Annotated in this window: 50 protein-coding genes and 4 pseudogenes (2 of these 54 running past the window's edge); 28 read left to right on the top strand and 26 right to left on the bottom strand. The window is 61.5% G+C overall.

Annotated elements, in window-relative coordinates; translation table 11 throughout:
• The 3 genes from FJ974_RS29355 to FJ974_RS29345 all read right to left on the bottom strand — a co-directional run.
• Positions 1 to 2,433, bottom strand: the 5' portion of a protein-coding gene (locus FJ974_RS29355; protein WP_140537709.1) for an EAL domain-containing protein. It extends 192 nt beyond the left edge of the window; the window shows 2,433 of its 2,625 coding nt (coding positions 1-2,433); the start codon lies at positions 2,431 to 2,433; the stop codon falls past the left edge of the window.
• A gap of 354 nt (positions 2,434 to 2,787) precedes the next feature.
• Positions 2,788 to 6,117 carry an AAA family ATPase gene (locus FJ974_RS29350; protein WP_140537641.1) on the bottom strand — a complete coding sequence of 1,110 codons (3,330 nt, stop codon included), beginning with the start codon at positions 6,115 to 6,117 and terminating at the stop codon, positions 2,788 to 2,790.
• A 542-nt stretch (positions 6,118 to 6,659) separates the two neighbouring features.
• Positions 6,660 to 6,869, bottom strand: coding sequence for a hypothetical protein (locus FJ974_RS29345; protein WP_181177265.1), 210 nt, complete (start codon positions 6,867 to 6,869; stop codon positions 6,660 to 6,662).
• A gap of 399 nt (positions 6,870 to 7,268) precedes the next feature.
• Between FJ974_RS29345 and FJ974_RS29340 the strand changes: the two genes are divergently transcribed.
• Entirely contained in the window at positions 7,269 to 7,721 is a 453-nt protein-coding gene (locus tag FJ974_RS29340) for a YybH family protein (RefSeq protein WP_140537644.1), read from the top strand.
• A 42-nt stretch (positions 7,722 to 7,763) separates the two neighbouring features.
• Complete coding sequence (locus FJ974_RS29335) at positions 7,764 to 8,141, top strand: hypothetical protein (RefSeq protein ID WP_140537646.1); 378 nt, start codon at positions 7,764 to 7,766, stop codon at positions 8,139 to 8,141.
• A 97-nt stretch (positions 8,142 to 8,238) separates the two neighbouring features.
• On the opposite strand, the gene FJ974_RS30505 is transcribed toward FJ974_RS29335, so the two are convergent.
• Positions 8,239 to 8,379 (bottom strand): DUF1194 domain-containing protein, encoded by a 141-nt coding sequence (locus FJ974_RS30505; RefSeq protein WP_226891710.1) that lies wholly within the window; start codon positions 8,377 to 8,379, stop codon positions 8,239 to 8,241.
• Between the two features lie 155 nt (positions 8,380 to 8,534).
• On the opposite strand from FJ974_RS30505, the gene FJ974_RS29325 reads away from it, so the two are divergent.
• Positions 8,535 to 9,032 carry a hypothetical protein gene (locus FJ974_RS29325; protein ID WP_140537649.1) on the top strand — a complete coding sequence of 166 codons (498 nt, stop codon included), beginning with the start codon at positions 8,535 to 8,537 and terminating at the stop codon, positions 9,030 to 9,032.
• Positions 9,033 to 9,204: 172 nt separating this feature from the next.
• Here FJ974_RS29325 and FJ974_RS29320 read toward each other — a convergent pair whose 3' ends face one another.
• Positions 9,205 to 9,450 carry a hypothetical protein gene (locus FJ974_RS29320; protein ID WP_226891676.1) on the bottom strand — a complete coding sequence of 82 codons (246 nt, stop codon included), beginning with the start codon at positions 9,448 to 9,450 and terminating at the stop codon, positions 9,205 to 9,207.
• A 368-nt stretch (positions 9,451 to 9,818) separates the two neighbouring features.
• On the opposite strand from FJ974_RS29320, the gene FJ974_RS29315 reads away from it, so the two are divergent.
• Positions 9,819 to 10,022: a CsbD family protein gene (locus tag FJ974_RS29315; protein ID WP_140537651.1), complete on the top strand. Its 204-nt coding sequence runs from the start codon at positions 9,819 to 9,821 to the stop codon at positions 10,020 to 10,022.
• Between the two features lie 1,412 nt (positions 10,023 to 11,434).
• Here FJ974_RS29315 and FJ974_RS29310 read toward each other — a convergent pair.
• Positions 11,435 to 12,256 (bottom strand): ABC transporter permease, encoded by an 822-nt coding sequence (locus FJ974_RS29310; protein ID WP_181177262.1) that lies wholly within the window; start codon positions 12,254 to 12,256, stop codon positions 11,435 to 11,437.
• Between the two features lie 391 nt (positions 12,257 to 12,647).
• Positions 12,648 to 13,121: pseudogene (locus FJ974_RS30500) on the bottom strand (ABC transporter permease subunit); the annotation flags it as partial.
• A gap of 231 nt (positions 13,122 to 13,352) precedes the next feature.
• Between FJ974_RS30500 and FJ974_RS29300 the strand changes: the two are divergent.
• Positions 13,353 to 13,658, top strand: a pseudogene (locus FJ974_RS29300) (helix-turn-helix domain-containing protein); the annotation flags it as partial.
• Between the two features lie 141 nt (positions 13,659 to 13,799).
• On the opposite strand, the gene FJ974_RS29295 reads toward FJ974_RS29300, so the two are convergent.
• Positions 13,800 to 14,033, bottom strand: coding sequence for a hypothetical protein (locus tag FJ974_RS29295; RefSeq protein WP_140537656.1), 234 nt, complete (start codon positions 14,031 to 14,033; stop codon positions 13,800 to 13,802).
• Between the two features lie 779 nt (positions 14,034 to 14,812).
• Between FJ974_RS29295 and FJ974_RS29290 the strand changes: the two genes are divergently transcribed.
• Positions 14,813 to 15,004 (top strand): hypothetical protein, encoded by a 192-nt coding sequence (locus FJ974_RS29290; RefSeq protein WP_140537659.1) that lies wholly within the window; start codon positions 14,813 to 14,815, stop codon positions 15,002 to 15,004.
• A gap of 612 nt (positions 15,005 to 15,616) precedes the next feature.
• On the opposite strand, the gene FJ974_RS29285 is transcribed toward FJ974_RS29290, so the two are convergent.
• A complete protein-coding gene (locus FJ974_RS29285; protein ID WP_140537661.1) occupies positions 15,617 to 15,859 on the bottom strand; it encodes a hypothetical protein in 243 nt (80 codons plus the stop codon).
• 196 nt (positions 15,860 to 16,055) lie between these two features.
• On the opposite strand from FJ974_RS29285, the pseudogene FJ974_RS29280 reads away from it, so the two are divergent.
• A pseudogene (locus tag FJ974_RS29280) lies at positions 16,056 to 16,621 on the top strand (GMC oxidoreductase); the annotation flags it as partial.
• A gap of 11 nt (positions 16,622 to 16,632) precedes the next feature.
• Here the strand turns inward: FJ974_RS29280 and FJ974_RS29275 are convergent.
• Positions 16,633 to 17,544, bottom strand: a complete 912-nt coding sequence (locus tag FJ974_RS29275; RefSeq protein WP_140537662.1) for a LysR substrate-binding domain-containing protein — start codon at positions 17,542 to 17,544, stop codon at positions 16,633 to 16,635.
• A gap of 438 nt (positions 17,545 to 17,982) precedes the next feature.
• Here FJ974_RS29275 and FJ974_RS29270 point away from each other — a divergent pair, with 438 nt between their 5' ends.
• The 5 genes and pseudogenes from FJ974_RS29270 (at position 17,983) to FJ974_RS30495 (ending at position 23,056) form a co-directional block, all read left to right on the top strand.
• On the top strand, positions 17,983 to 19,536 hold the full coding sequence (locus FJ974_RS29270) for a trimethylamine methyltransferase family protein (protein WP_140537664.1): 1,554 nt from the start codon (positions 17,983 to 17,985) through the stop codon (positions 19,534 to 19,536).
• Between the two features lie 2 nt (positions 19,537 to 19,538).
• A pseudogene (locus FJ974_RS29265) lies at positions 19,539 to 20,644 on the top strand (mandelate racemase/muconate lactonizing enzyme family protein).
• On the top strand, positions 20,641 to 21,678 hold the full coding sequence (locus FJ974_RS29260; RefSeq protein WP_140537666.1) for a GlxA family transcriptional regulator: 1,038 nt from the start codon (positions 20,641 to 20,643) through the stop codon (positions 21,676 to 21,678). The pseudogene FJ974_RS29265 and the gene FJ974_RS29260 overlap by 4 nt, the downstream one beginning before the upstream one ends.
• 389 nt (positions 21,679 to 22,067) lie before the next feature.
• Positions 22,068 to 22,679, top strand: coding sequence for a hypothetical protein (locus FJ974_RS29255; protein ID WP_140537669.1), 612 nt, complete (start codon positions 22,068 to 22,070; stop codon positions 22,677 to 22,679).
• Entirely contained in the window at positions 22,679 to 23,056 is a 378-nt protein-coding gene (locus FJ974_RS30495; protein ID WP_181177263.1) for an SDR family NAD(P)-dependent oxidoreductase, read from the top strand. Before FJ974_RS29255 ends, FJ974_RS30495 begins: the two co-directional genes overlap by 1 nt.
• A 70-nt stretch (positions 23,057 to 23,126) precedes the next feature.
• Here FJ974_RS30495 and FJ974_RS29245 read toward each other — a convergent pair whose 3' ends face one another.
• The 4 genes from FJ974_RS29245 to FJ974_RS29230 form a co-directional block, all read right to left on the bottom strand.
• Positions 23,127 to 24,170: a GlxA family transcriptional regulator gene (locus FJ974_RS29245; protein WP_140537670.1), complete on the bottom strand. Its 1,044-nt coding sequence runs from the start codon at positions 24,168 to 24,170 to the stop codon at positions 23,127 to 23,129.
• 106 nt (positions 24,171 to 24,276) lie between these two features.
• On the bottom strand, positions 24,277 to 25,929 hold the full coding sequence (locus tag FJ974_RS29240) for an ABC transporter substrate-binding protein (RefSeq protein ID WP_140537672.1): 1,653 nt from the start codon (positions 25,927 to 25,929) through the stop codon (positions 24,277 to 24,279).
• A 47-nt stretch (positions 25,930 to 25,976) separates the two neighbouring features.
• The gene (locus tag FJ974_RS29235; RefSeq protein WP_140537673.1) at positions 25,977 to 27,518 is read right to left on the bottom strand and encodes a trimethylamine methyltransferase family protein; all 1,542 of its coding nucleotides are present in this window, start codon (positions 27,516 to 27,518) and stop codon (positions 25,977 to 25,979) included.
• A gap of 11 nt (positions 27,519 to 27,529) precedes the next feature.
• The gene (locus tag FJ974_RS29230) at positions 27,530 to 29,944 is read right to left on the bottom strand and encodes a GcvT family protein (protein ID WP_140537675.1); all 2,415 of its coding nucleotides are present in this window, start codon (positions 29,942 to 29,944) and stop codon (positions 27,530 to 27,532) included.
• 111 nt (positions 29,945 to 30,055) lie between these two features.
• Between FJ974_RS29230 and FJ974_RS29225 the strand changes: the two genes are divergently transcribed.
• The 3 genes from FJ974_RS29225 (at position 30,056) to FJ974_RS29215 (ending at position 32,997) form a co-directional block, all read left to right on the top strand.
• Entirely contained in the window at positions 30,056 to 30,712 is a 657-nt protein-coding gene (locus FJ974_RS29225; RefSeq protein ID WP_140537715.1) for a TetR/AcrR family transcriptional regulator, read from the top strand.
• Positions 30,713 to 31,417: 705 nt separating this feature from the next.
• Positions 31,418 to 32,194, top strand: coding sequence for a VOC family protein (locus tag FJ974_RS29220; protein ID WP_140537677.1), 777 nt, complete (start codon positions 31,418 to 31,420; stop codon positions 32,192 to 32,194).
• Complete coding sequence (locus FJ974_RS29215; protein ID WP_210240725.1) at positions 32,191 to 32,997, top strand: SDR family NAD(P)-dependent oxidoreductase; 807 nt, start codon at positions 32,191 to 32,193, stop codon at positions 32,995 to 32,997. The genes FJ974_RS29220 and FJ974_RS29215 overlap by 4 nt, the downstream gene beginning before the upstream one ends.
• 816 nt (positions 32,998 to 33,813) lie before the next feature.
• Here FJ974_RS29215 and FJ974_RS29210 read toward each other — a convergent pair.
• Positions 33,814 to 34,401: a TetR/AcrR family transcriptional regulator gene (locus FJ974_RS29210; RefSeq protein ID WP_140537678.1), complete on the bottom strand. Its 588-nt coding sequence runs from the start codon at positions 34,399 to 34,401 to the stop codon at positions 33,814 to 33,816.
• 138 nt (positions 34,402 to 34,539) lie between these two features.
• On the opposite strand from FJ974_RS29210, the gene FJ974_RS29205 reads away from it, so the two are divergent.
• A complete protein-coding gene (locus FJ974_RS29205) occupies positions 34,540 to 35,079 on the top strand; it encodes a carboxymuconolactone decarboxylase family protein (RefSeq protein WP_140537680.1) in 540 nt (179 codons plus the stop codon).
• 193 nt (positions 35,080 to 35,272) lie between these two features.
• Here the strand turns inward: FJ974_RS29205 and FJ974_RS30360 are convergent, their stop codons facing one another.
• The 4 genes from FJ974_RS30360 to FJ974_RS29190 form a co-directional block, all read right to left on the bottom strand.
• Entirely contained in the window at positions 35,273 to 35,431 is a 159-nt protein-coding gene (locus FJ974_RS30360) for a hypothetical protein (protein WP_319023064.1), read from the bottom strand.
• Positions 35,407 to 35,622 carry a hypothetical protein gene (locus FJ974_RS30355; RefSeq protein WP_319023069.1) on the bottom strand — a complete coding sequence of 72 codons (216 nt, stop codon included), beginning with the start codon at positions 35,620 to 35,622 and terminating at the stop codon, positions 35,407 to 35,409. The genes FJ974_RS30360 and FJ974_RS30355 overlap by 25 nt, the downstream gene beginning before the upstream one ends.
• A gap of 349 nt (positions 35,623 to 35,971) precedes the next feature.
• Positions 35,972 to 36,157: a hypothetical protein gene (locus tag FJ974_RS29195; protein ID WP_226891675.1), complete on the bottom strand. Its 186-nt coding sequence runs from the start codon at positions 36,155 to 36,157 to the stop codon at positions 35,972 to 35,974.
• Positions 36,158 to 36,337: 180 nt separating this feature from the next.
• A complete protein-coding gene (locus FJ974_RS29190) occupies positions 36,338 to 37,534 on the bottom strand; it encodes an IS256 family transposase (RefSeq protein ID WP_140537682.1) in 1,197 nt (398 codons plus the stop codon).
• A gap of 820 nt (positions 37,535 to 38,354) precedes the next feature.
• Here FJ974_RS29190 and FJ974_RS29180 point away from each other — a divergent pair.
• The gene (locus FJ974_RS29180) at positions 38,355 to 38,564 is read left to right on the top strand and encodes a hypothetical protein (RefSeq protein WP_140537685.1); all 210 of its coding nucleotides are present in this window, start codon (positions 38,355 to 38,357) and stop codon (positions 38,562 to 38,564) included.
• 100 nt (positions 38,565 to 38,664) lie between these two features.
• On the opposite strand, the gene FJ974_RS29175 is transcribed toward FJ974_RS29180, so the two are convergent.
• The 4 genes from FJ974_RS29175 to FJ974_RS29160 all read right to left on the bottom strand — a co-directional run bounded on the left by FJ974_RS29175 (position 38,665) and on the right by FJ974_RS29160 (position 43,127).
• Entirely contained in the window at positions 38,665 to 39,591 is a 927-nt protein-coding gene (locus FJ974_RS29175) for an amidohydrolase family protein (protein WP_140537687.1), read from the bottom strand.
• Entirely contained in the window at positions 39,570 to 40,556 is a 987-nt protein-coding gene (locus FJ974_RS29170) for an ABC transporter permease (RefSeq protein WP_226891674.1), read from the bottom strand. The genes FJ974_RS29175 and FJ974_RS29170 overlap by 22 nt, the downstream gene beginning before the upstream one ends.
• Positions 40,553 to 42,031, bottom strand: coding sequence for a sugar ABC transporter ATP-binding protein (locus FJ974_RS29165; RefSeq protein ID WP_140537689.1), 1,479 nt, complete (start codon positions 42,029 to 42,031; stop codon positions 40,553 to 40,555). Before FJ974_RS29165 ends, FJ974_RS29170 begins: the two co-directional genes overlap by 4 nt.
• A 67-nt stretch (positions 42,032 to 42,098) precedes the next feature.
• Positions 42,099 to 43,127, bottom strand: a complete 1,029-nt coding sequence (locus FJ974_RS29160; protein ID WP_181177264.1) for a substrate-binding domain-containing protein — start codon at positions 43,125 to 43,127, stop codon at positions 42,099 to 42,101.
• Positions 43,128 to 43,369: 242 nt separating this feature from the next.
• Here FJ974_RS29160 and FJ974_RS29155 point away from each other — a divergent pair, with 242 nt between their 5' ends.
• The 7 genes from FJ974_RS29155 to FJ974_RS29125 all read left to right on the top strand — a co-directional run bounded on the left by FJ974_RS29155 (position 43,370) and on the right by FJ974_RS29125 (position 50,006).
• Positions 43,370 to 44,263 carry a LysR substrate-binding domain-containing protein gene (locus FJ974_RS29155; protein WP_140537692.1) on the top strand — a complete coding sequence of 298 codons (894 nt, stop codon included), beginning with the start codon at positions 43,370 to 43,372 and terminating at the stop codon, positions 44,261 to 44,263.
• 124 nt (positions 44,264 to 44,387) lie between these two features.
• On the top strand, positions 44,388 to 45,368 hold the full coding sequence (locus tag FJ974_RS29150) for a sugar phosphate isomerase/epimerase family protein (RefSeq protein ID WP_140537693.1): 981 nt from the start codon (positions 44,388 to 44,390) through the stop codon (positions 45,366 to 45,368).
• 30 nt (positions 45,369 to 45,398) lie between these two features.
• The gene (locus tag FJ974_RS29145; protein WP_140537694.1) at positions 45,399 to 46,268 is read left to right on the top strand and encodes a MurR/RpiR family transcriptional regulator; all 870 of its coding nucleotides are present in this window, start codon (positions 45,399 to 45,401) and stop codon (positions 46,266 to 46,268) included.
• Positions 46,265 to 47,209 carry a PfkB family carbohydrate kinase gene (locus FJ974_RS29140; RefSeq protein WP_140537695.1) on the top strand — a complete coding sequence of 315 codons (945 nt, stop codon included), beginning with the start codon at positions 46,265 to 46,267 and terminating at the stop codon, positions 47,207 to 47,209. The genes FJ974_RS29145 and FJ974_RS29140 overlap by 4 nt, the downstream gene beginning before the upstream one ends.
• Before the next feature lie 207 nt (positions 47,210 to 47,416).
• On the top strand, positions 47,417 to 48,775 hold the full coding sequence (locus tag FJ974_RS29135; protein WP_140537697.1) for an NAD(P)H-dependent oxidoreductase: 1,359 nt from the start codon (positions 47,417 to 47,419) through the stop codon (positions 48,773 to 48,775).
• An 18-nt stretch (positions 48,776 to 48,793) separates the two neighbouring features.
• Positions 48,794 to 49,108, top strand: coding sequence for a putative quinol monooxygenase (locus FJ974_RS29130; RefSeq protein WP_140537698.1), 315 nt, complete (start codon positions 48,794 to 48,796; stop codon positions 49,106 to 49,108).
• Between the two features lie 19 nt (positions 49,109 to 49,127).
• Positions 49,128 to 50,006, top strand: coding sequence for an NAD(P)-dependent oxidoreductase (locus FJ974_RS29125; protein WP_140537699.1), 879 nt, complete (start codon positions 49,128 to 49,130; stop codon positions 50,004 to 50,006).
• A 70-nt stretch (positions 50,007 to 50,076) separates the two neighbouring features.
• On the opposite strand, the gene FJ974_RS29120 is transcribed toward FJ974_RS29125, so the two are convergent.
• A complete protein-coding gene (locus FJ974_RS29120) occupies positions 50,077 to 50,352 on the bottom strand; it encodes a helix-turn-helix domain-containing protein (RefSeq protein WP_226891673.1) in 276 nt (91 codons plus the stop codon).
• 132 nt (positions 50,353 to 50,484) lie between these two features.
• Here FJ974_RS29120 and FJ974_RS29115 point away from each other — a divergent pair, with 132 nt between their 5' ends.
• Positions 50,485 to 51,120 (top strand): hypothetical protein, encoded by a 636-nt coding sequence (locus tag FJ974_RS29115; RefSeq protein ID WP_140539329.1) that lies wholly within the window; start codon positions 50,485 to 50,487, stop codon positions 51,118 to 51,120.
• Positions 51,121 to 52,070: 950 nt separating this feature from the next.
• Here FJ974_RS29115 and FJ974_RS29110 read toward each other — a convergent pair.
• Positions 52,071 to 53,612 (bottom strand): winged helix-turn-helix domain-containing tetratricopeptide repeat protein, encoded by a 1,542-nt coding sequence (locus tag FJ974_RS29110; RefSeq protein ID WP_140539268.1) that lies wholly within the window; start codon positions 53,610 to 53,612, stop codon positions 52,071 to 52,073.
• A 188-nt stretch (positions 53,613 to 53,800) separates the two neighbouring features.
• Between FJ974_RS29110 and FJ974_RS29105 the strand changes: the two genes are divergently transcribed.
• Positions 53,801 to 54,496 carry an alpha/beta fold hydrolase gene (locus FJ974_RS29105; protein ID WP_140539267.1) on the top strand — a complete coding sequence of 232 codons (696 nt, stop codon included), beginning with the start codon at positions 53,801 to 53,803 and terminating at the stop codon, positions 54,494 to 54,496.
• 332 nt (positions 54,497 to 54,828) lie between these two features.
• On the opposite strand, the gene FJ974_RS29100 is transcribed toward FJ974_RS29105, so the two are convergent.
• On the bottom strand, positions 54,829 to 55,503 hold the full coding sequence (locus FJ974_RS29100; protein WP_140539266.1) for a GntR family transcriptional regulator: 675 nt from the start codon (positions 55,501 to 55,503) through the stop codon (positions 54,829 to 54,831).
• Positions 55,504 to 55,797: 294 nt separating this feature from the next.
• On the opposite strand from FJ974_RS29100, the gene FJ974_RS29095 reads away from it, so the two are divergent.
• Together FJ974_RS29095 and FJ974_RS29090 are read left to right on the top strand one after the other, a co-directional pair.
• On the top strand, positions 55,798 to 56,925 hold the full coding sequence (locus FJ974_RS29095; RefSeq protein ID WP_140539265.1) for a BMP family ABC transporter substrate-binding protein: 1,128 nt from the start codon (positions 55,798 to 55,800) through the stop codon (positions 56,923 to 56,925).
• A 21-nt stretch (positions 56,926 to 56,946) separates the two neighbouring features.
• Positions 56,947 to 57,325, top strand: the 5' portion of a protein-coding gene (locus FJ974_RS29090; RefSeq protein ID WP_140539264.1) for an ABC transporter permease. The gene runs 746 nt beyond the window's last position; 379 of the gene's 1,125 nt are visible here — the first part of the coding sequence; it begins with the start codon at positions 56,947 to 56,949; its stop codon lies beyond the right edge, outside the window.

The following is a 57,325-nucleotide window of genomic DNA, read 5'->3' as shown; positions in this document are numbered from 1 at the left end:
TACGACCTCGCGCTGCTGGGCTGACTCGGCGATTGGACTAATTAGCTGGCGTGCAATTTTAAGCCGTCGCGGTTGAAGTTTGAGCAAGCTGACAATCGAGGCGTGGCCGGTTCCAAAATCGTCAATTTCGATATCGATTCCAAGTTCCTTAATCTGGTTCACGTTCCAGACCATAAGCTCATCATTATCGTCGAGGAAGATTGATTCAAGAAGCTCGAACGAAACGGTTCCAGGTTTTATTGAGAGTGAAATCAGGCTGTTGATCAGCTCCTCGTCCTGCAGCCGTTTTGCAGAGACGTTCACCGACGCGCGCGGAACCAACAGCTGGGCTTTCTGCCACTGATCAAAATCGCGGAGAGTTTGTTCGAGTATCAGTCGGTCAATAATCGAAACGACATTCAACTCGTCCGCAATTTTCAGGAACCCGCTTGGCGGCTGAAGGCCGTTGATCGGATGGTTCCAGCGCGCCAGCGCCTCAACGCCGGCAACCTCTAGCGTTTTCGCGTCGAACTGCAGCTGGTAGTGCGGAACAAATTCGTTGCGTTCCAACCCCCCGAGGATCTCATCGGCCACCCGTTTAGTCCGAACGATCTCACACTGGAGATCTTCGGTGAAGAACTCATACCGATTGCGTCCCCGGCCCTTGGCCCGACAGAGAGCTATGTCCGCGTTGACCATCAGGCGTGGGCCGTCGACAGGACCGCCCGCATCGACTGCGATCCCGATGCTGACCCCAATACGGCACTGGTGGTCCTTATAGGGAACCGGCTCTCGCAATCTCTGTATGATCCGATCGGCCAACTGCTTGAGTTGGTCTATTGAGATGTCGCGGTTGCAGACTACGACAAACTCATCGCCTCCGACTCGGGCAACGAAGTCTGCCGACCCAACAGTCGATTTCAGCACCTTCGCGGTATGGATCAGCACGGCGTCCCCGACCGCATGGCCAAGCGTGTCGTTGATTTGTGTAAAGCGATCGAGGTCAAGATGCAGAAGTGCGGCACCGCTGCCAGCCGTCGACATTGTGGCGGCGTGAGCATCGAGCACGGTGTCGAGGTGGCGGCGATTTGGAAGGCCGGTCAGCGAATCGTGAAGCGCTGCATGCTCATTGCGCGCCGTCGCCGCCTCTAGCTCCGCATTCCTCGTTTCGGCGAGGTTCTTTGCTCGTTCCAACTCCCGCGTCAGGGCCACGTCCGCCGTCACGTCCCATTCCGCTCCGACCATTTTGTGGTCGGTATCGTCCTTGTAACTTTTGGCACGCGCGCGAAGATGTCGAATAACTCCGTTGGGAAGCCTTACACGATATTCCGAAGAATATATGCCGGTCGCGACCCCCTGCACGAAATCCCGCTTAGCCTGTTCAAGATCATCGGGATGGATCGATGTTGCCCACTCATCGAAGGTCCTCGGTTTGCCATCTGCCGGTTTTCCATAGATTTCGTTCAGGCGGTCGTCCCAGTATATGATGTCCGAGTCGAGATCCTGTTCCCAGACGCCGATTTGCGAAGCATCAAGCGCAAGCTCCAGCCTCTCTGAAAGCTGTGCAAGCCGTCGTTCGCTACGGCGCAGATCGGTGTAATGCTTATGCCGTTGTTCGAAAAGCCGCCCAGCAATGAGAATCGGAACCACGACCAGAGCGCCGCCGATGAGCATTGTAAATCGCAAAATCCATGCGTTCCGGGGCGTGACGTTCCAGCCACCCTTGGGAACGGCGGAAATCTGCCACGATCCTGTCGGCAACCGCACCTCGGCCGTGACGGGATTGTCTTCCGCCACGCGCGCGGGACCATAAAATCGCGCGCCGCTTCGTCCCAGAGCGTCCTTGCCGGTCAGAGCGATCTCGATCGACAATTTCTTGTCTAAAAGACCGCTGTCTTCATAGAGCCTCTGAACGTCGATCACGGCAGCCACTATGCCCCAGAATGTCTCAGTAGGGCGGTCCTGGTCAAGGAAGACAGGGAATCGGCCGATAAACGCCTGGCCTCCTTGTTTGAGCTCTACGGGCCCGGCCAAAACCAGTTGTTTGGTATCGCGCGCCCGAAGTGCCGCTTCACGAAATTTTTCGTCTTTGCGAAAGTCCAATCCAACGGCCTTTTCATTGCCTTCCATAGGATACATCAACGAGATGACCAGGCCGGGGGCACCGGCAATGTTTCTGACGCTTGTCTTCTCGCGTAAGAGGCTCTCTGCCAGCTTGGCGAAGCGGGCCTGGCTCATATTCGGTTCGGTAACGATCGTCGCGATCAGACCACGCGCCAGTTGAAGGTCTCCATTGACATTGCCCTCGAGATTGGCGCGGACGAGGTTCATCTCCTTCGCAACGTCAACGCGCAATGCCTGTTCGGCAACGATACTGTTTTGACGGTCAGCAAAAATTCCCGCAATCAGCAGCACGACAAAGGCAATCGCTGCCGGAAGACTGGTCCAGGTCATCAAGGTGCGGGAGCGCTGATGAATGGCAAATGGCAAGGTGGAATCTCGGTCGGCCTACATTCCGACCGGTGCAGAGTATAGCAGCAGACTTAATCGAATGTTGGTTCCTCTGCTCAAAATTTAGAAAGGGCCCCTCGAGATCGACGCTGATCTGCCAGTCCGGACGATTGATCAACGAGGAAAGCGAAACGGTCGGAAGCGCGTGTCGCGCCAAGCGCGGGCACCAGGCCAGGCGCGATGGGTTCGTAGTGGCCTCCCAACAACTTTTGCCCGACAAACTGTCCGTCGCGGTCCTTCCGGCTGACGCGGGTAATTGGACGCCAGCTTGTCGGAGTCGACGCAGATGGTGCGACCTCAAGGGCTCAGGGCGTCCAGGGCCCTTTGTGCTGCGATGAGGTCGACGATTGGATACCTAGTGTTAAATGTGTCGACCACCGCTTGCAGACGCGTCGCAGCCTCATGGACACGACCTTGACGTGCCAGAACTGGTGCCAGTTGCGTTGCGGCGCGAAGCTCGAAGAGTCTCGCTTGCTGCCGACAGGCAGTGGCAATTGCCGTTTCGAATAGTTGTGTGGCACCCGTCAGGTCACCTCTGCCCGCGGCGATTTGGCCACGAAGGCGAATGCATTCTGCCAGGTAGCTCGCTTCGTCCGTATCGAGAACGAGCGTATCGACATCATCAAGCATCTGCGATGCCTCTTCGATGCGACCCGCGCGCACGAGAAGATCACAAAGTTCGCATGCTTTCTCAGGGGTATGAAATACGACGCCGTGCGCACGCCAAATAACCAAACTCTCCCGGACGTCATCGATGCCGGCATCCAGTTCACCTAGATGCGAGCGGGCATGGCCACGCCACCTAATGCCGCTGCTTCGACGCGCCGTATAGCCATGCAGTTCGCAAATCTCGACAATCTTCGTAGCGTTCTCAAGGACTTCCTTGTATTGACCAAGTAGCGCGCACAATTCGCAAAGCCCGAGAAGACGCCACGCGAGTTCGAAAGGCTTATCGACCTGGTCAGAATTTCGAATTAGGCGCTTTTTCTCTTCGACCGCATCGTCAAAGAAACCCAATATGATCAGCGATTCGCTAAAATATTCCTGGGCAGCGACACGGAGTTGATCGAACAAGATACCCCGATTTGGGTCAATATGATCAATCAAATCTAAGCCATTCCGCAAAGCTTCAGCTGCCTGCGGTTGTTCTCCCCGGCTATAATGAGCCATCCCCTTGGTTGCCCAAAGACCGCTTAGATAGGCCGGCGGAAGGAGATCGGCACAGTCTGCGAGCTGCTTTTCCGCCAGGGTCAGGTAATCGTGATTGCGCCCAGTGGCATAAAAAAATGGAGCGGATGAAAGCGCAACGTCACATTGCAATTCGACCGATGCAGTGTTCGCGGCAGCAAGACGTGCATCTTCAAGCGTCTTCCCAAGGCGCTCAGAACGATACCCTTCAGCCTGCATCAAGGCATTGGCCATTGCAAGGTGGAGACGTGTCATCCGTTCGGCGCCGCCGAGCACATCGCCAACTCTCCTGCCGCAGTGAATAGCACTGGCAAAGTGCGATACGGCTTCCCTGATGGCAGCTCTGGCCACGGCGGCCACTCCCGCCTTTTGCCAGTAATCGAGCGCGCCTGCCCAATCCCCAGCTTCCTGAAGGTGGTGCGCGAGGAGCTCGGGTTGCGTTTCAGTGATTTCGGTCCACTTTTCTTCCAATACATCTGCGACACACTTATGCAGCTCCTGGCGCTTAGCGCGCAGCAGCGTGCCATAGGCTGCGTCCTGAACGAGCGCATGCTTGAAGAGGTAAGTGGCCAGTGGCGGCGTCCCGCGGCAGAACACCAGACCAGCGCCGACGAGTTGATCCAGTGCGTCATTTAGCTCAGCGGCATTTCGCTGTGCGACTGCTGCCAGCAATTCGTAGGAGAACTCCCGACCGAGAACCGCGCCGATTTGTGCGACCTCCTTAACAGCTGAGCCGAGGCGATCGAGCCGCGCCATCAACGAGGCATGCAGCGTGGCGGGAACGTTCAACGCCGTGGCGGCAGCTCGTGAGAGCACCGTCTTTGCGTTGCCGCTCTCCAACACCGCCTTGGTCAGCTCCTCGACGAACAGTGGCACCCCATCCGTGCGCTCGATGATCTCCGCGACCACGTCGCTCGGCAGCTCTGCGGTGCCGACGACCCGCTGGACCAGCGCGGCGCCTTCACGACGACCGAGCCGATTGAGGACCATAACCGTGACGTGCGACTGCCCGATCCACGGTGGTTGAAACTCGGGGCGGAAGGTGAGGAGAAGCAGAACCGGCAGGCGCGGCACCCGTTCGATGACTAGGTCAAGCAGCTCGCGCGAGCTGGGGTCGATCCAGTGCACATCCTCGAAGAGCATCAGCACTGGACCTTGTCGCGCCAGATCTTCGAGCTGCCTGAGCAGCGCATTGAAGGTTTTCTCTTTCTTACGCTGCGGCGCCAGTTGGAGAGGCGGGAAACGGCCGTCGGTCGGCAACGACAGCAGCTCAGCCAGCAGCGCCCCATCCTCCGACGAGGCCGGCCCAAGCAGGGCGCCAAGCTTATCCAGCTTCGTCTCAGGCGGGTCGTCGCGCTCCAACCCGGCAGCGCGTTCTAGCTGCGCAATGATCGGGTGGAGCGCGCTGTCTTGACGGTGCGGCGAACAGAAATAGCGCAAGCGGGTGTGTGGCTCGTTCTGGATCCGCTCCTGCAAGATGAGAGTGAGGCGCGATTTTCCGATGCCGGGCTCGCCTGAGAGCAGCACCACACGACCTTCACCACTTTTCGCGCGCCGCCAGTGGCGCTGCAGCAGGTCGACCTCCTCCTCACGCCCGACCAGCGGCGTCGGCATCGTCCCATGCATTGCCTCGAACCGGCTTTCGACAGCACTCTCACGAATCACTTGATAGGGATGAATCGGCTCCGGAAAGCCTTTCACCTCGAGGGCGCCAAGATCGCGATATTCGAAAAGATCGCCGACCAGCTGCCGCGTTTGCGGCCCGATCACGACCGCTCCGGGTTCTGCGAGAGCTTGCAGGCGGGCGGCGAGGTTCGGCGTCTCGCCCACGACGCCGCGCTCTTGCCCTTCGCCGGCGGTGATCAGATCGCCAACGACGACTTGTCCGGTGCCGATGCCGATACGAACCCGCAATGGCTCGGGCTGCGGGAGTCGCCTGACGGCATCGACGAGAGCAAGGCCAGCGCGCACCGCCTGCTCGGCGGCGTTCTCGTGCGCCTGCGGGTAACCGAAATACACCAAAACTCCGTCGCCCATATATTTGGCGACAAAGCCGCCGAAGCGGGCGACCGTAGAGGCGACACAGCGGTGATACGCTCCGATGATCTCACGCAGATCCTCGGGATCCAGACGCGTCGCCAGCGCCGTCGAGCCGACGAGATCCACGAACATGACGGTCAGCTGTCGACGCTCTGCGCTTGGCTCCCGGCTGCGGTTCTGAGCCGCAATGTCATCGGTGCTCGCGTCGGGATGTCTTGACGACGGCCCCAGCGTCATTACCGCCTTGAGGAATCGCTTGCGATGACCGAGGAGCATACCGAGCTTCTCGAGGTCGGCATCGGTCAACTCCGGCAGGACTTCCGCGTCGATCGCGTTGTCGCGAAATGCCTGCTCGTATTGCTGGAGGCCGAGGCCTCGCAACCAAGCGGCAACGTCCACACAGCTCTCCCAAGGCTGAATTCGGTTCCTCAGCCGCAATATATTAGCTCAGATGCCAGAAGAATGCTGTAGATTCGGATCGAAGCTGGAGGTCCCACTCGAAGAAGCGCGGCTTTCAGTTCGGCCTAGTATCGCGGCGTGGCCAGCTTTTGGCAGGCGGTCGTTCCATCGATTGCCTCCCTCCGACACCGGACATCGCCGGTTCAGCCAACCGGGAATTGGCGCAAGCGCTCTTTCGCCAAAGGCCATGCGCTCGCCGGGATCATCTCCCGCGGTTCTTCCAACCGCCGGACCTTCATAACGACGGCGGCACCATCCGCGCATCGCGCGGGCGGGATGTCTTCGCGAGGTTCAGCTCCTCGCCGACCGGCGACACGCACTTGAGCTTCCCGCCCATGATTTTTCCGGAAAGCACAACGAGACAGTGCGCTATTTCGAGCGCTGGCTGCAAAAAAGGGAGTTTTCCTTTGCAGAGGATTAGTGCGCCGCCTCTCCCGACGAAGTCCGAAGACTCGCGGAGAACTGGCGAGCAGACTGCATTGTCAAGCGGAATGGCCGGTGGATGCGGTAACAAGGGTACAGAAGACGCCGAGACAGTTTACCTGGTCGCCAAGCCCTACCAGCACCCGTGCGCTGCGCTCGTTCACTTGCACGAACCAAGGATTGCGAGCGCCTTCGACAAAACGTCTGATGAAGTCGGGCCGATCAGAAGGCTCGATGACCGGATCGCCGAGTGCGAACCGGTGCTTCATCTTGGTTTTACATGTCATTCTGCTAATATATAATAAGAGCACACCGCGCGAGGCGCGGTAGTTGGAGGATGCCAGTGCGAAACCGCTGGACCATTCTTGCTGTTTTGTTCGTCACTCGTGCCGCCTTCGTCTTTCAGTTTGGGAGCGTAGGGGTCCTCGGCCCGAGCCTCGCCGATATTGGCACCCTTATTGGCCGCCACGTCCCCTGGCAGTGCCAGTGGCGCGCTGGACTTCGGCGCAGTCGTGCTCCTGGTTTGCCCAGCCAATTCTGTGGTTCTTCCGCAATATCGTTGCTGGCCGGAGCCGGTCTGCCCTCCATCGACGTAATCGCGGAAGCAAAACTATTGGTCTCCACGGTGGAGAAGCTAGTAACCAGAGACCGGAACACGGGAGGATGAGATGACTTTCAATCATTGTCTGCTGGTCGTTGTTTTCACGTCCCTCTGCCTCGGATCTGCCCAGGCCCAGTCCGCGAAAGAAGCGATCGAAGCCGCTAATGCAGAGTTCGTGAAAGCATACAACAGTAAGGATGCGGCTGGGGTTGCATCGAAGTACGCGGAGGACGCGGCTGCATTCCCGCCAGATACGGCGCGAGTCGACGGCCGCCAGAATATCCAGAAACTATGGCAGGGCGCGATCGACATGGGCATATCGGAGCTCAAGCTCACCACGCTTGAGGTCCAGGAAAGCGGGGGTTTTGCATATGAGTCTGGGACTTTCTCCGTCAAGGCACCGGGTAAGGATTCGAAGTTGGTGGATGAAGCCGGGAAATACGTGGTGGTCTGGAAGAAAGGACAGGACGGCGGCTGGAAGCTCTACCGGGACATATGGAACTCCGATTCCGGGAAATGATGGATAGCTGGTGCCCAAGCAGGTCATTTGCAGGAGGAGCACATGGCGAAACTCACGGTTGACCAATACTTGATGACGGCGGCCGCGCGACTTGCCCATCTGACGCAGATTTATGCGATCATTTTTTTTGCCAGTATCGCGAACATGGTCGCGATACTGGCGTACGGACCATCAGCAGGACTAGCCGCCAGGGTCGCGCTCGCGACGATCGTGGTCGCAGTCACAGTTTATGGTGTCTTGGCAGCCAAGGCTGCCATGGATGACTTAAAGGCAATGCTGGACGATGCGGTCGAGGACTTCTCGGCTAGCCGCTTCGGCGATCACCTTAAGCAGATACCTGTGGTGCTGTTCATCGGAGTAAGCATCATCTTCGTTCTTGCGATGGGGGTGACGCAGCTATGGGCGATCATTTCGGCCTGACTGGGCTGATTTCGAGCCGGAGGACGCGGTCAATCAGATGGGAGGAAAGCTCGCCACGTCGATCGGCGGCGAGAACCATGCCAATTCTCTCGCTAGCTTATATGTGATTGCCCGCTGAGGCGGCGCTATTGGCAGTAACCATGAAGGAGCCAGGTCCTCCGATAACGTGCCGCTCGTAACATTCCGGAATAGTCTCGCCATTTTCAACGGCGTGACCGATTGGCAGGCCGTTGATCACGATTGATTTCTGAAGCGGCCTGACAGGAAGTTTGTCCAAGGCTTCCTACCACCAGACTTGAGCCTATCGCATCCTGGCGCCCGCCGTGGCCGAATGCACACTATGGCCGCCGCTACCCTCGCCAAGGGCGGCGGCATCTCATTAAGTGAGGCTGCTTGCGCGCGCTCGAACGCTGCGCCATCCTGCGGCTTATGAGCAACGCCTTAAATTTGCCGGCTGAATTGCGACAAACCTTTTCTGCGCAACGTCGACTTGTTGTCGACCACGCCGGCAACGAGCTCTTTGTCGGCCTGAGCCGCGACGAGTCCGAGCGACTGGCCGGCTACTGGCGACAACCGGCGAGCCTGGATCATCAGGAACGTAGGGACAAGATTGCACTGGAGGAAGGGCATCAACGTGCCAGGATTTGGTGGCAACGAGCCCTCCTGGCTCAAGACGGGTCAAATGTGGAAATGTCAGCGGAACAAGCTTTCGAGATTGGCAGGTCAGCTTGGGACCGACGACGAGCCCTTTCCGGGGGGCCGGACCATATCCTGGATTTTGATAAGATGATTGCCAAGGTGCCGCGCGACGTTAGACTGGCGGCAGTCCATGGTTGGCTCAATGCATACGATGATGAAGCTGACCGATTGCGTGCCGTGTCCCGCAACTGAATTCCCGTCACGAACATGGCGTCTACATCGGGCAAAAACCGCATATGGTGCTATGCAATTGCCAACTGCCGCAAACGGGATCATGCTGGGACGGGTTCTCCCCGTCCTAGGTGTCCCCCCTAGGCCCGGCGGCTTATCACTCCCCAAGATTAGTTGGCCGCCGGGCCGCCCTTCATGGGCTTCTTCCTACCGCCGCGGCGGTCGGCGTAATGTCAGGCGTGTAGATGACGCCGACTGCCTTGCCGCCGCATCTGGCGCACCGAAGCTTCGGCTTCAGATCGCATTCCATTGCCGGCGCGTCTGGCACGAAACGGTCGCGGAGCTTCACCAGGTCGAGCACCTGGCTGTGATGGCACGGGCTGGTCTGGCGATGCGCTGTCACTTTCATGCCACCGTCGACCAGCGTTTGGAACGTCAAAGCCTTCCCATAGCGAGGCGTTGCGAAGCATCTCCTCGCCTTCAGGAACTTCACCCGACCGACAAGGGCCAGGCTTCAGCCATTCGGCCTTTTCCTTCTTCGGCGGCGGCGCGCCCTGCGGCCAGCAGGTCGATACGCGCGATCTGCGGCAAGTCATCTGGCACGAGCAGCCGGGGGCACGAGCCGCTGGAACTGGGTGCATGAGCAACCGGACGCATCACGCCGCTGCTCGACGAGCCGACCTAATGCGGCGGTTGGCTCATGACGAAGGCGGTAGCACCACCGGGCGATTTCGAGAAAAGCTTTCCGTTGGAACTTCGCGGCAGAGCGCCCGTTTGCTTGCTGTGTTTAACAGGAGACCACAGACCATGGATTGGAACCGCGTCGAAGGAAACTGGAAACAGGTGAAGGGCAAGGTCAAGGAACAGTGGGGCAAGCTCACCGACGATGACCTGGACCGCATCGCCGGCAAGCGCGACCAGCTCGAAGGCAAAATTCAGGAACGCTATGGCCTCGAAAAGGACCGCGTCCGCCGCGATGTCGATGACTGGTACAACATGCAGGGCTGGTAATCACTAGCCGGCAGGTTGGCGAGCGCAGCGGAGCTAGGGCCGCTTGCTATCGCTCGCAGGTTGCATGATGCTTCCTGCGGGGGAGGGAGATGCAGAGGTTTCTTTCGCATCTGGTTTGGGGTGTCAGTCCCATGGATATGTTTTTGGTCATGGCACGATGAGGTGCTTGCTGGGGTTCGATCTCACCGGGGCAAGCGCTTGGTGCGTCACCGACCTCTATCTGCCGGTCAGGCGTCATGGGCATACCGCCGAACTGATGTAAGCGTGCCAGCGGCGCTTGCGGCGGCAATGGCCTTGGTTAGTTGGGTTGTCACCGCGTTTGGGGGTATTCAACTAAAGGGATACCCGTTCCTTCAGCTCAGGATCAGAAAACTCCGATTCGACAACAACCCCTAGTCTAGATATTCCATAGTCGAGGCAGCGGTGTCGCCGCCGAAGGGGAGGAAGAAAGGCAAAGCCGAATGATTGAAACCTGGCCTTGGCGGGGCTCGTGAGAACCGTTAAGGGCGAGGAGACGCTTCGCCACGCCACGCTGCGGGATTTTTGGGAGGAGACTTAAATTGGGCAGGGTAGATGGCCGGCACCAGATCGGGGAGGTTACCCTGGGGCAATCAGGCTGTGAGTATCCGCCGACGTTGCTGTTGGTGCCTCTCGAAAATCGCGACCTTGTCGGGATAGCCGATCCTCACCTTGGCTTCGCATCGATCACACCTGAACCTGGAAATGGATTTCAACCATGAGCCTTTCCGTGTGATCTGCTGCCCGCAACTGGGGCACGCGAACGTCAACGCTACATCCCGCAATTCGTCTGATATGGGCATTTCACTGATCCTCGCCACGCTTTTCGAAGCGCCTACGACAGAGGGGACGCCTCTGGCCGCCGGCGGCTGTTAACTCCAAGGTCCGGTGCCAGTTTCGGCGCAGACCCCTATGTGCTCCGGTTAGACTTCGGTCTAATGACCGTCTGTGTCGGAAGGCACACCGAAGAGCAAAACTCGCCGGGCGAAGACCCCAACAGCCTCAAGCCCGGCGAGCCTGCAACCTGATCACAATGCGCAATCAGGACCGGGATCAACCGGCCGAAAATGCGTCGCAAGCTGGATACCAACTTTCTTTCCCGAAATGGCACATAAGCTGGTGGAAACCGGCCAGTTCGGGTTTTGATGCAGGTTCACTAATATTACGGTTGCTTCAGCCGATTCGTATCCCCGGATCGGTCAGGCCCGGCGGTCAACCCAACGCCACCCCAACGGACTGCCGGGCCGCCAGCGACGACGTTTCAGTGTTCATTTCCCGATGGCCTCAGACCGCTTTTCCCGCGCGGATCATCAGGTCGGCCGCGATCGGCCGGCGCAGTTTTTGCTGCAGCGGATGAGCCTGAAGCGTTGAGGCTGGGTTGACCGTTACGCTGATCAAGCACCAAGGTCTGACTTCCCAACCCAACCCTGCATTATGCGGTCGGCCAGTATGGCGAGAAACGCAATCGACAGGCCAGCGATCAGACCCATGCCGGCATCGGCCTTGCCGAGCGCGACATAGACAGCCTGCCCAAGATCGCGGGTGCCGACAAGCGCTGCAATGGCGAGCATCGACAAGGCCGCCATGATGGTCTGGTTGAGCCCCAGCATCACCACCGGCAGCGCCAATGGCAGCTTGGCGTGGAGCAGCGTCTGTGTCGGGGTCGCGCCCATCTGCTCGACCGCCTCGACGACATCGACACGCACATGCCGCAAGCCATGTTCGACGTAGCGGATCGGCGGCACGATGGCATAGAGCATGATGGCGATCAGCGCGGTGAATTCCCCGACCTTGAAGAACATCAGCGCCGGAATGAGAAAGACGAATTGCGGCATGGTCTGCAGTGCGTCGCAGGCCGGCTTCAGGATGCGCGAGACGCGGTCGCTGTAGGCGGCCCAGACACCTAGCGCACCGCCGATGGCCAGGCACAGCAGCACCGCCAGCGTACAGAGGTAGAGCGACTGGATAAGCTGGGGCCACAGCCCGCTGACCAGGATCAGGGTAAAGCCGGCAAGCGCGAAAAGGCCAAGTCCGATACCTGCCACCTGTGAGGCAAGCAAGGCGACGCCAAGGATAAAGACCGGCCAAGGCAGACCGAGGAAGCCGGTGAACAGGATCAGGCCGGCCGCCAGCGCGACCATGCCGGCCCGCCACCCGAAGCCGCGTGTCGATAGCGCGGCGGCGGCCAGGATGAGCGCGCAATATCCAGCCGCCATCGACGCCGATAATGCAAAGCCCCAGAGCGCAGGTGTCGGCTCCCGAAATGCCGATCCTGAGCGGCAGCAGCAGGCTATAGAGGACGCTGTTGCGCACATCGTCGAAGAACCAGGCATAATCGCGCACCAGGCCGAGCAGCCATTGATTGACCCCGCCGACCTGCATGCGCAGCCCACTGGCAGGCAGCAAGCTCTCGTCAGGCCACAAGACACGAATGGCAATCGACAGCGCCGCGGCAAGCAGCAAGAACATCGCCAACCTGCGGCCGGTTATCCATGTCATGGCGGCCGTCGGTCCGGTCGGTCGTTCCTTGGCAAAGCCGATCGTCAGGCGATCGACGAGGATGGCGAGCAGCGCGATCACCAGGCCGGACAGGATGCTCTGGCCGAACTCGGCCTTGCGCATCGACGACAGCACTTCCCAGCCGATGTCCTCGAAGCCGCCGATGATGGCGGCGACGATGACCATCGACAGAGCCGCCATCGTCGTCTGATTGAGGCCGACGAGAATTTGCGGCAGTGCGGTCGGCACTTCGACCTGCCAGAATTGCTGGCGGCGCGTGCAGCCGCTCATCAGCCCGGCCTCGCTGATATCGGATGGCACGCGGTCGAGCCCGAGCATGGTGTTGCGCACCATCGGCGGCGTCGCGTAGATGGCGCTGGCGATCAGCCCGACCACAGGGCCGAAGCCGAACAAAAGAAGCAGCGGGATAAGATAGGCGAAGGCAGGCACGGTCTGCATCAGGTCGAGTGCGCCGAGCAGTGCCGGCCGCAGCCCCGGTCTGCCATGACCCAACACGCCAAGCCAAAAGCCAAGAGCAACGGAGATCGGCACGGCCAGCAGCACCAGCGACAGCGTGCTCATGCTTTGCGGCCAGTAGCCGGCAAGCAGGATGTAGGCGAGCGCCAGCACGGCAAAGGCGGCGAGCTTCGCACCACTCGATTTCGAGGCGAGTACCGCGACAGCCAGCATTACCGCCGGCCACGGCAACCAGACGAGGACCAGACGTGTAGCCCGCATCGGTGCATCGAGCACGGCCGAAAGCGCGCGGAAAGCCGGCTGCACGATCGCGACGACGATATCCGTCACGGTGTTGATGCGCTGGACATCAAGGCGCACGGCAGCGACTTTTCCCGCACCTCGGCGCCAACCGGCCCTGGCGCCTCGCCTCAGCAGCAGCCGAGCATTCCGGAAAGCCTGTGGCCGGAGCTATCGCGGCGCGAGCGCGAGCTGGTGCAATTGATCCTCGCCGGGCATCCGACCGCCAAAATCGCCGAGCGGCTCAGCATCACCGTCGGTACGGTGAAGAACCACCGTCGCCGCATTTACGAGAAGCTCGACATCACCACCGAGCGGGAACTATTCCTGCAATTCTTTCAGCATCGGGGTCCAGCAATTTAGCCGCTAGTGGGTTGGCTGTCTAGCTCGGGAAATGCCGGAGAAACCCACGATTTGGTCGAGAAGCCTGACACACAGAGCTTCCGCAGCAGCCTCCGGTTGAGCGGTCTCTGTTCTGATCACAGTTCCACAGTCGGCGGCACTCTATGCTTCTTCGCCGACCCGCTCGGCTATCGCGAAAGCTTGAAGGTTCTTCGCCTTACCTTGATCTTCTTCAGCATGGGCGATGATCGAATAGAAGGCTGCCCTGGCGATGCCCCTCTTTGAGGCATTCGGATGCAGCTTCTTAACGGCCTTCATTAGCTGCTTGGGCTTCATGTCCGGCGTAACGACGCGCATCAGAGTGTCGGCAATGGCTTGCATCTCGTCAGTGTTCATCTCTCATCTCCAACAATGTGATCGGCATCTACGACCTGCAGTCGCTTGAAAACGAAATCCGATTGCGCGATTGTCGTTCCCCTTAACATAGGTGAACGATGCGCCAAAGTGAAAGAGATGCGCCTTTCGTGCCGACCGAGTTCCACGTAACCACGGTTGAGGATGAGAAGGGGGCGTTTGGCATCCTCTCCATTCGGACGACGGGCGGCTTATTAGACCTTGCCTTGGACCGCGAAGCAGCGGATGCCCTCGTCGAGGCAATAAGTCGGCTTCATGAAGAGCTTGACGAAAACCAGGGTTCTACAGGTGCCGGCGCAAGCTAACGACGCCAGCATCTGAAAGGCTCGGCTCCTTTATTGGTCATCCCGCCTCATGCCGGCCGTTGATGCCAGCTTTGCCACGGCCTAAGCGGACATTCGCGACGACCACGCTCTAAATCGCGATTTCGCCACCTGCAGCCATTGATCAGCGAACACCCGATTGGTTTAATTCAGCGAAGCCGACATTGGCCTATGGCAACAATGCAGGAAAGGCACTGTCAACCAAGCCGTCTGCGCTGCCTGGCGGTTCTGAACGATCCGAAGCGAAATTCCATCGCTGCGAAAATCAGGCTACGCAGCTCAAAAAGCAATTTCCTTGCCGATCAACATGTCTCAACATGGAAAAAGCAATGCTTTCCCGTGCTTTATGTTTCCTGTAAGGGCCGCTTGCAAATGTCGATCAGGGGCAAAATAGTGGCTGGGGTGAACCGATTCGGGCGGTAACAAGGGCTCAGGGCGATGAAGATGCGGCACAACGGTTCTGCCACACCGGAACAGCTTGCGATGCTTACCGAGGCGCTTAAGGAGCTTGGAGCCGATCTGCCGTTGGACAGCCCCGAGCGCGATACCCTGGCGGCAGAGATCATGATGCTGTTTGAAAACGGCATCGAGACGCTGGACGAGATAAAGGCAGCGCTCTCAAAAGCATAAAAAAGCCCGCCGACCGGAGGCGACGGGCAGTACTGGAGTAGCCTGGATGCGCAAATTGGCAACGTGCGCGGCAGGGTACTCGGGAACAGCGGAAAGCCCGGGTTGTTCCCCCGGATACCTGTGTCTCGCCCGTCAGTCGCAATGCGCGCGAGACGAACGTCTTATCCCTCAACTGATAAGTCCTCAGTGTGAAACATTTTCTAAAGACGGGATTGGAGAGGTGCTGGCGAGCAATAGTCCCTTCATTGCCAGTTCGTGGATGCCCACCATTACCTGCGATGATGGTGGGCATCTACGAGGATAAGGGTGTCGGTTTGCCGATTTGCCGAGAACTTGACGACGGATGCCTCACGCGGCGCCGCGGCTTGGATATCCCGAGAAACTGCACCTCTTTGAGAAGCACTGGCATCTGACGGGGGACTCGCGGAACCCGCCGGGGCCTGCCTGAGCCAAGCCTTTCGAGGACGTCTAATCCGCCATAGCGCCGAGCGGTAGTTCAAACCGTAAGCAACGCGTCCTCGTCTCTGATCCCAGCCAAGTGATTTGCTGAGAGGCGAGACGCTACAGGCTCCGGCGAAAATGCCGGGGCCCGTAATTGCGGTCAGACTTGACTTAGCCCCCGTTAGCAGGTGCCGGGGCGGGTTTGGCCGGAGCAGCGGGTTTGGAAATCGACGGTGCGGCCGGTGCCTCAATCTTGGGCGTGTTGACGCTCACGTTCACATCCTTCCCTCCGCTACCATTTAGGTTAATCACTCCTGTGAAGAACAACAACACAACAATTGCGATGATGCCAAGGATTACGGCAACGACTGTTCCGCCGCTTCCGGAGTTTACGACTGTAGGTCCGTCAGGCATGACTTCTCTCCTTCTTGAGTTTTCACTCTAAAGAAAAGAGAACTTTGGAGTATTTGTTCCACTCTCGGGCCACAGTCCCACTATACGTGGACCGAAGTCCCCTGAGCGAAAATCCCGTCAAGGGCTGCGCTATATCCCGCAAGAAGAAGGCTGGCAGCGGCTAGGTTGCACCCGACACAAAGCCCGCCGGCACGAGCCAGCGGGTGTAGGTTGGGATGGAACAGTGGCCTGCCGTGGTCACGGCTTTCAGGCGCACGTGGGCTACAACATGTCAAGATCACGCGGTTCCGTGACCTTGCGCTCGCCCGATTTCGCACATGCGCCCGTCTTGCGCTTCAATTACATGAGTGATCCTGAACATTGGAGCAAGTTTCGGCACGCTATCCGTGTCACGCGTGAAATCTTCGGCCAGGCGGCTTTCGAGACTTATCGGGCGAGGAAATTCAGCCACGCTCCAAGGCGTAGACGGACGGCGTTTTTGCGTGAGCATCTCGAGAGCGCTTTCTACCCGTGCGGCACCTGCCGGATGGGCTCTGCAGATGATCACATGGCGGTGGTGGACCTAGAAACCAGAGTCATCGGGGTTGAAGGCCTGCGCGCTGCGGATAGCTCGATATTCCCCACAACACCTGTGGGAATCTAAACAGTCCTTCGATAATGACGGGCGAGAAAGCGGCGGACCACATTCAAGGAAAGCACCCATTGCCTCGTACAAATCAGCAACCTTGGATTAGCCCTCGTTGGGCGACGAGCGACCGCTGACGGACACCTGCTCAGCTTTCCCGCTCGCTGGCGGCGATTTCTCGCAACCAATCCCGCAAGGTGTTGGCGGCAGGGGAAAGCGTGCGATTGTCGTTCCAGGTGAGATAATAGCCGCCTGGCGCCGGCAGCTCGAGATCCGTGAGCCTGACCAGCTTTTCTTCGTCGATTTGGGCTTTGACCAGGCGGTGCCATCCGACGGCAACGCCCTGGTCCGCTTGCGCTGCCTGGAGCGCAACGAAGAATTTGCCGAAGCGGCGGCCGCGGGTCGGGCCATGCGGCACGCCGGCGCGGCGTAAGACCTCGTCCCAGCCAGCCCAGTCGGGGTCAACCCAGTCGACATGCAGCAGCGGCAGGTCGGCCAGCGACTCCGCAGTTGCGCCCCGAAGCTTGCTTGCAAATCCCGTTCCGCAAACGGGGTAGATCGTCTCGTCGAAAAGCAGCTCGGCATTTTCGTCTGGCCATGAACCGAATCCGTAGCGGATGCGTAGTTCGACCTCGGCGCGACGATAGTCGCGCGGACTATCGGAGATGAGGTGGTCGACGGCAATGTCTTGGTACCGTGTCCAGAAGTCCGGCATGCGCGGGATGAGCCACATCGATGCGAAGGCATCCGAGCAGGCCAGCGTGACATTCTTGGAGCGGTCGCCGCGCTTCACATTGCGGACGATGTCCGCCGCTCGCGAAAAGCCGCTGGCCAACACACTGTAGAGGTCCTCGCCCGCGCTGGTCAGAGCCACGCCGGTTCCCAGCCGGTTAAACAACGGCACTCCGAGCTCGTCTTCGATTGCTTTGATCTGCCGGCTGACGGCGCCGGGTGTGACGTTCAGTTCCGCGGCCGCCAATTTGAACGAGCGATGACGGGCCGAAGCCTCGAAAACCGCCAAGGCGGTCAACGAGGGCAGGTCGTAGTAGCGGCGAACCATCTCAAGTTTCCCCCAAACACTTCGATGATCGCGCGGTGCGACGACTTGAGCAAGAGATGCTCGATTTACCGGAAAACCATTACAGGAAGAGAGGCCTGCGTTCTCGACCGGCTATGGTTCGCTTCCCAACCCATTTGTGGCGGAACATAGAAGGACTCCAAGAACCGCGCTTCGCGATCTGCGACCCCCCAATCGATGTCCGACACTACTCACCAGCGAGACTCTTCACGGCGACATCTGCGCCGCTCAACTCAACAGCGGGGTGAGACTGTTCGCTCCGAGGGCGCCTTGCGACGGGCCGCCAAGGCCGACGAAGCCGGCTATCGCGGCGCTTTAGTCAACAGACGCGTGAGACTTTTGCAGTAGGTCAAATCCTGAGGCTCCGGCAATAGTTCCGGCGGCTCACACGGGCCGCACTGCTTATTCCTGGAGGCCGGCATGACTGCTCAACTGCAAGTATCTCGTAGAGGGGGGCGGGAGGCGCGGCGGACGATCCGCACGGCGCCAAAGATCGACATGCTGCCGACGCTCAAGCGCGGCCTTCCGGTCGTTGAGCCGATGAACGCCGAACAGGTCGAGCGCATCCACGAGGCGTCTCTCGCCATTCTGGAAGACGTCGGCGTGGTTTTCCGCGATCCGATCGCGATCGAGGACTGGAAGAGGGCAGGCGCCGACGTGCGGGCGGACGACCGCGTCCATCTCGATCGCGGCCTGGTCATGGAGCTCATCAAGACCATTCCTTCCAGGATCGAATATTTCGCGCGCGATCCGGCGAAGAATGTCGAGCTCGGTGGGCCGAAGTCGATCTTCGTGCCGATGACCGGCGCGCCCTATATGCGCGACCTCGACGATGTCAGGCGCGGCCCGACCATCGCGGATCTCGGCACCTTCCATAAGCTCGCGCATATGATGCCGGCGCTGCATTCATCTGCGCACCACATCGTCGAGCCGATGGACATCGTCGTCGCGCACCGGCACTTGCACATCACCTATTCGTCGGTGAAGCACTCCGACAAGATCTTCATGGGCATGACCACCTCGCCCAAGAATGCCGAGGATGTGCTCGACATGTGCGAGATCCTTTTTGGGAAGGACTTCCTCGAGACGCATGCGGTCACGACCGGCAACTGCAACGGCAATTCGCCGCTGGTCTGGGACCAGGTGATGCTTGGCGCCATGCGCGCCTTCTGCCGGCGCAACCAGCCGGTTCTTTGCTCGCCCTTCGTTCTCGGCGGCGCGAACACGCCGGCCTCCACCGCAGCGGCTGTCGCACAGCTCAATGCCGAGGCGCTTTCCGCGCTTGCCTACACGCAAGTGGTGCGCAAGGGCTGCCCGGCGATCTACGGGCATTATCTCTCGACCGTGTCGATGCAGTCGGGCGCGCCGATGGCGGGCACGCCGGAAATCTCGCTGATGAACTTCATGATCGGCCAGATGGCCCGCCGCTACAACGTGCCCTGGCGCACTTCCAACCTGCTCGGCGGGGCCAAGGTCTTCGACGCGCAGGCCGGCTACGAGAGCGCGATGACCATGATGGCGGTGCTGATGTCAGGTGCCAACTACATATGGCATTCGGCAGGTTGGAATGAAGCCGGCATGCACTGCTCGATCGCGAAGTTCGTCGTCGACGCCGAGGTTTGCGCCATGGGCTACCGCATGACGCAAGGCATCCAGTGGGACGACTTCGACGAGGCCCTGGCAGCGGTGCGCGATGTCGGGCCAGGCGGTCATTACCTTGGTCATCCGCATACGCAGGCCAACTTCGAACGCGCCTTCTTCATCCCAAAACTGTTCGACAACAACTCGATCGAGCAGTGGTACGCGGACGGCGCCAAGGACATCAAGCAGCGCGCGCTGGAGCATGCCCGCCGGCTCTTGGCCGAGTATCAAGAACCCGCGCTCGACATTGCGAAAGACGAGGAACTGCGCGCTTATATCGACCGGCGCTCGCGCGAGATCCCCGCCGTCGATGCGTTGAATGAGGAATTCTGAGCGTGCGCATCGATCGGATCAACATCTATGCGGCCCAATTGCCGGTCAAAGGCGGCGTCTATCGGATGGCGAGCGACGACGTGGAGTCGCTGGACAGTACCCTTATCGAAGTTGTGACAAACAACGGTTTAACCGGCTGGGGCGAGACCTGCCCGATCGGCCCGGTCTACCAGCCGCATCATGTGCTCGGCGCTCGCGCCGCGATCGCCGAAATCGCGCCTGGTCTCATAGGCGCGGAAATCGCTTCGATCAGGTTGCTGGCAAAACGCATGGACGAGCGCCTGAACGGCCACGGCTATGCGAAGGCCGCGTTCGACATGGCCTTTCTCGACCTGTTCGGCCAGAAGCTCGGCGTGCCGGTCTCGACGCTGCTGGGCGGCGCGCTGACGGAGCGCTTGCCGTCCTACTATTCGCTGATCGTCGGCCAGCCCGACGAGACGGCACGGATCGCCGCCGAGAAGGTGCAGGCCGGCTATCCGCGCCTTCAGGTCAAGATCGCCGGGCGCAACCTCGAGCAGGATGTGGCGACCGTCCACAAGGTCCGGGAAGCCGTCGGCTACAAGGCGCGGATCGCGGTCGACGGCAACAGGGGCTTGACGGTAGCCGCCGCGATCCATCTCGACAGGCTCTGCCAGGCGGTCCCCTTCGTCTTCGAACAGCCCTGCAACACGATGGACGAGATCGCGACGCTCAAGGGCCGCGTGACGCACCCGGTCTATCTCGACGAGAGCACCGAGGACCAGAACGCGGTGCTGCGCGCGATCTCGCGGGGCATCGCCGACGGCTTCGGCTTCAAAGTGACGCGCCTCGGCGGCCTCACCAAGATGGCGACCGTGCGCGATCTTTGCGCCATTCGCTCCTTGCCGCACAGCTGCGATGACGCCGGGGGCGGCGACCGGCGGCGTGTGTCCATCTAGCTGCCACGGTCGAGCCGCGTCGCATGGAGGGCGCGTGGATCGCACAGGAATATATCGACGGGCATTTCGACACAAAGAACGCGGTCGTCATCGAAAAGGGTCATATCGCTGTGCCGCAGCGACCTGGGCTGGGCGTGAAACCGGAATCCGGCATGTTCGGCAAGCCGGTGGTCACATACGCGGAGCGATGAACGCGCCGGCCAACATCAGCGCATTGAAGGGGCTGACCACGGCGGAAACGGCGGTGGCGGCGGTGCGTCCGTTTGATGTCGCGGTGCTGGTATTGCCCGGCTTTTCCCACCTCGCGCTTCACGCTTATGTCGAGCCGTTCCGCATCGCCAATGCAGTCTCCCGGTTGCCGCTGTTCCGCTGGCAGATCGTGGGAACGAGCAGGCAGCCCGTCGAAGGAGCAAACGGGCTTTCAGTCGCGGTCGATGCTTCGATGGGCGAACTCTCGGCCGGCATCGGCGACCGGAGGGCCTATCAACTCGCCATCGTCGCGGGCGAACTGGTGGAAAAGCAGCTGACGCCGCAGCTCAACAGTTTTCTGCGGGGTATCGCGCGGAGTGGGGTGCCGATATCAGCCGTCGGCACGGCAACCTGGCTGCTCGCCCAAACCGGCCTCTTGGCGGATACACGCTGCACGATTCACTGGTCGCGGCTCGCCGCCTTTTCCGAAGTGTTCCACAGACCACGGATCCGCGACTCACTCTTTGTCAAGGACGGCCAGTATTCGACCTGCGCCGGCGAACTGGCGGCGTTCGATCTCGCGGTGGATCTGATCGGCGGCCACGCAGGCGACTACATTGCTCAAGAGGTCTGCCGGCACGCGACCGTCGAAGGTCAGCGGTCTGGGTCAAACCGACAGACTGGGCCGTCAGGTCTTGCTTTTTCCGGCGTGAGCGACAAGCTTCTGATGGCAATGCGGATCATGGAAGAGAATGTCGAATTTCCGCTATCCATGGAGGAAGTCGCGCATCGGGCAGGAGTGTCGCGGCGCCAGCTGGAACGCTTGTTCGCCACGCATATCGGCCTGCCGCCGGTGCGGCACTATCTTCGGATTCGCACAGACCATGCCAAGCGCCTGATCGAAAGCACGCGCATGCCCATGATCGATATCGCCATGGCCAGCGGCTTCATGTCTGCCTCGCATTTTGCCTGTGCTTCAGAGCTTTCAACGGCATCTCGCCGCAACAGTGTCGGGCCATCGTGCCGCCCTGGGTAGGTCCCGGACTGGGGTAGTTGATCCGTTGGCGAGGTTACCCTTTGACGCAATGCGGTTCTCCACGCTGACGCTCTTTCTACCCCGGTCACGCCGACTACGGACTATCTGCTCTCGGCCCCATTCCGGTCGAAGCAGGGCAACGGTTGTCCTTGCTCAGCTTTGCCGCTGCTAAACGCGTACATCATTGGAATGCCGATCTCAGGCGGAATTTCCACTTATCGTCAATGTCCAGATTGCCGGGCCGGGCTCTTTTGCAACCAAAACATCACGGACACGTTGTGTTTCGGTCCGCAATCAGGAGGAGGATGCCGTGAACGGAATAATCTATCTTGTTGGCCTCGTCGTGATCGTTTTGTTCATTCTATCATTTTTTGGACTGCGGTAAGATCATGGCCAAAATAGCCCCAACGGAAAGCGCTGCAGTGACCCCAAAAGTGGCTACATCGTCCTATCTTGAGTGGGGAGGCATATTTGGCGGGGGTGTCATCGCTTGCGCCATTTCGGTGGTTCTTCTGCAATTCGGGTCGAGCGCCGGTTTGGCGCTGGGTTCTCCGACTCTTCCCAACGGTGGCGCCTCCTGGAATGTGCTTGTGGCCGGGCTGTGGGTAGTTATCGTTGCTGTAGCAAGTTCTGCAGCCGGCGGTTATGTAGCTGGACGAATGCGCACGCGCTGGGAAGACAGCAACCAAAGTGAAAGCGAATTCCGCGATGGCATACACGGCATCGCAGTCTGGGCCCTAGCGACACTCGGAGCCGCGTTTTTCTTGGCGCTGATTGGTGGCCACGGCGCGGCCGCCGTGATCAATCGCCCTGACGCGCAACTCAACGAAAGCACGGTGCGCCTTTCAGCCCACATAGCTGCTATTTTTGGCTTCGCCACGGCTGCAGGGTCCGCGCTTGGCGCTGCGGCAGCATGGTTTGCCGCGATTACCGGGGGTGAACACCGCGATGAGGGAATCGCTTTTCACCACGTCGTACCGGTTTTATTGCGCAAGCGTTAGTGCGCCACAATGCACTCGCCCGGCCGGCAAAGCCAACCGCAGCTGCGCTTGGCGTCGTCGGGGGCGCGGGTATCATCGCTTATGTCGGCTCTAAACATGAAATTGTTGGCATGACGAAGACCGCTGCCCTCGAAATTGGAAACCGCAGCATTCGGGTCAAGGCGTGCGATCCGGGTCCAATAGCAGGATCCATGACATTCAAGCTTCGAGGAAATGTTTGCAGGGTCCGACACGACGTTCGCCGAGACCGTGCCGCTCGGTCGCCACGGCACACGAGCTGGGCTGGTGGCTTCTTGCTGTCCGATATTCCCGCTACGCGACAGGCACTGTTCATGCTGTGGATGGAGGTTTCACACCCCATAACCAACACCTGTTGAGCCCGCCCCATCAGCTTTCGGAACACGCCACAGGACGCTTGAACAACCAACTACGCGAAAGGCAGCCGGATCATTGCGAATTGAATTGGCAGGCGCCGCCGGCTTCGTTTGATTTCTCCAACGATCTGTGCCTGGGGCCGAAGCGGCGGCGATACTCACGAGGCGGAACGTTTAGCACACGCACAAACGCGGCCCGCATTTGCTCCTCGCCCCGATATCCGCACGTCTCGGCGATCACCTCAATCCGGTCATTGCTTTCTTCGAGGAGGCGTCGCGCGGCGTCGAGGCGTATTGCCTCCACCGCCTTGGCGGGAGTCCGCCCACGTTTTTGGGTGTAAACACGGGTAAAATTCCTCAAGCTCATGTGCATACGCTCCGCCAGAGCCTCGACATTCAGCGAGGTGGTGAGGTTCTCGGCAATCCAACGGTCGAGTTCGACGAACGCATCAGAATCCGCTTCTCCTTGGGTCGCGAGAAGCGCGCTGTACTGCGATTGACCGCCGGCGCGTTTGAGATAGACAACAAGCATACGCGCAACGCTCATCGCCGCCTCGCGACCGCAATCGTCCTCGATCAGTGCCAAGGCCAGATCAATACCTGTAGTCACTCCGGCAGACGACCAAACACGTCCGTCGCGGACAAAAATGGCGTCGGCTTCCACGGTTATTTCGGGATAGCGTTGGGCAAGCAATTTCGCGTGCATCCAATGAGTGGCGGCGCGTCGACCCTTCAACAGGCCTGCCGCGGCGAGCAAGAAACTGCCGACGCAGACGGAACATACGCGGCGGCATCGCGGGCCTGTTTTTGCCACCCACTTGATGAGATCGACGTCACGCGTGACCTCATCGATCAGAAAGGCTCCGGGCACGATCAGCGTATCGATCTTCACACGATAGAGGGATTTGATTGACTGCGCGACAAGCGGCACGCCGTCAGCCGTGGCTACCTGGCCGCCTTGCGAAGAAACAACGGTGCATTTGTAGCGGATGCGGTGGTCGCCTCCGAACTCCGAGAAGACGCGGAAAGCCTCCAGCGGTCCGCCCAGATCCAACAGCGATACACCCGGATAAACAGCAAGGACGATGTGCCTTTCCTCGGTCCAGCGTGTAGCCACGTTTGTTTCCTTGCATCTGGGGCAATCGTATCGGCGTAGTTGATCGGGGCGGACACTACGGCCGTGTCTATGGCGGAGAGCCCGTGCCGCTCGATGTGAGCCTCACCTAGGTTTCCAGCCATACCTCTTCGAAGATCGTTTCCTGCATGGGATGGGTGCTATAGTTCTTCACCGCCTGTGCAGAGTGATTGAAGATCTTGCGCCAGTAAGCCTGAACGAGGACACCGGAGTCCTGAAGGATCTTCTCGACGTCCTTCATAGTCGCGCGCCGCTTTTCCACGTCCGGAGTGGCCATCGCCAGCGCCAATTTCTCGTCGAATTCCTTATTCGAGAAGCCGGACTCATTCCAAGCCTCACCCGAACGATAGGCGACGGCCAGAACCTGTACACCGAGCGGCCGCATCGACCAGACGGTCAGCGAGAAGGGATATTTCGTCCAGTCGTTCCAGAAGGTCGAACCTGGCAGAACAGTGCGCTTCACTTTGAAGCCGGCCTCGCGCATCTGCGCCGCGATCGCGTCACCGGTGTTCTTCTGCCAATCCTCGTCGACGGTGATGATCTCGTGCTCGAAGTCCGCCTGACCTGCCTCGGCCATCAGCGCCTTCGCCTTCTCGATGTTCCTCTCCACTTTGGGCAGCGGCGCGTATTCGGGATGGATGCTGCACACATGGTGGTTTTCCGCCACCTCACCTAGATTGTTGTAACCCAGTTCGAGCACCGCTCCATTGTCGACCGCGAGTTGCACGGCATTGCGCACCCTCTGGTCGTCATATGGCTTGTTGTTGACGTTCATGCGGGCCGTCAGTGTGCCGGCGGTCAGGATTTCGCTGCGCACCAGTCCCATCTTGTCGAGGATTGCCACGTAGTCGCCGGTGGTCTCATAGTTGGTATGGACCTCACCCGCCTCGAAGGCGCTGATCATGGCGTTGGGGTCGTTGCCGTAGTCGATGAATTCGACGCCGTCGAGATGAACCTCGCCGCCCCACCAGGGGCCGCCGTTCTCGCGCCGTTTGTAGACCGCGTGCACGGCGGTTTCGTAGGAGACGAGTTCGAACGGTCCGGTGCCGATCGGGTTCTTCACGAAATCCGAACCCATCTTCTCGAAGTCGCGATGCACGATGAGGGCCGGGTAATCCGAAAATGCGGGAATAATGGAAATATCCGGCACCGACGGCTTCAGCTTCACCGTCCGGTCGTCGACCTTGGCGATGGCGCCGTTCCGGGCCTTGCCCGTCGCGGGGTCGATCAGGCTGGCCATGCGCGCGGCCATGGAATTGCCTTGCGCCGATTTTTCGCACCAGCGCTCAAGGTTGAAGATGACGTCGTCAGCGTTGAACTCGTCACCGTTGTTCCATTTCACGCCCTTACGCACATGCAACACATATTCGGTCGCATCGTCGTTCACGTCCCATTTTTCGAGGAGCATGGGTTTGAAGGTGAAATCCTTGGTGTATCTGACCAGCGGCTCCAGGACTTGGCGGGCGATGTTGCCCATTTCGCCCCAGTCGAAGCTGCGTATATCCTTCATCTCCTTGACCAGCATGGCGACCTTGATAACCCCACCCTTCCTGGGTTCCTCCGCGGCCATTGCGATCGGTGCCGGAAGTCCGATCATGCCATAGGCGACGGCGGTCGAAAGCCCGAAGGCGCTGGCGAGTGCCAGGAATTCTCGGCGGTCCATGCGTCCCGCGGCCGCCTCCGCCGCCATCCGCTGGACAGTTTCAGGAACAGGTTTGCCATTGCGTGTCAGAAAGTCCATTTCATCCTCCCATTGGCCATCAGGCTCGTTTCACCAGCCATTGCCCGTCAGGAGACGGGCATCGCGCCACCCTCCTTGGTGCGGCGCGCAATGAATTCGTCGAGGATTTCGGCCGAGGCCGCAGCCGAGGGCGGCGGCTGGAAATTCGCGAGCGCCCGCTTCCAGATGCCGTTGGCGCGTTCGGTTGCCGTGCGCGAGCCGGCCTCCGTCCACGTACCGAAATTCGACAGGTCCGCCACCAGCGGCTCGTAAAAGGCGGTGCGGTAGCGGGCCATGGTGTGGCCGGCCGAGAAGAAATGCCCGCCCGGCTGAACTTCGGCAATGGCTTCGAAGCCGATGGCTTCGGCATCGCCCGGCGTGCTCGCGCAAAGCTCGGCGATCGTCTGCAGCGCCTCGATGTCGGTGATCAGCTTCTCGAAGGAGACGCTCAAGCCGCCTTCCAGCCAGCCGGCGGCATGGATGCAGACGGTGGCGCCGGCAAGCACCGAGCCCCACAGCGCGAACTGCGTCTCATGCGCCGCTTGCGCATCGGACGTGTTGGCGGCGCTGCCACCGCCGGAGCGCCAGGGCAGGCCGGTGAAGCGCGCCAGCTGGCCGGCGCCAAGCGTCGCCTTGACGTGCTCCGGCGTGCCGAAGGCCGGCGCGCCGGACTTCATGTCGACATTGGAGGAGAAGGAACCATAGACCACCGGCGCGCCGGGACGCACGATCTGGGCGAGGGTCAGGCCCGCCAGCGCCTCGGCATGCTGCAGCGTCAGCGCGCCGGCCACCGTGATCGGCGCCATGGCGCCGGCCAGGCAGAAGGGCGTGATGATCAGCACCTGGCCAGCTTTGGCGAAGTCGATGATGCCTTGCGCCATCGGGATGTCGAGCTGGCGCGGCGAGTTGGTGTTGATGACCGTATAGCAGTAGGCGCCGGCGCGAAATTCGTCATCCGACAGACCACGTGCCAGCCTGATCATCTCGAAGCCGTCCTCGACCTGCGGCGTGCCGCGCGCGAAGATGAAGGGGAACTTGTCGGACAGGGTTAGCTGCGCCCGATTGACCGCATAGTGGCGCAGATGGTTGTCGACATCCTGCGGCTCGATGCAGGGGCCGAGCATGTGCAGCACGTCGAAGCTTTGCACGAGGCGCAAGAGGTTTTCGAAATCCGCCAAGTTGCCGGGCCTGCGGCCACGATCAAGATCAGTGACATTGGGTGCGCCGCATCCTGACAGGAAGGTCATCGCGCCGAGTTCCAGTGCGAGGTCCCGCGAACGGTCGCCTGCATGCGCCAGGATCGATCCCGGAGCGGAGGCCAGCGCCGCCGCCGCCATGTCGCGGCCGATGCGCACCATTTGCGTATCATCGTCCACGAGAGCCCCGGCGCGCCGGTAGAGATCGCGGGCGTCAGCCAGCAGTACCTTGATGCCGAGTTCCTCCAGCACGCGCAACGCCGTCTCGTGGACGGCAGCTATCTGGTCGTCCGAAAAGACCGGCTGCGGCAGAAACGGGTTGCGCAGCATTCGATAGTCCGGCCGCCTCATGCCGGCCTCGGCGCCACGAGTGCGGCGCCCGCGGCGACTTTCCCTTGCAGCGCTATCGATCATCGGACCACCTCCTAAGCTCGCATCGCAAGGCCGCGCGGGTCGTAGGGCGATGCGGCGATCACCCGGACGAGCCGCTCCACGCCCACGATATGGGCCGATAGCGCTATGCCTTTTCGCGCGAATTCTCTGTCGACGAGAGCCAAGGCAATGCTCTTGCCGACAGTGTGCCCGTAGCCACCGGATGTAATGAAGCCCACTCGGCGCCCGTCGTGCCAGACCGGTTCGAAGCCGCTTGCGTCGGCGTCCGTCGCATCCACCTCCAGCGTCACGACGGTACTCTCAGTTCCACCCTGCTCGCGCTCATCAAGCGCGGCGGCGCGGCCGATGAAGTCGCCCTTGTCGAAGGCGATCCAGCGATCGAGACCGGTCATGCCCGCCGTATAGGCCTGCGTGAACTCACGCGACCAGATGCCAAAGCTCTTTTCCAGGCGCAGAGAGTTCAGGGCGTAATAACCGACCTGGGCAAGTCCGCGCTCGCGCCCGGCAGCCAGCAGCGTCTCATGCAGCGTTGCATGTTCGGTGGCAAAACAATGGATCTCGAAGCCGAGTTCGCCTGCAATGGACAGCCGGGAGACTTTCGCCCGAACAAGGCCGACATCCAGTTCCATGCAGCCCATGAACGGCAGCGTGCTGGTAGAGACGTCGAAGTGCGTGGTCGCGGCCAGGATCTCGCGCGCGTTCGGTCCGGTGACCAGAAAGCCGGCCATCGTATCGGAAATGTCGTGGACGATTGCATCGGTCGCGACATGATCTTCGAACCATCGCATGTGGAATTCGCGCAAATAATAGGAGCCCATCAGCCAGTAGCGGCCATCGCCCCAGTTGAAGACGGTTAGGTCTCCCTTGAGCCGTCCGTCGTGACCAAGCATCGGCGCGAGCCGAGCGCGTCCGGGCTCCGGCATTTTTGCCGCCAGCAGACGGTCGAGCCAGGCGGCGGCGCCAGGTCCGGAAATCTCGTACCGGGAAAAACCTGAGGTATCGACAAGTCCCGCCTGCTGGCGGACCGCGCGTGCTTCAGCGCCGATAAGGTCGAAAGCATTCGAGCGCTTCAGCGTTGGCGCCTCGGCGAAACCGGCCGGCGCGAAATAGGCCGGCAGTTCCAACCCCCACGATCCCATCCACTGGCAGCCCGAAGCCGTCATGCGCTCATAGGCACCGGGCCGCTTCAGCGGCCTTCCCGCGGGCAGCCGCTCATTCGGGAAGGTCATGACGAAGCGGCGTGAATAGAACTGGTGCGTGGTCTCCCTGAGATACTCCCGGTTGGCCGCAAAAGCGCCATAGCGGGCGATGTCCAAGCCGAAGACATCGGCCTGCGGCTCGCCATGGATCATCCATTCCGCGAGCGACTTGCCAACGCCGCCGCCCTGGCTGAAGCCGGCCATGACGCCGCAGGCCACCCAGTAGTTTTTGAGGCCGCGCACCGGCCCGACGATCGGATTGCCGTCCGGCGTGAAGGTGAAGGCGCCATTGACCCATTTCTTGATGCCGGCAGTCTGCAGGCATGGATAGCGCTCATAGGCGCTGGCAAGCTCCGGCGCGATGCGCTCGATGTCTTCCGGTATCAGCTCGATGCCGTAATCCCACGGCGCGCCGTCCATGTTCCAGTGTCTGGCATCCTGCTCGTAAACACCGATCAGCAGCCCATTGCGCTCTTGCCGCAAATAGGAAAACCCGTCCAGGTCGACCGACACGCCGATCTCGCGGTCGAGCGCGGCGATCTCGGGAATGTCCTCGGTGACGAGGTAATGGTGCTCCAGCGGTGTAACCGGCAGGTCGAGGCCGACCATCCAGCCGACCTGCTTTGCCCATAGGCCGCCAGCATTGACGACATGCTCGGCGACAATCGTGCCCTTTTCGGTAACGACATCCCAACTTCCGTCCGGTCTCGGTCTCAGTTCGACCACGCGATTGCGCAGGATGACGTCTGCGCCGCGCTTGCGCGCCGCTCCTGCATAGGCATGGGTCGCCCCAGATGGATCAAGGTGTCCCTCGTTTGAATCGTAGAGGCCGCCGAGAACGCCCTTCAGATCGACGATGGGGCAGATATCCTTGATTTCGTCCGGTGTAACCAGGCGCGCCGTCTCGATGCCGACCGACTGGAAAACCGCCCAGGCCGATTTCAGCCATTCCCAACGGTTCGGGTCGCTGGCGATATTGACGCCGCCGGTCATATGCAGGCCGACGTCCTGGCCCGACTCTGCCTCGATCTGGCGATAAAGGCCGATGGTATAATTTTGGAGGGCGGCGACGTTCGGATCGGCGTTCAGAGCGTGGAAGCCCGCGGCCGCATGCCATGTCGAACCGGCGGTGAGTTCAGACCGCTCGATCAGGGCAACATCCGTCCAGCCGAGCTTAGTGAGGTGATACAGCACCGAAGCGCCGACGACCCCGCCTCCGATTACGACGGCCCGGTAATGCGACTTCAACCCTGCCTCCCAAGATCAGGACCACCCGACATTGGACATACGTGTACAATGATTGGACAGCAATGTCTAGTCCTCCTTGCGCCAGATTTTGGGCTGTGTCATTCGTCAGTCATGATCAAGTTGATGTCGCAGAAAGAGCCCGCTCCAGGCAACGTCAAGGTGACGCGCTGGGACTGGATCAATCTGGCCCTGGAGGTGCTGGTCACCGAGGGCGTGGAAAGCGTGCGCGTCCTGCAGATGGGCGAGCGGCTCGGCGTGTCGCGATCGAGCTTCTACCATTATTTCGAGAGCCGCCAGGATCTGCTGAATCGCCTGCTTGAGCATTGGCGCGACACGAACACCAGGGCGATCGTCGAACGAGCGGGAAGGCCCGCCGCGACCATCATCGGCGGTGTGCTGAACGTCTTTGAATGCTGGGCGGACGAGAGCCTGTTCGATCCACGCTTCGATTTCGCAGTGCGCGAGTGGGCACGCCGCTCCCCCGAAGTGCGCAGGATCATCGACGAGGCGGATGATAAGAGGCTCGGCGCCATACGCGACCTTTACCTACGCCATGGCTACAGCGACGAGGACGCTCTCATTCGCGCGCGGGTGCTCTATTACATGCAAATAGGCTACTATGTGCTCGATGTGAAAGAGCCGGCGGAGACTCGCCTTGGCCACCTTGCGGCCTATCTGCGCAGCTTCACCGGGCAAGAACCGACGGATGCTGACGTGGCCCATTTTTCGGCCTTTGTCATGCAGGCGCGTCGTCACAATCGGACATGAGACCCGGCACGGGGTCGCGGCGGCGTCGCACCACTGCAAGCGCCAGTTCCGATTGCCGAGATCGCGGGCCGCAAACTCGGTCTCGAGCCCAGGCTCGGCGATCACAAGCGCGGCCCGGACGGCGTTCTGACCAAAAAGAAACTTGGCGGGGATCGTCGTCCTCTTTGGTGCACTTTTCGCGCTGGGCGTCTGGTAATTCAAGACAGGTGAGGTCGGCTCGTAGCCACTAGAACGCAATCGAGCACACCAGGCAAAATGGCGGAATCTCTGGGATTTACGGCATTTCAGACGTCTTATCGTCCGAGGTAGAAGTAGGCCTTGAGAGATGGCTGCAAGGGCTCGATGCTGACGCCGTAATTAGCACAGTTCCACGAGTCCCTACGGCCCAGGCGGAGGAAGTGTGATTGGCTTGGCAGACAAGCTTTTGGCAGTTGATCAGCCATTCGATGGCATCGGCCCGCTATCTTCACGGCGAAAGCATCGCAGGCCGTTGCTCACGGGGGCTACGCCCGAAGAGTCTTCCCAAGACGAAGACCCGTAAGCAACGTAAAAGTCGCTCTGAGGCGAAGGAATTAAAACGGGGTGTCGCGGCTTTGGATCGCCCGAACGACTCACTGGCGTCCCATTTTGCTCGGCCACGCAACGCAGGACAAATAGTCCGCTCCAGTCACTGGATGTAGGCGAATTCTGAATGGAGGACGTGCTTTGGGCAACGCTATTGATGAATATGGAATTCCAATCTGGGTCACTCTCACGACCGAGGACGGTGCAGCTGCGCGCCGCTTCTATCCGGCACTTCTCAACTGGCTGGAGCCAAACGCCGCTGGTTCCGATCTTATGCCGGACGTTTATCTCTTGAGTGGCCAGCCGGTCGCCGGGATCAGCGCTAAGACCGGCTCGCTTCGACAGGGTTGGCGGATGTACTTGTCCGTCAAAGATACGGAAGCCACTACGAAAGCGGTCATTGCGGCCGGAGGCAGGATCGTCAGCGAGCCGACAACACTTGGTAGCGCAGGGCGATACGCCGTGTTTGGGGACAATTCCGGCGCCGAGTTGGCGGTCTGGCAGGCCGGTGAATTCAAGGGCGCCGCGGCTTGGAACAAACCAGGGGCGTTCGAATGGAGCGAACTCATTACGGATGACATTAAGGCGTCGGCTGATTTCTACGGCGCGGTCTTCGGCTGGGAACTGACATCGCCGGTTCCGTCCGACCCGGCCCAATGGCGTGAGTGGCAGGTTGGCGGGCGATCCATCGCCGGCCTTCTGCCGCGGCCACCTGCCATGCCGAAGGAGATTCCGCCTTATTGGGACGTGATGTTCGCAGTGACTGATCCTACAGCAACCGTCGAAACGGCTGTTTCCCTCGGTGCCACAAATCTGATGCCGGCCACGGATACCGCGCATGGACGGATCGCAGTCCTGGCGGATCCCGTGGGCGCCGTATTCAGCGTGCTCTCGCCGATGGCCGGCGAGGCATATTGAACGGCACGGAAGGCCATCATCAATATGGAGAAAATGGAATGTCATTTGAGGAGAAAGTTGGGCTTGTGACAGGCGGCGGCTCCGGGCTTGCCGAAGCGACCGCGAAATTGCTGGCAACTCGTGGCGCGAAGATCATCGTGGCAGACGTTAACGCGGATAGCGCTGAACGCGTCGCGGCAGAGATACGGGACGCCGGAGGGCAGGCGGCGGCTATCGCCTGCGATATCTCCAGCCAGGACGACGTTTCGCGCCTTCTGCCTTTCACCATAAAGACCTACGGCAGGCTTGATGTAGCTTTCAACTGTGCCGGGATCACGCCGAAGCAGATCGAAACGCACCAGATCGATCCCAACGACTGGTCACGTGTCATCGCGGTCAACCTCACAGGGACCTTTTTCTGCATGCAGGCGGAGATCGCTCATCTCCTCGAACATGACGGCGGCGCCATCGTGAACATGGCGTCGACCGCGGGCGTCCAGGCCCATCCGATGCGGGCGGCTTATTCCGCCTCCAAGCACGGAATCGTCGGACTGACCCGCAGCGCAGCCGTCGAATGTGCAACTCGGGGCATCCGGATCAACGCTGTCGCACCTGGCCCGATCCGCACCACCTCCAGCGTTGGCCTTCCACCCGAAGTGATCGCCACCATCGCTGCGAAGACTGCCATGGGTCGGCAAGGAAAACCGGAAGAGGTAGCCAGCGTGGTAGCACTCCTGCTCTCCGACGAGGCATCGTTCGTCACGGGCTCGGTTTACGAAATCAATGGCGGCCAGACCCAGCAGGAGCGGACCAGGTTTGACTGAAGATGGCAAGGGTGAGCGCGCACCCCGGTCCGGGTTCAGAACGCTACGAATTAGCGAGGGCTGGGACTTGGTGATGGCGCCTCACGGCAACGACGATGCTGTTGGGGTCAGACAAGGTGCTTTATGGAGCGCTTTTACGGCAATGGACGGTGTAACCGAGCGCGCCTGCAGTGCCTCAATCTGATCCAGGCGACTTACAGGAAGGATTCGGACAAGACTTCCCTCCGCGATCGGGACGTCGGCCGGATACCCGGGCAACAGGGCTATGCCCAGACCTGCGCACGCCGAATCGCGGGTTGCGATCGCACAAAGGATGCAACACACTCCGCACAATGTCGGGGAGAAATTGTGATCGGCATCCTCCACCAGCGCCACCAGATCTCTGACACCCCATATAGCGCCAAGCTGTGAAACGATCCCGAGTTCAGCCAGGTGAGCGCGCGAGGCGTTGATCAGCGTCGTCTTCGACCGTTCTCTTAATTGCGGGGTCCAACGAACGCGCTATGGCACTTCACGTGCCGGAGAAGGAGACCGTCCGCTTTACCAAGCCCTTCATGCCTGTTTAGCCGGGATCGGGACCCATCATCCTCTTGGCAGTGAGCCACAGAGCAGCAAATCCTTCGCTGCGGCGACGCGTGCTTGTTGGTGGGCACCCTTGCGGTCGGCGAACAGCAGTATGAAGTGTTCAGCGCTAGCGCTGGAGACAGGGTGGGTTAGGGTTTGTCCACGAAACCTAGCGAAGCGCACTCGCCGGGCTCGTCCTGAGCTCCAGCCAACGGCGAGCAATCACCTTGTACTGACCAAACGAGCCTGCGCCTAAAGCCCCAGGCCAGTCAGAAAAACATCGATCTGCCGCTCGAAACGGGGCCGGTCGAAATCCACCAGTGCCACGCGCCAGATGCCCTGCATGTAGGTGGCAATGATCGACGCCTTGGTCTGCGGATCGAACGTGGCCGGCAGCGCACCTTTATCCCGATCCTGGCTCAGCCGCTCGGCAAGACTCGCCTGGAATTTTTCCGCACGGTCCTCGACGAACTGCCGCAAATCAGGTTCCGACAGCACCTCCTCCGAGGCCATCGCCGCCGACATGCAGAGGCGGGACGGTGTCTGCGGATTGTCCAAGCAGTCGAGCACGACGCCGAACAGCGCGCGAATTCCTTGGCTGGCCGTGGGCGCGGACATCAGTGCCTGGGCGCGTTTGCGGCCCTCCGTCTCCTCGTAACGCTCCACGCATGCCAGATAGAGCTGCTTCTTACTCTTGAGGGTGTTGTAAAACGAGCCTTCGCCAATGCCCATAATCTTCAGGAGATCGCGTAGCCCGGTCCCGGCATAGCCGTGCTTCCAGAACAGCCGCATTGCCTTGTCCAGAGCCCGTTCGTAGTCGAAAGCAATTGTGCGCGCCATGGCGCCATCATAGCGTAGTTGTAGCGATCGATAAAGAATTTTGTTGACAGGCCGGCACGCGCAGGCTCATGTTTGTAGCAGTCGATACAAATAGCTAGTCACCGACTTCTGGAACCATCCCCCGTTAGGAGAGAAAGCATGACTAAGATCAACGTGCCCACCCGCAATGAGGTATCACCCGTCAATCAGGCGATCTTCGACAAGCTGAAGGCGAGCCTCGGCACCGTGCCGAACCTGTACGCAACGTTCGCCCATTCCGAACATGCGCTAGGCAATTACCTCGCCCTCCAGAATGCGAAAAGCAGCATCGCGGCCAAGGCTCGGGAAGTGATCAACTTAGTGGTAAGCCAGGTCAACGAATGCGAATACTGCCTCGCCGCACATACTGCCGTTGGAAAAATGGTCGGATTTTCGGATGCGCAGATCCTCGAAATCCGCCGCGGTCAAGCGAGCTTTGACGCGAAACTCGACGCACTGGCCCGCATGGTGAAAGCCGTTGTGATCCAGCGCGGTCATGCGGATCAAGGGCTCGTTGATGCGTTCTTCGCGGCCGGCTGGACAAAGGAGAACCTCGTGGACGCAATTGTCATCGTCGGTGATAAGACTGTGAGCAACTATCTTCATGCAGTAACCCGCGTGCCCGTCGACTTCCCGGCCGCGCCCAAACTGATTGATTAAGGATCGCGCCGGTCGAAGCCGCCACCATGTGGCGCTCCGACCGGCAAGTCGATTCACTGCGTCATTCAAGTTTGACGCGACCGGTGCGTTCACAGTGCGCGCCGACCGCGACAATCGATGTCCTGCGCGGTCAGGGTTCAGACCAGGCTGATACGGCGAGGGCCGTCCGACATCGCCCTCGAGGCCGGCCTTGTCAACGAGATGGTAGACTGCGGCCGCCCGTTCCAGGCAGCGCCTCAGAGAATTGGATCCGGCCGTCGGCGGGAACCATCTCGTGAAGGAGATCTCGCCTGTCCTCGAGCGGCATGTCGCGCAGATCGTGACCGTTCAGATGCAGAAGATCGAAGGCCATGAAAAACAGGTCCTGCGGCCGGCTGGTGCTGGCGAAGCGCAGCGCGCCAAAGTTGGCAAGCCCCCTTCGTTATTGGTAACGATGACCTCGCCTTCGATGATGAAGCTATCGGCTTCGATCGCCCCCGCCTCGTCGACGAGCGGCCGGTATTTGGCCGTCAACTCGTGGCCGCGTCCAGTGCAGAACCGGATGCCGCCTTCGTCCTTGATGGCCTGGGCGCGGAAACCGTCGAACTTGACTTCGTGGCTCCACTAGTCGCCCTCTGCCGGACGATCGACGAGCTCCGGCAGCATGGGCGGAACGAACTTCACACGCACGCACGACCCCAACCACCCCGATTCAAGCAAAGCGGCTAATTTAGTTCCGGAACATGGCGAAACTGTCAGACCTTGGGCCGCCCACTGTCGGCAAGCGGCGTGGAAACCAGCCGAAGACCGAAGCCGATCGTTTTCATCCATGCGCTGTCTGCGAAAAACCGGTCGCCTGGCGCGATTTGCGGCAAGTCACCTGGCACGAGCAGCCGGGCGTAAGCCCCTTCAGCTAGATGCGTGAATGCTTCGCTCTTACAATTCTGGCTTCTCGCAAAAGCGCGGGGCGGTCGCGCCCAAAAGCCTTTATCAGCCTTCTGGCCTGAGCGTCTGAGATTCCTGTTTTCTCTTTCAGCAGAATGACGAGCTGCCTGTCGTCAATTCGGCCATAGGTATGGCTTTCGACATGTTCTCTCATTTGGCAATCCTCCTTCAACCAAATCAGGAAGGGCCCCTAAATGTTTCATCAAATGTCGGGTGAGGCCATATCCCAGGAATGGCGGAGGAACCGGCGCTGCTCCGAGGCGCTTCGGCCTGTTTTCCGTCGCGGGTGGTTGTGTGCGTCAAGTTCTGCAAAAAGGGGCGGCCATGAGGCTGGTCATGCGGCTTGGCGCAGAGCGAGCTTCTTGTGCTCGCGCAGGTCGTCCATGTTGATGTAGCGGTTGGCCTCCATCCAGTTTTCGTTGGTTTCGACGGCCAGCGCCCTGACCAGGCGCAGGCAGCTCTGTGAGTTTGGAAAGATGCGCACGACATAGGTGCGGCGCCTGATCTCTTCGTTGAGGCGTTCCAGCATGTTGGTCGACTTCAGGTGCTTGTGGTGCTGCCGCGGCAGGCGAAAGAAGGTCAGCGTGCCCTCGATGGTCTCTTCCACCCACGTCGTCAGCCTGGGATAGCGGCCCGACCATTTGGCAAGCCATGCCGCGAGATCGGCCTTGGCCTCGGCGAGATCGCGCCGGTCGTAGAGCCATCTGAGCTCCTGCAGGCAGTCGTCGCCGTGCTTGCGCGGCAGGTGATCGAGCGCGTTCCTGAGGAAGTGCACGTAGCAGCGCTGCCAGGCGGCTTCCGGGATCACCTCGCCGATCGCCGCGACCAGGCCGGCATGGTCGTCGGACACGACCAGTTCGACGCCCCTGAGGCCGCGCGCCCTGAGCGCGACGAGGAAGTCCTTCCAGGCCGAGCGGCTCTCGCGATTGGCCATCTCCACCGCCAGGATCTGGCGCCGGCCGTCCCAGTCGATGCCGACCGCGATCAGCACCGCCTGACTCATGACGATGCCGGCCTCGCGCACCTTCTCGTAGCGGGCATCGAGGATGAGGTAGGCAAAGGGCTCTTGAAGCGGGCGCTCGGCAAAGGCCTTCAGGCTCTCGTCCAGGCGCTTGTTGATGGCCGAGATCGACGAAGCCGAGAAGGCATGCCCGCACAGCTCTTCGGTGATCGCCTTGACCTTGCGGGTCGACACGCCCTGCACGTACATCTCCGCAAGCGTCGCCACCAAGGCCCGCTCGGAACGCTGGTAGCGCTCGAACAGCTCGGTGGAGAAGCGCCCCTGCCGGTCCTGCGGAACCCGCAGCTCCAGCTTGCCGACACGGGTGACAAGCGTGCGGCCGTAATACCCAGAGCGATAGCCGAGCCGCTCCGGCGTGCGCTCGCTCTTCGAAGCACCCAGAGCCTCGTCCATCTCGGCCTCGAGGACCTCCTGCATCACCGCGCGGATCACTTCGTGCAGCCCATCCGGGTTCGAAAGCAGAATGTCTTTGACGGCAGCTATGGCGGATTTATCTTCAGTCTTGGTCATGGTGGCGTTCCTTCGCGGGAATCAGGTGACGTGAACAATCACCAGCCTGCCATGACCGCCCTCTCTCAGCGAATTTGCAGAACTCTCAGCACACTACCTCGCGGGTTGGGCCGGGGCGCCGCCCTATCGCCCCTCGCGTCTCCTCCACTGCCTACGAGCTTGCGTCGTCCGTTTCCTCTTCTCGCTGATCCAGCGCCTCTAGCAATTCAGTGAAGGACGCCGGCAGCCTCGTTTCAACGCCCAAGCCTAGCCGCCTGCGCAAAGTCCGACGGTAGTCTTCTGAAGTGACCAGCTGCCGGAAGACTTGGCCCCGCTCTGCTCTATTAAGCGTGGACATTAATCGGGCCTCCAATCAGCGCCCTCAAAGTCGGAACTCACCCGTGAGGTAATCGTTCCCAGATGGAATCGTCCGATTCGTACTTTACACCCAGCGATACATGTCCTGTAGAATCCCTGTCGCCACAAAAAAGATCGGGATCAAAGCCGGCGTAGCGTTCTAGTGCATACTACCAATGCGGCAGCCAATCGTCAGCGCACTGGGAGCTCTGGACGGAGAAGGCGCGCACTCGCTCATATTTCCGTGTGAGCGGACCGAATTTGGATGGAGGCATGCCGGCACCGAGGTGCCGGTCGATGTTCATCCTACCCACTGGCGCGATTGGATTTCAGCGAAAACGGTCGGAAACGATTCATGAGCTTGGCGCTGTTGACGAGCAAGCTTCAAATTAGAACCCGCCCAAGCCGTGATGACAGAGTATGTCAGGCTGGCCGAATGTCTGCCATATTTGGGGTAGAGGCTGGGGCATTCGGGAGAAATCCTATGCCGGTACTCACCCTAGCAGTCGAGATTGCAGACGCGGTAGCAGCAGCAAAGAAGCGGCCGCAACCTTCCTTTGATGTGAAATCCAAGGCAGAGGAACTGGCGAGGGCTCACCCCAACGCGGGGGCCAGCGTCGGTGATGTTATTGATATTCTCGAAGAGGAGAGCTTGGCCGTTGGCATTATACCGACATCTGAGCCGGGCCATTAGGCCGCGCTCAACCGGTCGGCAATGCGCCTCATGTCGGCTGTTGATGTCACTTTCTTCTTCTCCTGGAAGCGGACATTCGGATTGGCCGCAGACGGCAGCACTAGATACGATAGAATCTTTCGGCGTTGGAGCGAAGCAGGGCGATCCGCTCATCCCGGCACAGACCCACTGCGATGGCATGGATCATGGAAATGATCTTGTTTGGGGCCGCAAAAATCAGATCCACAGGCATGTTCGTTCCTACCATCGTCCGCCCGGGACCGAAGGCGTCAAGCACATGGTGCAGCAGCGGCAGTGTGTCCTCGGTCGTCCAAGCCGGTGCGCCCAGACCGAAACCGCACAGTTTGACGCAGACGTTCGGCGCTTGCGCAAGACGGCTGATCGCCGAACGCCAACCGGCCAGCCCTTCCGAACTGCGATCTGCCACCATGCCGAAATGTTCCAAGGCTATTATCGTGTTGGGAAAGGCGCGCGCCAGCGCCAGCGCCATGTCCATTTGCGGCCAGTAGAGCTGCAGGTCGAAACTCAGGCCGAGCCGCGCGAGCCGGGCAAAGCCGCGCCGCCATTGCGCGGTTTCCATCAGGTCGGGGCTTGGCGCGCTGCGCAGGCGGGGGTCGTCGTGCCAGTTGAGGATCTGGCGGATACCGCGCACGCGCGGAAAGCCGACATGGGCCTCCAGAAGGCGCTCGACATCTGGAGCAGCGAGGTCCGCATAGGCGACGATCGCGTCCGGCATGCCTTCCTTCCTAGCCAGCGAGCTCAGCCAGCGCGTCTCGTCGAGCGGATCATGCGGATTGCGGCCGTTCTGGACATGCACCGTTTTCACGATGGTGAGTCCTTCCATGTCGCGGCGGTAATCGGCCGGCAAATAGTCGCGGCGGATGGGCGTCAGGTCGCCCTCCAGCGGCTCCGGCCGGTCGGGGTCGAGCCACGGATAGGCGGCATCGGACAGACTTTGGAAATGCTGGTGCGTGTCGACGATCGCCCAGCTTTCGTCGGCGGGCATCATCCGCGCTTTCTGGTCCATTGGTCGGCGAAGACGGCGAGAATGACGACCGCGCCCGACGCCACATATTGCCAGAAGGACGGCACGTTCATCAGGGTCAGCCCGTTCTGCAGGGCACCGAGTGTCAAGGCGCCGATAAGCGACCCCAGTGGATTGCCGACGCCGCCGAACAGGCTTGCCCCGCCGATCACCGCCGAGCCGATCGCCTGCAGCTCGAAACCGCTGCCGCCGATCGGTTCAGCAGCGCCGATGCGCGCGATCAGCACGAAGCCGGCAAGGCTCGAAAGCACGCCGGAAATCGTATAGACTGTGACCTTCACCCGTTCGATGTTGACGCCCGAGAGCCGCGCTGCCTCCTCATTACCGCCGATGGCGATGATCTGCTCGCCAAGTGCTGTGTAGCGGACCAGAAGATAGGCAAGGGCCGCGACCGCCAACGCCAAAAGCACGGGCGTCGGGATGTCGAACAGGCGGCCGGCGAAGATGGAGCGGAACTCCTTGGCCAGTCCGTAGATCGGCTGGCCGTCGGTGTAGATCAGTGCGGCGCCCCTGAAGATGCTGAGCGTGCCGAGCGTCACGATGAAGTCGGGCAGCTTCAGCTTCGCGATCAGCACGCCGTTAAGGAAGCCGCCGACCAGCCCGACCAGCAATCCGGCGCCGATGCCGGCCAGCAGCCCATGCGAAAGCATATCGGCCGCCACCATGCTGGACAGGCCGACGACCGAGCCCACAGACAGGTCGATGCCCTTGGTCATGATGACCAGCGTCATGCCGACTGCGATCACCGCGTTGATCGAGGATTGAAGCATAATGTCGATTAGGTTCGATGGCTGATAGAAAGTGCTGTTGAGCACCGAGAACATCAGGAAAAGCGCCACGCAGCCGATCGCCACGCTTGCCTTGCGTAGCGTATCGCCGCGCCGCGGCGCCGCCGGGCTTTTCTTCTCGGCCTTGTCCGTGCGGGGAAGGGAACTGAGTTCGGTCACGGATTGTCCTCTCTGGCAGCGAGCGCAATCAGCCGCTCCTCGGTGAGGCCGGCATCATTGTCGACCATGGCGCGCAACCGGCCGCCGCTGACGATGCCGATGCGGTGGCAGATGAGCAGAAGTTCCGGCAGTTCGGACGACACGACCAGCAGCGCAGCGCCATCCGCGGCGAGTCGGCGCAGCAGCGCATAGATTTCCGCCTTGGCGCCGACATCGATGCCCCTAGTCGGTTCGTCGAACAGGAAGACACGCGCGCCGGTCGCCAGCCAGCGGGCGATCACCACCTTTTGCTGGTTGCCGCCGGAGAGGTTGCGCATCTCGGTGCTGATCGACGGCGGCCGGATATGCAATTCGTCCACGTAGCGCTTGGCCGCTCGCCGTCTCTCGGCACCCTTGATCACGCCGAGCGAGGCAAAACGGCCGTGATTGCCAAGGCCGAAATTGCGCTCAACATTCGTCATCGGGACAATGGCATGGCCTCTGCGGTCCTCGGGGATCAGCGCGATCTCGGCCCGCATAGCATCCGCGGGTGCGCCCAGCGTCGCGCGTTTGCCCGCGACGTTGATTTCGCCACCTGACAGCGGATCGATGCCGAAGCAGGCGCGCAGGATGGCCGAGCGTCCCGAGCCGACAAGGCCCGACAGACCGACGATCTCGCCGGCGCCGACCGACAGGCTGACATCCTTGATGCGGGCGGTGGAGATGCCGCGCAGCTCCAGAAGCGGCGCGCTGTGGACCGGCGCCGGCTTTTGGGCGCTCATCTCGCGCGACAATTCGCGGCCGGCGATCAGCTCGTTGAGCCTGGCCTCGGAGTAGTCGCCGATCGGACCGGAGGCGACGACCGCGCCGTCGCGAAGGATGGTGACGTGATCGGCTATAGCGCGAATTTCGTTCATCCGGTGCGAGATGTAGACGATGGCCTTGCCTGCCGCCTGGAGGCGCCGGATCACGGCGAACAGGCTCTCCTGCTCCGCCGGCGTCAAGCTCGATGTCGGCTCGTCGAAGGCAATGATGCGGCCGCCGCGGGCGAGCGTGCGGCTGATCTCGACCAGTTGCCGGTCGGCCATGCCGAGCGCCGATACCGGCGTGTCGGTCTTAAGATGCGGCGCGAGGTCGTCGAGGATGGCGCGTGCCTCACGGCGGAAGCCCGCGCGCGGAACGCGCTCCAACCCACGCGTGCGGCCGAGGAAGATGTTCTGGGCGACGTCCAGTTGCGGCACCAGGCTGAGCTCCTGGCTGACGAGGCCGATGCCCATCGCCAGCGCGTCGCGCGGGCCGTCGATGCGGACAGTGCCGACCGGATCGAGGGTGATCTCCCCTTCGTCCGGCTGCACGATGCCGAACATGACCTTCATCAGCGTCGACTTGCCGGCGCCGTTTTCGCCGAGAAGGGCATGGACCTGGCCACCGCGCAGATCGAGGTCGACGCCCTTCAGCGCCTGAACGCCGGCGAAACGCTTGGCGATACCGGTCATCCGAAGCGCGGGAGGACGGCTTTCGCCGTCCTCTGCTTGGGAGGTCGCATTTAACACTGAGATAGCTTCAGTTGGTCTTGGGATCAGGGAAATCCTTGACGTTGTCTTTGGTGATAACCGCCTGGGGCGAAAGGACCCACTGCGGAATGGCCTGGCAGCCTAGAAGCCGCAACGCCATCTGGACGCCAAGCTGGCCCTCCTCGAAGGGAAACTCCGCCACGGTTGCACGCATCTCCCCGGCGCCGACCGACTTCTTGGCTTCCCGGATACCATCGGTGCCGACGACCGCGACTTGTTCTAGGCTGCTGCCGCTGGTGACGGCTTCGACCGCGCCGAGCGCCATGCCGTCATTGTTGGCGTAGATGCCGACAAGGTCCGGAGTCTGGCGAAGGATGTTCGAAGTTGCGTTCAACGCGGTCAGCCGGTCCCAGTTTCCCGGCTGGCTCGCGACGAGTTCCAGATTGGGATACTTCTTCAGTTCTTCCTTGAAGCCCTGAATGCGCAGGCGTGCATTGGGCGAGCCGGCGGCACCCTCGATCTGGGCCACCTTGCCGCCGTTTGGATAGGTCTGGTGCAGGAAGGCGGCCGCCTTGGCGCCGATGGACACCTGGTCGGTGCCGATATAGGTGCTGGCGCCTTCGGTGCGCGCGTCGTCAATGATGACGGTCGGGATGTTGGCGGCGCGCGCCGCTTCGATCACCGGGGCGAGGTTTGAATCGGACTGCGGCGAAAGCAGCAGCGCGTCCGGCTTCTGCGACAACACTGTCTGGGCAAGGTTGAGTTGCTCGATCATCGAGCTTTCGTCCTTGGCGGCCTGCACGTCGACACTGATCTTGTATTTTGATGCCTCGGCCTTCGCGCCGGCCGCGACGTCCTGCCAGAACTCGTTGATCAGCGTCTTGGTCACATAGGCAAAATGCAGTTCCTTCTTCGGCGCCGGCACCGCGCCGAATTCCGCCTCGAGCGCCGTCGATTCGATCTTGTCCATCTTGGCCGTCGGATAGGCCGGGCAGCTGTCGTCGGCAAAAGCGGGGGCCGCGCCGAAAAGGGCGAGCGCCGTCGAGGCGGCGAGTACGCCGCTTATCCGTAACTTCATCGAATTTCCTCCCATGGGTACCGGATCACCTCCGGAACTTCCTCTTCCCTATAGACCCGTGCGCCAGGGGCTTCACCTCTCGCCTGCAAGCGCTCCGACTGTTCACGACTTCACCGTGTTGCAGCAAGTTGGAAATTAGAGCATTCGATCTGTTAGATTCAAATTAGAAGCCCTTTTCGATTCTTTAGCCCACCTTAAAGAAAAATGGTATGGACTGGGACGGTGCGGTGGTGGAGGAGGCAATGCAAATACCTGTCAAGGCCATCTGGGTCTTTCATGCCGCAGCCCAGGCGGGCAGCATCTCGCGCGCCGCCGAGGAGTTCGGCGTGACGCCGTCGGCGGTCACCCAGCAGATCCAGGCGCTGGAAACCCAGCTTGGCGTCAGCCTGATGACCAAGATGGGCCGCCGCGTCGTGCTGACGGAAGCAGGCGAGCGCTATTTCGCCACCATCACCGACGAGATCGAGCGCATATCCGAGGCCACCAGCACGATCCGCGGCTATCGGTCGGTGACGATGCTGACGGTGCGGGCGACGCCGACGCTTTCCAACAAATGGTTGCTGCCGCGCCTTTCCTCCTTCCTCGACCAGAATCCGGAACTGGAAATCCGCCTCGACGGCACAAATGAGCCGACAGACTTCAACAGGGAACTGGTCGACCTGGAAATACGGCACGGCGATGGCCGCTGGCCGGGCCTTTTCGTCGAGGGCATGGCCGAGGAGAGCTTCATCCCGGCCTGCGCCTCTGCGCTGGCGGCGGCGGGCAGCCTTCGCGCCGAAGATTTGACGCGGTTCCGGCTGATCCATTCGGTGAAGTCGCAGGCGCAATGGCCGGCCTGGTTCAAGCTGGCGGGCATGCAGCCGGCGCAAAGATGGGGCCGCATCTTGTTCGACCGTTCCCATATGGCGATCGACGCGGCGCTGGACGGGATGGGCATCGCGCTGGAAAGCAGCATGATGATGGAGCGCGAGCTGCGCGAGGGCCGGCTCGTCTGCCCCGTCCCCGATCCTCCTTCGCTGCGCATTGTCACGCAGTGGATCGTGTGCCCGCGTGATCATCTGCGGCACAAGAAGGTGCGGCTGTTCCTCGATTGGCTGCGCGCCGAACGCGACGCGTTGCCAGGCCAGCCGGCATAAAGACAAAGCCACCAAGCGAGGTTGGAGCCTTCAAATATTGTCGGCGGTCGCGCGCTCATCGCGCACTTGATAACTTTACGACTTTCTGTATTTGTGTGAAAAACTTGAAGGTCCGAAGGTTCGCATGCTTTCCCGTTTCGCCACCCGATTGAACTCGTTCGCCTCCGCGCCGCAGCTGCAATGGCCGGACCTCTCCGGCAAGCCCAGCATGATGCAGATGGCCGAGCGCGCCGCCACCGTTCGTGGTCTTACCGATGTGGATCTGAATTTTCCCGACCACGTGTCCGGCGAGCCGGCGGACATTGCCCGGCGCATCGGCGACCTCGGCTTATCCGTCAACGGCCTTGCCATGCGCTACTACACCAACCCGGCCTTCAAGCGCGGCGCCTTTACTAATCCGGATGCTGCGGTTAGGCGAGAGGCCATCGACCTGACCAAGCGCGGCATCGACGCAGCACGCGCCGTGGGCGCGAACCTGATGACGATCTGGCTCGGCCAGGACGGGTTCGACTACAATTTCCAGCTCGACTATGCGCAGGTCTGGGACTGGGAGGTGGCCGGCATCCGGGAGGTGGCGGAGCACGACCCGGATTGCCGCATCAGCATCGAGTATAAACCCGACGAGCCGCGCGCCCAGTCGCTGCTGCCTGACGCGGCGACGACGCTGCTGGCTATCGCCGAGGCCGGCTCGCCCAATCTCGGCGTCACCATCGATTTCGCGCACGCGCTCTATGCCGGCGAGCAGCCGGCGCTTGCCGCGCATTTGATCAACCGCCGTAGCCGGCTGCTCGGCGTGCATCTTAACGACGGATACGGCAAGCGCGACGACGGGCTGATGGTAGGCGCGGTGCATATGCGCTCCACGCTGGAACTGCTACACCAGATTCGCCGCGACGGCTTTGACGGCGCGCTCTACTTCGACACGTTTCCGGACCTGAGCGGGCTCGATCCGGTCGCCGAATGCGAAGCCAACATTGCGACGGTGCGGCGATTGCTGGAGATCGCCGATGGACTGGCCGGCGACAACGGCCTTGCCGACGCGCTGGCCCGTCAGGACGCCGTGACCAGCCAGAGGATCGTCAATCGGGCTTTGATCGGCGCGTAGCGGGAAAGCGATAATGCCGAGGGAAAACGCATGAGCCTGCCGCTTGGCGATCCGAGAACCATCGGCCCGCGCATCCGCATGATGATGCCGCATCTCACGCCGCTCGAGGGACGGGTGGTCGACATGATCCTCGGCCGGCGCGACTTCGGCGAAAACACACCACTGAAAACCGTGGCCGAAGACGCCGGCGTGTCGGAGGCCATGATCGTCAAGATCGCCAAGAAACTCGGCTTCGACGGTTTCAAGGATTTCCGGGCTGGCCTCGCCGGCTACAACCGCCTGCCGACGGCCGAATTGCATGAAGAACTCTCGCCCGACGATACCGATGCCGAGATCGCGCGCAAAGTGTTCCGCACTTCGGTGCATGCCTTGGAGGAGACACTTGCGATTCTCGATCCCGAGGCGCTCGAGCGTGCAGCCGACCTGATCTTCGGCGCGCGCCAGCGCGACCTCTACGGTGTCGGCGGCTCTGCCCAGATCGCGCGCGACGTCGCGCACAAGCTGCTACGCATCGGCGTGCGCACCAGCGTGTTCGACGACGCGCATATGATGTTGATGTCGGCTTCACTTCTGGGAGAAGGGGATGTCGCCATTGGCTTCTCCCATTCGGGCACCAGCACGGCGGTGATCGAGCCCATTGAACTTGCGCGCCGGCGCGGCGCGCGCACGATCGCGCTCACCAACTATGCGACTTCGCCGCTCGCCTCGGTCGCCGACATAGTGCTGTGCTCGACTGCCCAGGGCTCGCCGCTCTTGGGTGAGAATGCTGCCGCACGCATTGCCCAGCTGGTCATATTCGATGCCGTCTTCGCGGCGGTCGCGCGGCGTGACCTGAAGGCGGCCGAACGCAACCTCGCCGCGACCATGAGCGCTGTCGCTGGCAAGCGGCGCGGCGCATGAGTATCGCGCCGCGGCCCGTCGTCGTTGCGGTCGGCAGTCTTCACTATGACATCATGATCGACGCGCCCGACCGTCCGCGCAAGGGCGAGACGGTGACCGGCTTCGGCTGGCGGCCGAAATTCGGCGGCAAGGGTGGCAATCAGGCAGTGGCGGCGGCAAAGGCCGGCGCCGACGTGCGCATGGTCGGTGCCGTAGGCGACGATGATTTCGGCCGGTTTCTTCTCGCCAACCTTACCGCAGCCGGTGTCGACGCTTCGCGTATCGCCCACACTGCCGGTCGCGGCTCGGGCATGAGCGTCGCCATCAGCGACAGCGGTGGGGATTATGGCGCCGTGATCGTCTCAGGCGCCAACACTGCCCTCGATCCCGAGAGCCTCGACGACCTCACGCTTTGGCGAGACGCGGGCATTCTCATCCTGCAGAACGAAATGCCGGACGCCGTCAACCTTGCCGCCGCCAAGGCCGCGAAACTGGCGGGCGTGCCGGTGTGCCTCAACGCCGCCCCGTACCGGCCGCTAACGGACGAATTCATCACGCTGGTCGACATCATGATGGTCAACGCCATCGAGGCCGAACAGTTTTGCGGCTCACCGGTCGGGGATATCGCCTCGGCCGTCGGCGCGGCCAGGCTGCTCTCGACCAGTTTTGCGACGGTGGTGGTGACGGTGGGCGGAGACGGCGTGGTCGGCTTGCAGCGCGGCCATGAGCCGGTTGTGGTGCCTGCCATTCCCGTACGATTGATCAGCACGCATGGCGCGGGCGATGTCTTCGCCGGAACCTTTGCCGCTGCGTTTGCCGCGGGTCGCCCCTTCGCGGTGTGTCTCGATCTCGCGAACCAGGCGGCCGCCAGGCACGTCTCGACCCGAGAGAATGCCGGCCTCGTGCGTGCTTCAATCTTTAGCGCAACTAAACGATCAAGCTCACCTTCTAAATTGAGCTAACAGCTCTCCCGCAATACGAATGTAGCGGTTCGGCAAACAGGGCCGGACCATCGGCAGCAAGGCTTGCCGGGGAGGCAATTGCGCCATTGGGGGAAGGTGTCGAGCGCCTTCACAGCGTGTCTACGGTGAACCGGGGTACGAAGGCCTTTATGCGCCTCGCCAACGCCTGCGCGCCGTGTCGAATTCGGTGATGCGAAGGATACGAACATGAATCTTTATACCCTGCTTGCCGCGCGCGCGGAGCGTGGACGCCCGGTGCGGGTGGGCCTGATCGGCGCCGGCAAATTCGGCTCGATGGTGCTGTCGCAGGCGCAACGTATCGCCGGATACCATATGGTCGCAGTGGCCGACCTGAACGTCTCTAAGGCGCGGGAATCGCTGCAGCGCGTCGGCTGGCCGGCCGAGCGGTATCAGGCGAAGAATGCCGGCGAAGCGGTGAAGAACGGCACGACCTTCGTCACCGACGATGTCGCCGCCCTGCTTGCCTGCGAAGAGATCGAATGCCTGATCGAGGCGACCGGCCATCCGATTGCCGGAACCCGTCATGCGCTCGCGGCGATCGAGGCCGGCAAGCATGTCGTCATGGTCAATGTCGAGGCGGACGTCATGGTCGGACCGATACTGGCCGAAAAGGCTCGCCGGAAAGGCGTCATCTATTCGATGGCCTATGGCGACCAGCCGGCGCTGATCTGCGAGCTGGTGGATTGGGCGCGTGCGACCGGCTTCGAGGTGACGGCGGCCGGCAAGGGGATGAATTTCGAGCCGCGCTACCGTTATTCCACGCCCGACACCGTCTGGGGCTTCTTCGGCTGGAGCGAGGAGGAAGTGGCGAAGGGCGACTTCAATCCGAAGATGTACAACTCGTTCACCGATGGCACCAAGGCGGCGATCGAGATGGCAGCGGTCGCCAACGGCACGGGTCTCGACTGTCCCGATGACGGGTTGGGTTTCCCGCCCTGCGGCCTGCACGATCTTGCCAAGGTGTTCCGCCCGGCCGCTGATGGTGGGCGCATGGCGCGCTCGGGCCTTGTCGATATCGCCGCGAGCCAGGAGCCGGACGGCCGCGAGGTGTTCAACAACATCCGCTACGGCGTCTTCGTCACCTTCAAAGCGCATAACGAGTATTCGCGCGCCTGCTTCAAGCAGTACGGCCTTTTGACCGACCCGTCGGGCTGGTACGCCTCTATGTGGCGGCCCTTCCATATCATCGGGCTGGAAACCTCGATCAGCGCACTGTCGGCCGTGATGCGCAACGAGCCGACCGGGTCGTCTAAGGAGTTCCGCGGCGATGCGGTGGCGACCGCCAAGAAGGATATGCAGCCCGGCGAGATGCTGGACGGCGAGGGCGGCCACGCGGTCTGGGCCAACGCCATTCCAGCCGCGATCAGCCTCGAGCACGCGGCGCTTCCGATCGGTCTGGCGCACAATGTGCGGCTGAAGCGCGCCGTCCGGAAGGACCAGATCGTCTCCTTCAACGATGTCGAACTGATCAACGACCTCGACGTGGTGAAGCTGCGCCGCGAGATGGAAGAACGCTTCCGCCCAACGCCGAGCGTGGCAGCCTGATCATCCAGGAGAGGTTCCATGACAGAGTGCAACGCGCCACGCTTCGTGGTGATCCCCGAATTCCGCGTCAGGCCGCAGGTCAGGACCGCATTTCTCGATGCTGCCCTGGACGACGCCCGCCATTCGCTCGCCGATGAGGCGGGCTGCCGCCGTTTCGATATCGTCTGCCCCGAGGGCGCCGAAGACACGATGTTGTTTTACGAGGTCTATGACGACCGCGCCGCTTTCGAGGCGCATCTGCAAACCCCGCATCTGAAGCGCTTCCAGGCGGCCATGAAGGCTCTCGAGGTCGAAGAGACGGTCGTCCGCTTCGCCGCTCTCGAAAACGCTTGATCAGGCACCGGTTGCGGTAATGAGCGTCACCAGGATCGGCTTCATCGGAACCGGCATCATGGGCGGCCACATGGCCCGCCGGCTGGCGCAGGCCGGCTTAGCCGTGACGGTCTGGAATCGCAGCCTAGGCAAGGCCGAAGCGCTCGAGCGCTTCGGCCTTACTGTTGCCGCCGAAGCCGCCGAGGCGGCGCGGGATGCGGATGTCGTGGTCTCGATGCTGAGCTCGGGGCCGATCTGCGACGAGGTGCTGTTCGGCGCGAATGCCGCCGCCGATGTGATGCCGCCAGGGTCGACGCTCGTGGTGATGAGTTCCATCCCGGTCGAGACCGCGCGCAGGCAAGGGGAACTGGCGGCGCAAAAGGGCATCCGCTACGTCGACGCTCCCGTCTCTGGCGGTGAGACAGGCGCGGATGAAGGGACGCTTGCGATCATGGCGGGCGGTGAAGCCGACACCATAGGCGCGTTGAAGCCCGTGTTTGCCGCGCTCGGGCGTGTCACGCATGTGGGCCCGACCGGCGCCGGCAGCCTTGCAAAACTTGCCAACCAACTGATCGTCGCCAGCAACATCTGCGCCGTCGCCGAAGCGCTGCTGCTGGCGGAGCGCGGCGGTGCCCACCCGGCGCGCGTGCGCGAGGCGCTGCTCGGCGGCTTTGCCGACTCGACAGTGTTCCGCCAGCACGGGCGGCGCATGATCGAGGCCGATTTTGCGCCCGGCGGCACGGCGAGATATCAGATCAAGGATACCGGCACGGCGCTTGCGCTGGCAGCCTCCCTCGGCTTGAGGCTGCCCGTTGCTACCGAGGTCGACCGGATTTTTCGTGGCCTCGTCGACAATGGCGGCGGCGATCTCGACCACAGCGCGGCCATCGTCGAACTGCGGCGGATAAACCTGCGATAAGTGACAGGCTGGACACATCCGTCCGCCTTCTAGCTCGCCATCCGAAAAGCCGCCCGTCCGGTGTCGGCCCTTAACGGACTTCCATTTTGGGGTCGTCTATTCTGCGTGAGAAGCGGACACCTGGTCCGCCACCGTTCTCGGATATGAACTCTATCCCTGCAGCCTCTAGGGCCTGCTGAATGGCGGTCAGGTTGTTACGATGAGGAATTCGAAGCCCTCGCTCGAAATCGACCACCGTTGCGCGCGAAACGCCCGCCGCTTCCGCCAGTTGGTTTTGGCTCCAGCCGAGCATCGCCCTAGCACCTCTGCACTGCTCAACCGACATCGGGTTAAATTTCGAAATCATACTTTTTGCTTGACCTTATGGTCCAAGTCAGGCTAAATGGCTGACATTGAGGAGAGGGCACGAACTCGGTTGGTTACACGCCAACGCGTTTGCGCCAGCCTGACCACTACCAAGCTGGACGGAGCTCGGATCATGGCTGATTCCGACAATACCACGACTTTGCCCCTCGTCACGGGCAGGACCGTAGCTGCCCGAACGGCAAATGCAATGGTGGGGTCGCAGCCAACCGAGGTTGCTCGCAAGATCCTGGATGAGGACCAATCCGCTGATGCCGCTGTAACGGTATGGCGCGAGTGGCAGGAGGCCTTCAAATTGACCGAGCGGCAGTGCCGCGACCAACAGCGGCTGGAGCGGAAGCTTGCCGAAACTGTCGGTTTTCCGCGCGCGACGATCCTGCAGTCCAATGGTGAGAGCCTGACACTGCATTGTCTGAAGGAAATCGGTGAATTGCCTGGCGCCGATTCCATCGACGCAACAATCCGCGCTAAGGCCGAAGCCGACTTGGCGGCCCACCAGATTCGCTGGGATGCCGCCGCTGAAGAAATTGGCTATTCCTCCGCATTGCGCGCTGAACGCGAAGCCGCCGATCGAGCAGAAGAATTGCTTGAGGTATTGTCAGAAACGCCAGCCACTACCCTTGCCGGTGTGGCCGCCAAACTAGATGCCGTGCTTAGGGTAGCTCAGCCGTCGGAAAGCGACGCCGAGTTTCCCTGGCCTCTACTCCGCGCGACCATCAGGGATATTGCCAGGATTAGCCGGCCGAGATAGCCGAGTGCAAGGCGCATCCGTTTCGCGATTTGCAACTCCCCAATACGGAAATCTGCTGAGTTTGTTTCCTTGCGGCGCACCGCGACAGACTCACATTCCGAGGAGTGATCGATGCAGTAGCGAGAGGCCAGCTCGGAATCGAAGCGGCTCCTGCTACTGCGGCGGGGACAAAGGCCAACCTCAACCGAGCCCTCATCCCGCTGATCGGCAGGTCGGCAGGCAGAGAGCCATCGTTCGCGTCCAGTCGGACGTATCGCAACCCCAGCTTGCCCGAACTATAGGCATCAGCTTTGTTCATGGCTCTGGCCTGTTGTAATGCGAAGAGGAGAGTTCACCATGTCCAGGATTGGTCGCCGCGCCTTACTCTGCGATTCCGGTTGCGCAGTCGCTGCTGCCACCGTTCCAGCAAACGCTCGCGGCACAGAACCGATGAGCCGTGATCGGCAACCATCCATCGACCTGCGAACTCCGATTGAGGCGCACACGGCAGCGCACGGTGCGTTTGGGAAGGCCGTCCACCAAAGAGGCAGTCGCGGCTGCGATCACATCAAGGCTGGCCGAGAGGAGGAGGGGCGCTACTAGCCATCTGCGCCTATCGTGCGGTCGGGGAAGGCGATCGCTTGGCCAAGGCCCGATATCTCTTTGCAGATCGAGGCGCGCGGCGAGCTCGACCTGCCAGAACACATCAAGGCTGTTGTCCGCTCTACGATGTGATGGGGTGAGATTTCCCAGCGCGTCGACTTTCGGACCCGGACTGTCTGCTTTGCGCCTCAATGCCGGTCATACGGGCCGCGTTAGCCTCTTACTGGAAGCAGACGTCAGTTGTGGCAAGCTATCGGTCTATCGTGCTCACAAGCATTTTCTCTGATTGGCCAACACTGAAGACTGGTTGCACGCTCTCGTACGGGCCGTGAGCTAAAAAGCCAGACTTGGACTTCTTGGCTATCCGGCTAGCCTCGCAGACCCGCCAACCGCATGGCTCCGGTAACTTCGCCTAGAATGCTCGGAGCTATGCCCACCGCCGCCGACCAGCCGCCGATGGTAAAATGCGGTTCGAGCGCCATCAGCCGCGCGCCCACCGCCTTTGCCTCCTCGATCCGGCCGAGCCTAGCCAGGGGCGCGGCCAGCCAGCCATGCAGGATGCTGAAGCCGGGGTTGAGCTCCACGGCGCGGCGGCCCGCGGCTACGGCCTGCTCGTGACGGCCGGCCAAGAAATTGCTGAAGCCGATGATGCCTTGCGGCACACAGCTCATGGCGTCGAGCGGGGAGAGCCGCATCGCCCGCTCGCACCAGTCGATCGCACGCGCCGCATCGCCGCCATAGGCCACCGGCACGCAGCCGAAGGCATAGACGAAGGCACAGGAGGCGCTCAGCGCCAAAGCCGCCGCGAACGCCTCGTCGGCGAGCCTGCGGTCATGCTCGACAAGGCCGATGGTGAAGCCGGCAAGGGCCAGCGCCATCGCGTCGCCCGGGCCGTGCTCGATCGCGGCATGCGCATGGCGGGCGGCCTTGTCGCGGTGCTCGCTTTGCATGCCGCCGCGGATGAACAGCGTCTGGTGCGCCCAGGCGGCGAAACCGTGGGCAAGCGCATAGCTCGGTTCTATAGCCAGAGCCTTGTCGAGCAGCGGCATGCCCTTGGCGGCGCCTTGCGGCATGAAGGTGTAGACATCGGGCAAGGCGCGCAGCAACAGGTCATAGGCGTCGAGGCTGTCGGGGCGCTTGCGCTTGACGCGCTCGATCTCGGCCCGGCGCAAATTGGGTTCGATCGCCGCAACCACGCTGATGGTGATTTCGTCCTGCAGCGCGAACACGTCGGTCAGGTCGCGATCGTAGCGTTCGGCCCAGATATGGCTGCCGTCCTCGGCATCGATCAACTGGCCGGTGATGCGCACCCGGCTGCCCACCTTGCGCACGCTGCCTTCCAGCACGTAGCGCACGCCGAGCTCGCGGCCAACCTGCTTCACGTCGACCGCGCGGCCCTTATAGGTGAAGCTCGAGTTCCGCGCGATTACGAACAACCAGCGGATGCGCGACAGGCCGGTGATGATGTCCTCGACCATGCCGTCGGCGAAATAATCCTGCTCGGGGTCGCCGCTCATATTCTGGAAAGGCAGCACCGCGATGGAGGGGCGGGCCGGGATGTCGGGGCAGGGCGCCGCCTGCTCCGCCGCCTGGCGGCCGCCTTCCTCGCGCACCGAGCCGACGAAGCGGAGCCCTCGGCGCAGGATGGTGCGGATCAGCCGCTGCTCCTCGCCACTGTCGCCGAGCGCGCTGCGGGCGGCGTTGACGCGGCTGGCCAGCGTGGCGTCGGAAACGATGCGGCCCTGCCAGACAACGTCGACAAGGTCGTCCTTGCTCACCACGCGCTCGCGGTTGCGGATCAGATATTGCAGCAGGTCGAAGACCTGCGGCTCGACCGGGATCAAATCATTGCCGCGGCGCAGTTCGCGCCGATCGCCGTCCAAAGCGAAATCCTCGAAATGATACGGCAATTTTTTTTGCTCCAGATCGCGCAAATGGCGTTTCCAACACTGTAGCCGCGTCGTGGACGTAAAATCAAAGCGATCTCAAGGGAAAATCAAGAGGTCCTGAAGGCCGCCTCAAAGCGAGCATGGCCGCTCCGTCGCATAGTCCTCCTGCAACCAAACGCAAACAACGCTTTTGAAAAGGAGAACTGGAAATGTCGAACAACACAGCAAAATCTGTCGTCCTCGTGCATGGCGGCTTCGTCGATGGCTCCGGCTGGGAAGGGCTCTACCACCAGCTCAAGAAGGACGGCTTTGACGTCATCATCGCCCAAAACCCCACCACCTCGCTCGCCGACGACGTCGCGGTGACGAAGCGCGCCATTGCCGAAGCCAAGGGCGACGTCATCCTGGTCGGCCATTCCTATGGTGGCGTCGTGGTGTCGGAAGCCGGCACGGATCCGAAGGTCTCGGCCGTGGTTTACATCGCGGCTTTCGCGGCGGATGCCGGCGAGTCGGTCTCGACCCTAATCGCCAACCCGCCTCCCGGTGCCCCGGTCCCGCCGATCCTGCCGCCGGTCGACGGCTTCCTGATGCTGGACAAGGAAAAGTTCGCCGCCTCCTTCGCCGCCGACGTGCGTCCGTCGCTTGCCGCCTTCATGGCGGACTCGCAGGTTCCGTGGGGTGTGGCAGCGCTCGAAGGCAAGGTCACCAAGCCGGCCTGGAGAGTGAAGCCGAGCTGGTACCTGGTTGCCACCGACGACCACATGATCCCGCCGCCGGCACAGCGCCAGATGGCCAACCGGGCCGGCGCGACGACCGTGGAAGTGCCCGGCAGCCATGCCGTTTACGTCTCCGATCCCAAGGCCGTCGCCGACCTCATCGAGAAGGCCGCCGCCGCGACGAACTGAACCGCGCATAGACTATGCAGACAACCTGGGCGCAGGGCGGCGCCCGGGTCATCTCTTTGAGTTTCAGAGATCGCGCACAGGTCGCACGCACCTACTGAACTCACAGGCCCAAAAGCCCATGCGCACATCGTGAGGGCCGGCGACCTGAACCAGGAGGCGTTCGACAAAGCACTGCATTACATAGGCGGTGGCAGCGCCGACTGTGCCAGAGCCTGCCGGGAGGGGAGAGGATGCTGCTCGTCATCTGCGGCTATACTGCCGCTGGGGAGGGCGATCGCCTAGCCAAGGCCCACCAGACATCGTCTGCTAAGATTCGGACCGTCCGGAAATTTTCAGGCCACGTCCCGCCGAATTGGCTTACGATCATCAGCCGCGAACACCGCGCTCGCCTCGCTGACGATAGAGACATGGTCCCTCGCGGCCTTGCCCGCAGCCACGCCGTTTCCGCGCATGATTGCGGTGACGATCAGGTCGTGTTCCTGCCAGGATTTGGCCAGCCGTCCGGGCAGCATGAACTGCGCGCGGCGGAAGGGTGCCAGCCGGCTGCGGGTCATCACGGTGAGATCGTGGATATGCGTATTGTGCGCGCCACGGTAAAGCCGGCTGTGGAACTCGGTGTTGAAATACTCATAGTCCTCCTCGGCGCCCAGCTGCACCATCCGCGCCGAAGCCTGGTGCTCGATCTCGAGCCCGCGACGCTCGCTGCTGGTCATGCGCTCGGCCGACAAGCGCGCGCAGATCGCTTCCAGTTCGGCCATGCTCTCGAACATCGAGGCGAGATGCTCCTGCGTCACGACGGCAACGATAGCGCCCCTGTTGGGCCGCCTCTCGACGAGGCCCATGGCGCTGAGCTGGCCGAGCGCTTCCCTGACAGGAGTGCGTGACACGTCGAAGCGAGCGGCGAGCGAGGTCTCGTCCAGCTTTTCGCCGGGGCGCAGGTAGCCAGTGACGATCCGGTCGCCGATCGCCCTGACCATCTGATCCACGGTCGTGCCCGACCTGATCAAGCTGCGCTTCCCCGACAATTTTCCTCCGTCGTGTCTTCTTCATGGAGCCGGCCGACTCGTTGGCCTTTCGACTCGGATGTGCCCTCTATGCCTCTATTTTAATCTGCCTGTCAAATTGGCTACTTTCGAGGCAACAAGTGCATGCAATTGCCTTCAGCATAGGCACCAGGCTTCGAACTGACAGCTGATTTTATTGAATAAAGTCAAATTCGCAAACTGGCACAGCGATTGCATGCACTTTCCTTGACGGCATGTTAACCGACCCGGAAAAGGGTCCAAAGGGGAGCATTCACCATGACCGACAGATTCATGCTTAACCGCCGCCAACTGCTCAAAACCACCGCCGCGGGAGCCGCACTAGGCCTCGCCTCGACATCCTTTCCCATGGGCCGTGCCTTCGCCGCCTCTGCCACTGTCGGCTTCATCTATGTCGGCCCGAAGGACGACTATGGCTACAACCAGGCGCATGCCGAAGGCGCCGCGTCGCTGAAGGGCATCGAAGGCATCTCCGTCGTCGAGGAGGAAAACGTTCCCGAGACGGTCGACGTCCAGAAGACGATGGAATCGATGATCAACCTCGACGGCGCCTCGCTTATCTTCCCAACCTCCTTCGGCTATTTCGATCCGCACATGCTGGCCATGTGCGCGAAATTCCCCGACGTGCAGTTTCGCCATTGCGGCGGCATGTGGGACAAGGCCAAGCACCCGATGAATGCCGGCTCCTATTTCGGCTATATCGGCATGGGCCAGTACCTGAACGGCGTCGTCGCCGGCCACACCTCGAAGAGCAAGAAGCTCGGTTTCGTCGCCGCCAAGCCCATTCCGCAGGTGCTGCTCAACATCAACTCCTTCCTGCTCGGTGCGCGCTCGGTCGATCCGTCGATCACCTGCCAGGTCATCTTCACCGGCGAATGGTCGCTGGCGGTGAAGGAAGCGGAAGCCACCAACGCGCTGGTCGACCAGGGCGCCGACGTCATCACCTGCCATGTCGACAGCCCGAAAGTGGTGGTCGAGACGGCGGCGGGCCGCGGCGCCTTCGTCTGTGGCTACCACGCCAACCAGAGCCCGCTGGCGCCGGAAAAATACCTGACCGGGGCCGAGTGGAACTGGGCCAAGGTCTACAAGATGTTCGTCGACGACCTCATCGCCGGCACGCCGTTGCCCAATTTCACCCGCGGCGGCCTGGCCGACGGCTTCGTCAAGATGAGTCCGCTCGGTCCCGCCGTCGGCGAGCCGGCCCGCAAGCAATTCGACGCCACCCTGGCCGAAATGATGAAGGGCGGCTTCTCCGTCATCAAGGGCCCGCTGAAGAGCAACAAAGGCGCCGTCGTAGCGACGGAAGGCCAGGCCTTCGTCGAGACAGCCATCGAGCTCGAAAGCATGGACTATCTCGTCGAGGGCATCGTCGGCTCGACCGCCTGAAGCCGAGCGGAGACGGGGACTATGGCGGACACCGTCAGCAGTGCGGAGGCGCCGGCCATGCTCGGCGCCAAGGGATATCCGGCGGCGCTGGAATGGATCGCGCGGCGGGCTGAGGCTTTCGTCATTCCGCTCACGGCACTTGTCGTCGGCATGGCGCTGTTCAGCCTGTTCATCGCCCTGGTCGGCAAGTCGCCGATCCTGCTCTACGAGACGATGTGGCGGGGCGGCTTCGGTTCGTGGTTCTCGGTGCAGAACTCGCTGTCGCGCGCCGCTCCCCTTTTGCTGGCGGCACTGTGCGTGGCACTGCCGGCCAGGCTCGGCCTCGTCGTCATCGGCGGCGAGGGCGCCATCGTTCTCGGCGGCGTCAGCGCCGCTGCCATAGGCGTGGCACTGGGCGGCG

The organism is Mesorhizobium sp. B1-1-8 (genome assembly GCF_006442795.2).
In the GTDB taxonomy this organism is placed as follows: Bacteria; Pseudomonadota; Alphaproteobacteria; order Rhizobiales; family Rhizobiaceae; genus Mesorhizobium.
This window is presented reverse-complemented; position numbering and strand designations above follow the sequence as displayed.

Bases quoted from the DNA above. Each gene is read 5' to 3' on its own strand.
- FJ974_RS29345 (WP_181177265.1), bottom strand. From the start codon at position 6,869: ATGAAGCACCGGTTCGCACTCGGCGATCCGGTCATCGAGCCTTCTGAT.
- FJ974_RS29340 (WP_140537644.1), top strand. From the start codon at position 7,269: ATGACTTTCAATCATTGTCTGCTGGTCGTTGTTTTCACGTCCCTCTGC.
- FJ974_RS29335 (WP_140537646.1), top strand. From the start codon at position 7,764: ATGGCGAAACTCACGGTTGACCAATACTTGATGACGGCGGCCGCGCGA.
- FJ974_RS29315 (WP_140537651.1), top strand. From the start codon at position 9,819: ATGGATTGGAACCGCGTCGAAGGAAACTGGAAACAGGTGAAGGGCAAG.
- FJ974_RS29310 (WP_181177262.1), bottom strand. From the start codon at position 12,256: ATGGCGGCTGGATATTGCGCGCTCATCCTGGCCGCCGCCGCGCTATCG.
- FJ974_RS29295 (WP_140537656.1), bottom strand. From the start codon at position 14,033: ATGAACACTGACGAGATGCAAGCCATTGCCGACACTCTGATGCGCGTC.
- FJ974_RS29290 (WP_140537659.1), top strand. From the start codon at position 14,813: ATGAAGATGCGGCACAACGGTTCTGCCACACCGGAACAGCTTGCGATG.
- FJ974_RS29285 (WP_140537661.1), bottom strand. From the start codon at position 15,859: ATGCCTGACGGACCTACAGTCGTAAACTCCGGAAGCGGCGGAACAGTC.
- FJ974_RS29275 (WP_140537662.1), bottom strand. From the start codon at position 17,544: ATGGTTCGCCGCTACTACGACCTGCCCTCGTTGACCGCCTTGGCGGTT.
- FJ974_RS29270 (WP_140537664.1), top strand. From the start codon at position 17,983: ATGACTGCTCAACTGCAAGTATCTCGTAGAGGGGGGCGGGAGGCGCGG.
- FJ974_RS29260 (WP_140537666.1), top strand. From the start codon at position 20,641: ATGAACGCGCCGGCCAACATCAGCGCATTGAAGGGGCTGACCACGGCG.
- FJ974_RS29255 (WP_140537669.1), top strand. From the start codon at position 22,068: ATGGCCAAAATAGCCCCAACGGAAAGCGCTGCAGTGACCCCAAAAGTG.
- FJ974_RS29240 (WP_140537672.1), bottom strand. From the start codon at position 25,929: ATGGACTTTCTGACACGCAATGGCAAACCTGTTCCTGAAACTGTCCAG.
- FJ974_RS29235 (WP_140537673.1), bottom strand. From the start codon at position 27,518: ATGATCGATAGCGCTGCAAGGGAAAGTCGCCGCGGGCGCCGCACTCGT.
- FJ974_RS29225 (WP_140537715.1), top strand. From the start codon at position 30,056: ATGATCAAGTTGATGTCGCAGAAAGAGCCCGCTCCAGGCAACGTCAAG.
- FJ974_RS29210 (WP_140537678.1), bottom strand. From the start codon at position 34,401: ATGGCGCGCACAATTGCTTTCGACTACGAACGGGCTCTGGACAAGGCA.
- FJ974_RS29205 (WP_140537680.1), top strand. From the start codon at position 34,540: ATGACTAAGATCAACGTGCCCACCCGCAATGAGGTATCACCCGTCAAT.
- FJ974_RS30360 (WP_319023064.1), bottom strand. From the start codon at position 35,431: ATGGCCTTCGATCTTCTGCATCTGAACGGTCACGATCTGCGCGACATG.
- FJ974_RS29195 (WP_226891675.1), bottom strand. From the start codon at position 36,157: ATGAGAGAACATGTCGAAAGCCATACCTATGGCCGAATTGACGACAGG.
- FJ974_RS29190 (WP_140537682.1), bottom strand. From the start codon at position 37,534: ATGACCAAGACTGAAGATAAATCCGCCATAGCTGCCGTCAAAGACATT.
- FJ974_RS29180 (WP_140537685.1), top strand. From the start codon at position 38,355: ATGCCGGTACTCACCCTAGCAGTCGAGATTGCAGACGCGGTAGCAGCA.
- FJ974_RS29175 (WP_140537687.1), bottom strand. From the start codon at position 39,591: ATGGACCAGAAAGCGCGGATGATGCCCGCCGACGAAAGCTGGGCGATC.
- FJ974_RS29165 (WP_140537689.1), bottom strand. From the start codon at position 42,031: ATGACCGGTATCGCCAAGCGTTTCGCCGGCGTTCAGGCGCTGAAGGGC.
- FJ974_RS29160 (WP_181177264.1), bottom strand. From the start codon at position 43,127: ATGAAGTTACGGATAAGCGGCGTACTCGCCGCCTCGACGGCGCTCGCC.
- FJ974_RS29155 (WP_140537692.1), top strand. From the start codon at position 43,370: ATGCAAATACCTGTCAAGGCCATCTGGGTCTTTCATGCCGCAGCCCAG.
- FJ974_RS29150 (WP_140537693.1), top strand. From the start codon at position 44,388: ATGCTTTCCCGTTTCGCCACCCGATTGAACTCGTTCGCCTCCGCGCCG.
- FJ974_RS29145 (WP_140537694.1), top strand. From the start codon at position 45,399: ATGAGCCTGCCGCTTGGCGATCCGAGAACCATCGGCCCGCGCATCCGC.
- FJ974_RS29140 (WP_140537695.1), top strand. From the start codon at position 46,265: ATGAGTATCGCGCCGCGGCCCGTCGTCGTTGCGGTCGGCAGTCTTCAC.
- FJ974_RS29135 (WP_140537697.1), top strand. From the start codon at position 47,417: ATGAATCTTTATACCCTGCTTGCCGCGCGCGCGGAGCGTGGACGCCCG.
- FJ974_RS29130 (WP_140537698.1), top strand. From the start codon at position 48,794: ATGACAGAGTGCAACGCGCCACGCTTCGTGGTGATCCCCGAATTCCGC.
- FJ974_RS29125 (WP_140537699.1), top strand. From the start codon at position 49,128: ATGAGCGTCACCAGGATCGGCTTCATCGGAACCGGCATCATGGGCGGC.
- FJ974_RS29120 (WP_226891673.1), bottom strand. From the start codon at position 50,352: ATGATTTCGAAATTTAACCCGATGTCGGTTGAGCAGTGCAGAGGTGCT.
- FJ974_RS29115 (WP_140539329.1), top strand. From the start codon at position 50,485: ATGGCTGATTCCGACAATACCACGACTTTGCCCCTCGTCACGGGCAGG.
- FJ974_RS29105 (WP_140539267.1), top strand. From the start codon at position 53,801: ATGTCGAACAACACAGCAAAATCTGTCGTCCTCGTGCATGGCGGCTTC.
- FJ974_RS29095 (WP_140539265.1), top strand. From the start codon at position 55,798: ATGACCGACAGATTCATGCTTAACCGCCGCCAACTGCTCAAAACCACC.